This window comes from Luteococcus peritonei (genome assembly GCF_039526385.1).
Classification (GTDB): domain Bacteria; phylum Actinomycetota; class Actinomycetes; order Propionibacteriales; family Propionibacteriaceae; genus Luteococcus; species Luteococcus peritonei.
In genome coordinates this window covers 1-56,422 of the sequence record NZ_BAAAIX010000019.1, presented here as the reverse complement: position 1 = coordinate 56,422, position 56,422 = coordinate 1, and the positions used below count along the sequence as shown (strand labels likewise).

49 protein-coding genes and 1 pseudogene (1 of these 50 cut by a window edge) are annotated in these 56,422 nt (G+C 70.8%); 20 read left to right on the top strand and 30 right to left on the bottom strand.

Annotation, left to right across the window (positions count from 1 at the left end):
* On the top strand, positions 1–219 hold the end of the coding sequence (locus tag ABD073_RS08725) for an ABC transporter permease (RefSeq protein ID WP_343873736.1). 504 nt of this gene lie to the left of the window's left edge; 219 of the gene's 723 nt are visible here — the last part of the coding sequence; its start codon lies off the left edge, out of view; it ends in the stop codon at positions 217–219.
* An 8-nt stretch (positions 220–227) separates the two neighbouring features.
* On the opposite strand, the gene ABD073_RS08720 is transcribed toward ABD073_RS08725, so the two are convergent.
* The 4 genes from ABD073_RS08720 to ABD073_RS08705 form a co-directional block, all read right to left on the bottom strand.
* Positions 228–698 carry a hypothetical protein gene (locus tag ABD073_RS08720; protein ID WP_343873690.1) on the bottom strand — a complete coding sequence of 157 codons (471 nt, stop codon included), beginning with the start codon at positions 696–698 and terminating at the stop codon, positions 228–230.
* A 93-nt stretch (positions 699–791) separates the two neighbouring features.
* The gene (locus ABD073_RS08715) at positions 792–1,859 is read right to left on the bottom strand and encodes an HD domain-containing protein (protein WP_343873734.1); all 1,068 of its coding nucleotides are present in this window, start codon (positions 1,857–1,859) and stop codon (positions 792–794) included.
* A gap of 100 nt (positions 1,860–1,959) precedes the next feature.
* Positions 1,960–3,114 carry a tRNA dihydrouridine synthase DusB gene (gene dusB / locus ABD073_RS08710; protein WP_343873688.1) on the bottom strand — a complete coding sequence of 385 codons (1,155 nt, stop codon included), beginning with the start codon at positions 3,112–3,114 and terminating at the stop codon, positions 1,960–1,962.
* Positions 3,115–3,206: 92 nt separating this feature from the next.
* A complete protein-coding gene (locus ABD073_RS08705; protein ID WP_343873686.1) occupies positions 3,207–4,226 on the bottom strand; it encodes a glycosyltransferase family 2 protein in 1,020 nt (339 codons plus the stop codon).
* Between the two features lie 205 nt (positions 4,227–4,431).
* Between ABD073_RS08705 and rfbF the strand changes: the two genes are divergently transcribed.
* Genes rfbF through ABD073_RS08675 form a run of 6 tightly spaced genes read left to right on the top strand, consistent with a single transcriptional unit; the run spans position 4,432 to position 9,984 of the window.
* Positions 4,432–5,205, top strand: a complete 774-nt coding sequence (rfbF, locus tag ABD073_RS08700) for a glucose-1-phosphate cytidylyltransferase (RefSeq protein WP_343873684.1) — start codon at positions 4,432–4,434, stop codon at positions 5,203–5,205.
* 5 nt (positions 5,206–5,210) lie between these two features.
* Positions 5,211–6,239 (top strand): NAD-dependent epimerase/dehydratase family protein, encoded by a 1,029-nt coding sequence (locus ABD073_RS08695; RefSeq protein ID WP_343873731.1) that lies wholly within the window; start codon positions 5,211–5,213, stop codon positions 6,237–6,239.
* A 1-nt stretch (position 6,240) separates the two neighbouring features.
* Positions 6,241–6,786: a dTDP-4-dehydrorhamnose 3,5-epimerase gene (gene rfbC / locus ABD073_RS08690; protein WP_343873682.1), complete on the top strand. Its 546-nt coding sequence runs from the start codon at positions 6,241–6,243 to the stop codon at positions 6,784–6,786.
* Positions 6,783–8,093 (top strand): NAD(P)H-dependent oxidoreductase, encoded by a 1,311-nt coding sequence (locus tag ABD073_RS08685; protein WP_343873679.1) that lies wholly within the window; start codon positions 6,783–6,785, stop codon positions 8,091–8,093. The genes rfbC and ABD073_RS08685 overlap by 4 nt, the downstream gene beginning before the upstream one ends.
* On the top strand, positions 8,090–9,328 hold the full coding sequence (gene lhgO / locus ABD073_RS08680; RefSeq protein WP_343873676.1) for an L-2-hydroxyglutarate oxidase: 1,239 nt from the start codon (positions 8,090–8,092) through the stop codon (positions 9,326–9,328). Before ABD073_RS08685 ends, lhgO begins: the two co-directional genes overlap by 4 nt.
* Positions 9,329–9,351: 23 nt before the next feature.
* Complete coding sequence (locus tag ABD073_RS08675; protein ID WP_343873674.1) at positions 9,352–9,984, top strand: serine O-acetyltransferase; 633 nt, start codon at positions 9,352–9,354, stop codon at positions 9,982–9,984.
* Positions 9,985–9,987: 3 nt separating this feature from the next.
* On the opposite strand, the gene ABD073_RS08670 is transcribed toward ABD073_RS08675, so the two are convergent.
* The 4 genes from ABD073_RS08670 to ABD073_RS08655 form a co-directional block, all read right to left on the bottom strand.
* On the bottom strand, positions 9,988–11,061 hold the full coding sequence (locus ABD073_RS08670) for an ROK family protein (protein ID WP_343873728.1): 1,074 nt from the start codon (positions 11,059–11,061) through the stop codon (positions 9,988–9,990).
* Positions 11,062–11,147: 86 nt separating this feature from the next.
* A complete protein-coding gene (locus ABD073_RS08665; protein WP_343873672.1) occupies positions 11,148–12,509 on the bottom strand; it encodes an ABC transporter substrate-binding protein in 1,362 nt (453 codons plus the stop codon).
* 11 nt (positions 12,510–12,520) lie between these two features.
* Positions 12,521–13,498: a carbohydrate ABC transporter permease gene (locus ABD073_RS08660; RefSeq protein WP_343873669.1), complete on the bottom strand. Its 978-nt coding sequence runs from the start codon at positions 13,496–13,498 to the stop codon at positions 12,521–12,523.
* A gap of 7 nt (positions 13,499–13,505) precedes the next feature.
* A complete protein-coding gene (locus ABD073_RS08655; protein ID WP_343873667.1) occupies positions 13,506–14,426 on the bottom strand; it encodes a carbohydrate ABC transporter permease in 921 nt (306 codons plus the stop codon).
* 283 nt (positions 14,427–14,709) lie between these two features.
* On the opposite strand from ABD073_RS08655, the gene ABD073_RS08650 reads away from it, so the two are divergent.
* Positions 14,710–20,232, top strand: coding sequence for an ATP-binding protein (locus tag ABD073_RS08650; protein ID WP_343873665.1), 5,523 nt, complete (start codon positions 14,710–14,712; stop codon positions 20,230–20,232).
* A gap of 100 nt (positions 20,233–20,332) precedes the next feature.
* On the opposite strand, the gene ABD073_RS08645 is transcribed toward ABD073_RS08650, so the two are convergent.
* Entirely contained in the window at positions 20,333–22,432 is a 2,100-nt protein-coding gene (locus tag ABD073_RS08645; RefSeq protein WP_343873663.1) for an alpha-galactosidase, read from the bottom strand.
* A gap of 243 nt (positions 22,433–22,675) precedes the next feature.
* On the opposite strand from ABD073_RS08645, the gene ABD073_RS08640 reads away from it, so the two are divergent.
* Entirely contained in the window at positions 22,676–23,911 is a 1,236-nt protein-coding gene (locus ABD073_RS08640) for a hypothetical protein (RefSeq protein ID WP_343873661.1), read from the top strand.
* 81 nt (positions 23,912–23,992) lie between these two features.
* Here the strand turns inward: ABD073_RS08640 and ABD073_RS08635 are convergent, their stop codons facing one another.
* Positions 23,993–25,372 carry a glycine--tRNA ligase gene (locus ABD073_RS08635; RefSeq protein WP_343873659.1) on the bottom strand — a complete coding sequence of 460 codons (1,380 nt, stop codon included), beginning with the start codon at positions 25,370–25,372 and terminating at the stop codon, positions 23,993–23,995.
* A 202-nt stretch (positions 25,373–25,574) separates the two neighbouring features.
* Complete coding sequence (locus tag ABD073_RS08630) at positions 25,575–25,886, bottom strand: antibiotic biosynthesis monooxygenase family protein (RefSeq protein ID WP_343873657.1); 312 nt, start codon at positions 25,884–25,886, stop codon at positions 25,575–25,577.
* 60 nt (positions 25,887–25,946) lie between these two features.
* Between ABD073_RS08630 and ABD073_RS08625 the strand changes: the two genes are divergently transcribed.
* From ABD073_RS08625 to ABD073_RS08610, 4 genes are all read left to right on the top strand, one after another.
* Complete coding sequence (locus tag ABD073_RS08625) at positions 25,947–26,981, top strand: metal ABC transporter substrate-binding protein (RefSeq protein WP_343873656.1); 1,035 nt, start codon at positions 25,947–25,949, stop codon at positions 26,979–26,981.
* 77 nt (positions 26,982–27,058) lie between these two features.
* Entirely contained in the window at positions 27,059–27,793 is a 735-nt protein-coding gene (locus ABD073_RS08620; RefSeq protein ID WP_343873655.1) for a metal ABC transporter ATP-binding protein, read from the top strand.
* Entirely contained in the window at positions 27,790–28,770 is a 981-nt protein-coding gene (locus tag ABD073_RS08615; RefSeq protein WP_343873653.1) for a metal ABC transporter permease, read from the top strand. Before ABD073_RS08620 ends, ABD073_RS08615 begins: the two co-directional genes overlap by 4 nt.
* Positions 28,760–29,200 carry a Fur family transcriptional regulator gene (locus ABD073_RS08610; RefSeq protein WP_343873652.1) on the top strand — a complete coding sequence of 147 codons (441 nt, stop codon included), beginning with the start codon at positions 28,760–28,762 and terminating at the stop codon, positions 29,198–29,200. The genes ABD073_RS08615 and ABD073_RS08610 overlap by 11 nt, the downstream gene beginning before the upstream one ends.
* Positions 29,201–29,210: 10 nt before the next feature.
* On the opposite strand, the gene recO is transcribed toward ABD073_RS08610, so the two are convergent.
* A complete protein-coding gene (gene recO / locus ABD073_RS08605) occupies positions 29,211–29,999 on the bottom strand; it encodes a DNA repair protein RecO (RefSeq protein ID WP_343873651.1) in 789 nt (262 codons plus the stop codon).
* Positions 30,000–30,048: 49 nt separating this feature from the next.
* On the opposite strand from recO, the gene ABD073_RS08600 reads away from it, so the two are divergent.
* Positions 30,049–30,915, top strand: coding sequence for an isoprenyl transferase (locus ABD073_RS08600; protein ID WP_343873650.1), 867 nt, complete (start codon positions 30,049–30,051; stop codon positions 30,913–30,915).
* A gap of 49 nt (positions 30,916–30,964) precedes the next feature.
* On the opposite strand, the gene ABD073_RS08595 is transcribed toward ABD073_RS08600, so the two are convergent.
* From ABD073_RS08595 to ABD073_RS08565, 7 genes are all read right to left on the bottom strand, one after another.
* Positions 30,965–32,599 carry an FGGY-family carbohydrate kinase gene (locus ABD073_RS08595; RefSeq protein WP_343873649.1) on the bottom strand — a complete coding sequence of 545 codons (1,635 nt, stop codon included), beginning with the start codon at positions 32,597–32,599 and terminating at the stop codon, positions 30,965–30,967.
* Positions 32,600–32,899: 300 nt separating this feature from the next.
* Complete coding sequence (gene leuA / locus ABD073_RS08590) at positions 32,900–34,642, bottom strand: 2-isopropylmalate synthase (RefSeq protein WP_343873648.1); 1,743 nt, start codon at positions 34,640–34,642, stop codon at positions 32,900–32,902.
* 229 nt (positions 34,643–34,871) lie between these two features.
* Positions 34,872–35,423, bottom strand: a complete 552-nt coding sequence (locus ABD073_RS08585) for a hypothetical protein (RefSeq protein WP_343873647.1) — start codon at positions 35,421–35,423, stop codon at positions 34,872–34,874.
* Between the two features lie 61 nt (positions 35,424–35,484).
* Positions 35,485–36,450, bottom strand: a complete 966-nt coding sequence (era, locus tag ABD073_RS08580) for a GTPase Era (protein WP_386751700.1) — start codon at positions 36,448–36,450, stop codon at positions 35,485–35,487.
* Between the two features lie 55 nt (positions 36,451–36,505).
* Positions 36,506–37,831, bottom strand: a complete 1,326-nt coding sequence (locus ABD073_RS08575; RefSeq protein ID WP_343873645.1) for a hemolysin family protein — start codon at positions 37,829–37,831, stop codon at positions 36,506–36,508.
* Positions 37,832–37,920: 89 nt separating this feature from the next.
* A complete protein-coding gene (gene ybeY, locus ABD073_RS08570) occupies positions 37,921–38,376 on the bottom strand; it encodes an rRNA maturation RNase YbeY (RefSeq protein ID WP_343873644.1) in 456 nt (151 codons plus the stop codon).
* Entirely contained in the window at positions 38,373–39,356 is a 984-nt protein-coding gene (locus ABD073_RS08565; RefSeq protein ID WP_343873726.1) for a PhoH family protein, read from the bottom strand. Before ABD073_RS08565 ends, ybeY begins: the two co-directional genes overlap by 4 nt.
* A 241-nt stretch (positions 39,357–39,597) precedes the next feature.
* On the opposite strand from ABD073_RS08565, the gene ABD073_RS08560 reads away from it, so the two are divergent.
* Positions 39,598–42,987, top strand: coding sequence for a bifunctional proline dehydrogenase/L-glutamate gamma-semialdehyde dehydrogenase (locus ABD073_RS08560; RefSeq protein ID WP_343873642.1), 3,390 nt, complete (start codon positions 39,598–39,600; stop codon positions 42,985–42,987).
* A 34-nt stretch (positions 42,988–43,021) separates the two neighbouring features.
* Here ABD073_RS08560 and ABD073_RS08555 read toward each other — a convergent pair whose 3' ends face one another.
* From ABD073_RS08555 to ABD073_RS08535, 5 genes are read right to left on the bottom strand one after another with little or no spacing between them, the layout of a single operon-like run.
* Positions 43,022–43,693, bottom strand: coding sequence for a response regulator transcription factor (locus tag ABD073_RS08555; RefSeq protein WP_343873641.1), 672 nt, complete (start codon positions 43,691–43,693; stop codon positions 43,022–43,024).
* On the bottom strand, positions 43,690–45,144 hold the full coding sequence (locus ABD073_RS08550) for a sensor histidine kinase (RefSeq protein ID WP_343873640.1): 1,455 nt from the start codon (positions 45,142–45,144) through the stop codon (positions 43,690–43,692). The genes ABD073_RS08555 and ABD073_RS08550 overlap by 4 nt, the downstream gene beginning before the upstream one ends.
* Complete coding sequence (locus tag ABD073_RS08545; RefSeq protein ID WP_343873637.1) at positions 45,131–45,631, bottom strand: hypothetical protein; 501 nt, start codon at positions 45,629–45,631, stop codon at positions 45,131–45,133. Before ABD073_RS08545 ends, ABD073_RS08550 begins: the two co-directional genes overlap by 14 nt.
* The gene (locus ABD073_RS08540; RefSeq protein ID WP_343873634.1) at positions 45,628–47,283 is read right to left on the bottom strand and encodes an ABC transporter transmembrane domain-containing protein; all 1,656 of its coding nucleotides are present in this window, start codon (positions 47,281–47,283) and stop codon (positions 45,628–45,630) included. The genes ABD073_RS08545 and ABD073_RS08540 overlap by 4 nt, the downstream gene beginning before the upstream one ends.
* Positions 47,280–48,461, bottom strand: a complete 1,182-nt coding sequence (locus tag ABD073_RS08535; protein ID WP_343873632.1) for a hypothetical protein — start codon at positions 48,459–48,461, stop codon at positions 47,280–47,282. Before ABD073_RS08535 ends, ABD073_RS08540 begins: the two co-directional genes overlap by 4 nt.
* A gap of 144 nt (positions 48,462–48,605) precedes the next feature.
* Here ABD073_RS08535 and ABD073_RS08530 point away from each other — a divergent pair, with 144 nt between their 5' ends.
* Positions 48,606–48,914: an ArsR/SmtB family transcription factor gene (locus ABD073_RS08530; protein WP_343873630.1), complete on the top strand. Its 309-nt coding sequence runs from the start codon at positions 48,606–48,608 to the stop codon at positions 48,912–48,914.
* 6 nt (positions 48,915–48,920) lie between these two features.
* Here the strand turns inward: ABD073_RS08530 and pip are convergent, their stop codons facing one another.
* Both pip and ABD073_RS08520 read right to left on the bottom strand, forming a co-directional pair.
* Positions 48,921–49,919, bottom strand: coding sequence for a prolyl aminopeptidase (gene pip, locus ABD073_RS08525; protein WP_343873724.1), 999 nt, complete (start codon positions 49,917–49,919; stop codon positions 48,921–48,923).
* 41 nt (positions 49,920–49,960) lie between these two features.
* Entirely contained in the window at positions 49,961–50,404 is a 444-nt protein-coding gene (locus tag ABD073_RS08520) for a DUF5709 domain-containing protein (protein WP_343873628.1), read from the bottom strand.
* 162 nt (positions 50,405–50,566) lie between these two features.
* Between ABD073_RS08520 and ABD073_RS08515 the strand changes: the two genes are divergently transcribed.
* Positions 50,567–51,274, top strand: coding sequence for a queuosine precursor transporter (locus tag ABD073_RS08515; protein WP_343873627.1), 708 nt, complete (start codon positions 50,567–50,569; stop codon positions 51,272–51,274).
* Here ABD073_RS08515 and ABD073_RS08510 read toward each other — a convergent pair.
* Positions 51,234–52,910 (bottom strand): GNAT family N-acetyltransferase, encoded by a 1,677-nt coding sequence (locus ABD073_RS08510; RefSeq protein ID WP_343873626.1) that lies wholly within the window; start codon positions 52,908–52,910, stop codon positions 51,234–51,236. The two genes, ABD073_RS08515 and ABD073_RS08510, sit on opposite strands and share 41 nt — an antisense overlap.
* Positions 52,911–52,935: 25 nt before the next feature.
* Between ABD073_RS08510 and ABD073_RS08505 the strand changes: the two genes are divergently transcribed.
* The gene (locus tag ABD073_RS08505) at positions 52,936–53,676 is read left to right on the top strand and encodes a GNAT family N-acetyltransferase (protein WP_343873624.1); all 741 of its coding nucleotides are present in this window, start codon (positions 52,936–52,938) and stop codon (positions 53,674–53,676) included.
* Positions 53,677–53,680: 4 nt separating this feature from the next.
* On the opposite strand, the gene ABD073_RS08500 is transcribed toward ABD073_RS08505, so the two are convergent.
* The 3 genes and pseudogenes from ABD073_RS08500 to ABD073_RS08490 form a co-directional block, all read right to left on the bottom strand.
* Positions 53,681–54,196, bottom strand: a complete 516-nt coding sequence (locus ABD073_RS08500) for an ABC transporter permease (protein WP_343873721.1) — start codon at positions 54,194–54,196, stop codon at positions 53,681–53,683.
* A gap of 141 nt (positions 54,197–54,337) precedes the next feature.
* Positions 54,338–55,090: pseudogene (locus tag ABD073_RS08495) on the bottom strand (ISL3 family transposase); the annotation flags it as partial.
* A complete protein-coding gene (locus ABD073_RS08490) occupies positions 55,068–55,253 on the bottom strand; it encodes a helix-turn-helix domain-containing protein (protein WP_343873718.1) in 186 nt (61 codons plus the stop codon). The gene ABD073_RS08490 and the pseudogene ABD073_RS08495, both read right to left, overlap by 23 nt.
* 34 nt (positions 55,254–55,287) lie before the next feature.
* Here ABD073_RS08490 and ABD073_RS08485 point away from each other — a divergent pair, with 34 nt between their 5' ends.
* On the top strand, positions 55,288–55,605 hold the full coding sequence (locus tag ABD073_RS08485) for a hypothetical protein (RefSeq protein WP_343873623.1): 318 nt from the start codon (positions 55,288–55,290) through the stop codon (positions 55,603–55,605).
* A 238-nt stretch (positions 55,606–55,843) separates the two neighbouring features.
* Positions 55,844–56,269, top strand: coding sequence for a thioredoxin (gene trxA / locus ABD073_RS08480; protein WP_094764798.1), 426 nt, complete (start codon positions 55,844–55,846; stop codon positions 56,267–56,269).
* Positions 56,270–56,422: the final 153 nt, after the last annotated feature.

Genomic DNA, 56,422 nt, shown 5'->3' with positions numbered 1-56,422 from the left:
AACCTGGACCAGACCCGCACGGTGGGTCTGGTGACCCTGCCGGGTGCCTTCGTGGGTGTCCTGCTGGGTGGTGGCAGCGCACTGCAGGCCGGTGCGGCCCAGCTGCTGGTGCTGGTGGGGATCATGGCCGGGCAGAACCTGACGGTGGCGGTGGCCAACCAGTTGATGCGACGCGGCCGGCTGCTACCACCCGACCTGGCCGAGCGTCTCCATCCCTGAGGTCGGCCTCAGTTGCCGGTCTTCGGCAGCCCGGGGCGACGGGTGCCGTCCTGGCCCCAGCCCTGTGGGGTGCTGCCCAGCACCGCCGTGGTGGTGTGCGTCTGGCCCACCTGTTCCTGGTCCGCCAGGCAGGTCACGCTGATCGTGTAGCGGTCCGCCGGCAGCCCGGAGCCGAGCGTGACCACCTGCGCGTCGCGGCCGGAGACCACCGGCCTGGTGGTGCTGTAGACCTGCGTGCCCGCGGAATTCTTCACGCTCCATCGCACGGTGTCGAGGGCGTCAGGGGTGTCCTTGCACGCCTTGCTGGCCACCCGGATGGTGCCTCGCTCCACGTCGGTGCCCTCGACGCGGACCTGGCCGGAGCCGAAACCCACCGAGGCCTTCTGCACCATGCCGCGCGCTCCCTGCCACATCCCCATCAGGACGCAGATCAGCAGCACGACGATGATCGTCGGATCGGACTTTCGCTGCGCAGCCATCTCCACCTCCCCCGCGGACCCGTGGCCGGACGGAACCACGCTAGCGAGGCGCCGGGCGGCGCTGCACCCGGACCTTGAGGTGTGATCGAGGGATCAGGCGCCGCGCCCGATGCCCTTCGGCAGCCGGTCGGCGCTCCAGCCCAGCAGCTGCTCGGCCTGCTCGAAGGCGAACCGGTCGGTCATGCCACCCACATAGGTGACGGCCCCGCGCACCGTGTCCTCCCAGCGGTAGTCCGGCGGCATCAGCTCCGGACGGGCCGCATAGCGCTCCACCAACCCGCGCAGCACCTCGACGACGGCGTGGGACTGGGCCACCGAGTCGGGCCGGGTGTAGATCCGCTCGTAGTTGAAGCGACGCAGCGCGGCCAGGGCGGCAGCCGTCTCGGGGTCCATCCCGACCCGGCCGGTGGTGACCGTGGTGGTGACCACCGCGCGGATGAAGGTGCCCAGCTGCGCGCGTCGCCCGATCCCGGCGATGCCGGCCACCTCGGGCGGCAGGTCGTCGGTGGTGACGATCCCGGCGTGGATCGCGTCCTCCAGGTCGTGGGCGCAGTAGGCGATCCGGTCGCTCCAGCTGACGATCTCGCCCTCGACGGTGGAGGGCGCGGGGCGGCTCCAGGAGTGGTTGCGGATCCCGTCGAGGGTCTCGCGGCACAGGTTCAAGTCGGTGAGCACCACGTCGGCACCCCACGGACCGTGGTCGTAGCCCTCCGGGATGAACAGGTCGAAGGCGTCCTCGGAGGCGTGCCCGCCCGGCCCGTGACCGCAGTCGTGGCCCAGCGCGATGGCATCGGCCAGGCTGACATTGGCACCCACGCCGCGGGCGATGGACGTGGCCACCTGGGCCACCTCGAGGGCATGGGTGAGCCGGGTGCGCTGGTGGTCGGTGGGATAGACCACCACCTGGGTCTTGCCGGCCAGCCGACGGAAGGCCGGGGAGTGGACGATCCGGTCCCGGTCGCGCTCGAAACAGGTGCGCTCGGAGTCCGGCTCCTCCTCCACGGCCCGGTTCCCGGCACCACGGGCCAGAGTGGCACCCGGGCGCAGCAGCAGCGCCTCGCGCTCCTCACGCGCCTGGCGACCCAGCACCGGGCCGGGCTGGAAGCTGGCATGGGAGTCGGCATGGGCGCTGACCAGGTGCTCGTCACCGTGGCCCGCCATGGTGCGCGCCCACTGGACGGCCCGCGGCATCACCTCGGGCGAGCCGGGCCGGACCGCCGGCTCGGCGGGCATGGGGAGATCGGGCTCGTCGGTGCACATGTCAGCCTCCGGAGACGTCGCTCTCTGCATCGCTGAGGTCCAGGTCCGTGCCGGAGGTGTCGGCCAGCCAACCCTCCGGCATGATGACGCGCTCGCGCGGGGTCCCCTGGCGGCCGCGGGGCCGGCCCAGCTCTGCCTCGGGGAAGGGTGCCTGCGGGTCCAGCTGGGCCAGCAGCGCGTCGAAGGTCTCGAAGTCGCTCACCATGCCCAGCTGGTGGCGCAGCTCGCCGCCCACCGGGAAGCCCTTGAAGTACCAGGCCATGTGCTTGCGCAGGTCGGTGAGGCCGTGCTGCTCACCCATCACGCCGGCCAGCAGCTCGCCGTGGCGGCGCACCATGGCGGCCACCTCGCCCAGGGTCGGCAGGGTGCGCACCTGCTCGCCGGCGAAGGCGGCGGCCAGGTCGCGGAAGAGCCAGGGGCGACCGAGGCAGCCACGGCCCACCTCGACGGCGGCGCAACCGGTCTGCTCCATCATCCGCAGCCCGTCGGAGGCCTCCCAGATGTCGCCATTGCCCATCACCGGGATGTCCACGTGCTCCACCAGGCGGGCGATCGCCTCCCAGTCGGCCTCGCCGGCATAGGCCTGGTTCACGGTGCGCCCGTGCAGGCAGATGCCGGCCACGCCGGCGTCCTCGGCGATCCGACCGGAGTCCAGGTAGGTGATGTGGTCCGCGTCGATGCCGATCCGCGTCTTCATGGTCACCGGAACCCCGAAGGCGTCGGCCGCCCGGACCGTGGCGACGAGGATGTCGCGCAGCCGGTCACGCTTCCAGGGCAGCACTCCCCCGCCGCCCTTGCGGGTGACCTTGGGCACCGGGCAGCCGAAGTTCAGGTCCACGTGGTTCACGCCGTACTGCTCGCACAGGATGGTGGTGGCCCGGGCCACCATGGTGGGGTCCACGCCGTAGAGCTGGACGCTGCGCACCTTCTCGTTGGGGGCAAAACCCAGCATCTTCTTCGTCTTGCGGTCGCCCTCCACCAGGCCACGGCTGGTGATCATCTCGCACACGTAGAGCCCGGCCCCCTGCTCGGCGCACAGCTGGCGGAAGGCCGGGTTGGTGATGCCGGCCATCGGCGCCAGCACCACCGGGGTGTCCACCACGACGGCGTCGGGGCGGCTGGGCGCGGACAGGCGCAGCGGTGGGTGGACGGTCACGGGCTCACTTCCGGGCGGTGTTGGCTGCTGGCCGCCCCACTCTAGTCGGCCCCACCGACAGGTCGGCGCCGCACGAGGCCACCCGGGGACGCTCAGCCGTCGGAGCCGCCGGTGGCCTGGGCGGCGGTGCGCGGGGCCGGCGAGGTGGGACCCATCCCGTGGCGCTTGCGCCACCGCGCCCCGCGGATCTCCATCACCGAACGGGTCAGGCCGCTGGGCAGCACGCCCAGGGCGGCCAGCCGGAAGGCAGCCGGCTTCACGGCTCCACGCAGCGCCGGCGCCAGGGCCTGTCGCGAGGCGCGAGCATCCCCCTCGGAGAGCAGCACGCGCGACAGGGTGAGCGCGGTATTGGTCTGTGCCGCCTCCAGGGCGGGCCGGTCGAAGGGTGCGGCATCGGTCAGCGCGTGGGCCAGCGCCACCTGCCGGCCGCGCAGCTGGCGCTCGTAGTTGAGCACCGAGTCGGTGGCCGGGTGCACGCGGTAGCGCACCAGGCGCTCGGCCACGTGCCAGGCGCCCCCGCCGGTGCGGGCCGCCTCCAGCAGGATGTGCAGGTCGAAGGCGGTGGCGGTGTCCTCGTCGAGTGCGGCCCAGTCCAGCGCGGAGGTGCGCAGCACGGTGGCGTTCAGCGCCACGACGCCGTGCACCAGCAGGGTGGTCAGCGGACGGTACATCCCCTCCACCAGGCGGTCGTAGCCGTGCGACTCGTCCTGCTGCTGCTGCACCTCGTGCAGGTCCTCGCCCGAGGGGCCGATCCAGCGCATGTCGGTGAAGGCGAAGGCCGCGTCGGGGTGGGCGCGCAAGGCCTCGACCGCGCGCTTCAGGTAGCCGGGCTCGAACTCGTCGTCGTCGTCCAGCTTGGTGACGAACTCGGTGCGTGCCGCGCGGAAGCCCTCCAGCGAGTTGCGCACCAGGCCCAGGTTCTCCTCGCGGGGAACGTAGACCAGCCGGTCGTCACCATAGGAGGCCACCAGGTCGCGGGTCTCGGCGGAGTTCGCGTTGTCACAGACCAAAGCTGTGAAGTCACTGAACTCCTGGCGCACCAACGAGTCCAGCGCCCCGCGCAGGTACTCCTGCCGCAGATAGGTGGGCATCACGACGGTGACTGCGGGCATCAGGCCTCCAGGGCTGGTTTCTGGCATACAGGTCCCGACCCTATGCACCGACCGGGCCACGAGCCCCGGATCACGCCAGACATCCAGCAGAGCTTCAGATCCGGCGCGAAACAGCACTGACCCGCCGGGGCCTAGTGTCGGTCGGGAAGGTCTGGGCGGCTCGGGACGCCGGCGGGCCACGATGCGCATCCAGGGGGGATGGGGAATGAAGGCAGTTCTGTTGGCCGGAGGTCTGGGCACCCGGCTCAGCGAGGAGACGGGCACCAAGCCGAAACCCATGGTGGAGGTGGGAGGCCGTCCGATCCTGTTCCACATCATGCAGGAGTACGCCGCGCACGGCATCGACGAGTTCATCGTCTGCGCCGGCTACCGCGGCACCGTCATCAAGGACTGGTTCGCGAACTTCGCGATGCGCTATTCCGACATCACCTTCGACCTGTCCACCGGCGAGCGCACCGTGCACAAGTGCTCGGCGCTGCCGTGGAAGGTCACCGTGGTCCACACCGGCGGCAAGTCCATGACCGGGGGCCGCCTGCTGCGGGTGCGCGACTACATCGGCGACGAGACCTTCTGCTTCACCTACGGCGACGGCGTCAGCGACGTCGACATCAGCGCCAGCATCGACTTCCACCGCGAGCAGGGCCGGCTGGCCACCATGACCGTGGTGCAGCCCCCGGGCCGCTTCGGCGCGATCACGCTGGGCAAGTGCGAGAGCACCATCACCAGCTTCCAGGAGAAGCCCGACGGTGACGGCGCCTGGATCAACGGCGGCTACTTCGTGCTGGAGCCCGGCGTCATGGACTACATCAGCGGTGACTCCACCATCTGGGAGCAGGAACCGCTGCGCAGCCTGGCCTCCGAGGGCCAGCTGAACGCCTGGAAGCACCCCGGCTTCTGGCAGCCGATGGACACCCTGCAGGACAAGAACAAACTCGAGAAGCTCTGGGCCGACGGCGTCGCGCCCTGGAAGGTCTGGTGAACGACATGAAGATCCTGGTCACGGGAACCGACGGCTACCTGGGCTGCCTGCTGGCACCCACGCTGGCCGCACAGGGCCACGAGGTGGTGGGGCTGGACACCGGCTTCTACCGCTACGGCTGGCTCTACAACGGCGTCGACATGGTGCCGCAGACCATCAGCAAGGACATGCGCGAGCTGACCGTCGCCGACCTCGAGGGCTTCGACGCGGTGGTGGCCATGGCCGAGCTGTCCAACGATCCCACCGGCGACCTGGTGGGCCCGATCACCTATGACATCAACCACAAGGGCTCGGTGCACGTCGCCGAGATGGCCAAGGCCGCCGGCGTGGAGCGCTTCGTCTACATGTCCAGCTGCTCCGCCTACGGCGTGGCCGACGGCATCGTCGACGAGACCAGCGAGGTGAACCCGCAGACCGCCTATGCCAAGTGCAAGGTGCTCACCGAGGGCGACCTGTGGAAGCTGGCCGACGACAACTTCCACCCCACCGCGCTGCGCAACTCGACCGCCTTCGGCGCCTCGCCGCGCCAGCGCTTCGACATCGTGCTGAACAACCTGTCGGGCCTGGCCTGGACCACCGGGAAGATCGCCATGACCTCCGACGGCACCCCGTGGCGTCCCATGGTGCACGGCCTGGACATCGCCAAGGCGATCCGCGCGGTGCTCGACGCCCCGCTGGACAAGGTGCACTCCGAGGTCTTCAACGTCGGCTCCAACGAGCAGAACTACACCGTGCGCGAGATCGCCGAGACGGTGGCGCGCGAGTTCACCGGCTGCGAGCTCAGCTTCGGCGAGCCCGGTGCCGACAACCGCTCCTACCGGGTGAACTTCGACAAGATCGGCGAGACCCTGGGCTACTCCACCGACTGGGACCTGGCCGCCGGCGCCAAGCAGCTGCACGAGGTCTTCGAGGCCATCCAGCTGACCCCGGAGATCTTCACCGGCCGCGGCCACACCCGCCTGACGCAGATCGAGTACCTGCTCGAGACCCAGCAGGTCACGCCCGACCTCTTCTGGACCAAGAAGGAGAACTGACATGGAATGGACCCCCACCGAGGTCGAGGGCTGCTGGATCATCGACATCAAGCCCTTCAGCGACGACCGTGGTTTCTTCACCCGGATCTTCGACGAGACCGAGTTCGCCGACCACGGACTGCCCACGCAGTTCCCGCAGGCCAACATGTCGCACAACCACAAGGCGGGAACCATGCGCGGCATGCACCGCCAGATCGCACCCTCCTCGGAGGGCAAGCTGGTGCGCTGCATGAAGGGCACCATCGTCGACTGCTGCCTCGACCTGCGCGAGGACTCCCCCACCTACGGCAAGTACGCCATGGTGGAGCTCAGCGACCAGAACCATCGCGCGCTGTGGATCCCGCCGCGCTGCGGCCACGGCTACCTGACCATGACCGACGACACCCTGATCACCTACCAGGTCAGCGACTCCTACGCCCCGGAGCTGGAGCGCGGCCAGCGTCACGACGACCCGGCCTTCGGCCTGCAGTGGCCCGGCGAGGTCACGGTCATCAGCGAGAAGGACCGCACCTGGCCCGACTGGGACGGCAAGGAGTTCGGCAAGTGATCATCACCGACACCCTGCTGGAGCGTCGCCAGACCGAGGGCAATCCGATCCGGGTGGGCGTGGTGGGCCCGGGCTTCATGGCCCGCGGCATGATGAACCACATCCACCACACCACCCCCGGCATGGTGGTGGCCGCGGTGCACGCCCGCAGCCCCGAGAAGGCCCACGCCGCCCTGGACTACGCCGGCTACGGCGCCGACCAGGTGGTCGACGTGGAGAACTCCGCCGACCTGGACCGTGCGGTCGCCGCCGGCCAGGTGGCCGTCACCACCGACCACACTGTGCTCACCGGCGCCGACGGCGTCGACGTGGTGGTGGACGCCACCGGCAGCGTCGACTTCGGCGCGGAGCTGGCGCTGTCGGCCATCGAGAACGGCAAGCACCTGGTGCTGATGAATGCCGAGGTGGACGCCACCATCGGCACCATCCTGAGCAAGCGGGCCGAGGCCGCCGGCGTGGTCTACACCGGCATGGACGGCGACCAGCCCGGCGTGCAGATGAACCTGATCCGCTTCGTGCGCGGCCTGGGCCTGCGCCCGCTGGTGGCGGGCAACATCAAGGGTCTGCAGGACGAGTACCGCAACCCCACCACCCAGAAGGGCTTCGCCGAGAAGTGGGGCCAGGACCCGCACATGGTGACCTCCTTCGCCGACGGCACCAAGGTCTCGGTGGAGCAGGCGCTGGTGGCCAATGCGGCCGGCCTGGGCGTGCACCGTCGTGGCTGCCTGGGACGGGACCACGAGGGCCACGTGGACGAGCTGGCGCAGATGTACGACCTCGACGAGCTGCTTGCCCTGGGCGGCGCCGTGGACTACGTGGTCAAGGCCAAGCCCGGCCCCGGCGTCTACGTGCTCGCCACCCAGGACGACCCGAAGCAGCAGCACTACCTCAACCTGTACAAGCTGGGCGAGGGGCCGCTGTACCCCTTCTACACGCCCTACCACCTGTGCCACTTCGAGGTGCCCACCACCATCGCCCGTGCGGTGCTGCTGGGTGATGCGTGCATCAAGCCGCTGCCCGACGGGCCGCGCGTCGAGGTGGTGCCGATGGCCAAGCGGCCGCTGAAGGCCGGTCAGGCCCTGGATGCCAAGGGCGGCTACGACTACTACGGCGTCTGCGAGAAGGCCGAGGTGCAGCGTCGTGACAACCTGCTGCCGCTGGGCCTGGCCGAGGGCTGCGTGCTCAAGCGCGACATCGCCCAGGACGAGGTGATCGGCTACGCCGACGTCGAGGTGCCCGCCGGGCGCCTGGCCGACCGGCTGCGCGCCGAGCAGGACGCCCTGTTCCCGCTCGGGGGCCGGGCATGAGCGAGCCGAACCAGGCCGGCGCCACCCGCCACGACGCGATCGTGGTGGGGGCCGGCATCGTGGGCCTGGCCACCGCGCTGGAGCTGCTGCAGCGCCGGCCGGGCAGCTCCGTGCTGGTGGTGGACAAGGAGGACCACGTCGCGGCCCACCAGACCGGGCACAACTCCGGCGTGATCCACGCGGGCATCTACTACGCGCCCGGATCGATGAAGGCACGCTTCTGCAAGCAGGGCGCCCAGTGGACCCGCGACTTCTGCGACGCCAACGGCATCGCCTACCGCAACACCGGCAAGCTCATCGTCGCCACCAACCAGCTCGAGCTGGAGCGGATGCACAAGCTCTACGAGCGCGCCCTGGTCAACGAGCTGGACGTGCAGCTGGTGGACGCCGAGGAGCTGCGCCGACGTGAGCCCGCCGTGGTGGGCCTGGGTGCCATCTTCCTGTCCTCCACCGGCATCGTCGACTACCGCGAGGTCTGCGCGGCGATGGTCCGCCGGATCACCGAGGCGGGCGGCGAGGTGCGCCTGGGCGCCCCCGTCGTGGGCATCCACGAGTCGCTCAGCGAGGTCTCGGTGGACCTGGGTACCGCCGCCGGCGGCCGCGAGCGGGTCTACGGCCTGCAGCTGGTGGTCTGCGGCGGCATCCAGGCCGACCGGCTCGCCACCATGGCGGGGCTGGAGCCGGACTTCCGCATGGTCCCCTTCCGGGGCGAGTACTACCGGCTGGCGCCGCAGCACTCCCAGATCGTGCAGACGCTGATCTACCCAGTGCCCGACCCTGACCTGCCCTTCCTCGGCGTGCACCTCACGCCGATGATGGACGGCAGCATCACGGTGGGCCCCAATGCCGTCATGGGCTTCTCCCGCGACGGCTACCCGCGGCTCTCGGTCTCCCCGCGCGACATGGTGGAGGTGGCCCGCTTCGGCGGCTTCTGGCGCCTGGCCAAGGGGATGCTGCGCACCGGGATCAGCGAGCAGTGGGACTCGGTCAACAAGTCCGGCTACCTGAAGCGGGTGCGCAAGTACTGCCCGCAGCTGGGCCGCGAGGACCTGCTGCCCTACCCGGCGGGCATCCGTGCCCAGGCGGTGCGCTCCGACGGGACCATGGTGGAGGACTTCCACTTCCTGCAGACCGAGCGCATGCTGCACGTGTGCAATGCACCCTCCCCGGCGGCGACCTCGGCGATGCCGATCGCACGCCATCTGGTGGACCAGGTGCTGCGCGAACAGAGCTGAACCAGAACGCATCGGGGGACGACATGGAGCAGGACGCCAGGACCGACGAACCGGCCGACATCCACCACGGGCCCGGCTGGGCGCAGCGGATCTCCGCTGCGCCCGGCAATCCCGTCGTGCGACGGCTCACCGAACGGGTGCCCTTGCTGGCGACGCTGCGCGAGGACATGCGGGCCAATGACGGGGCGCTGCGCCCCGGCTTCCAGGCGCTGGCGGCCAACCGGGTGGGCGCCTGGGCCCGTGAGGGTGACGGTCCGGCCCCGGTTCGTCGTGTGGCGGGTGCCCTCTCGAGGGCTGGCCAACTGGTCTGCCGCAATGTCTACGGCATCGACCTGCCCGACACCGTCCAGGTGGGCCGGCGGGTGCGGATCGTGGAGCAGCACGGCATCGTGATCCACCCCTTCAGCAGCATCGGCGACGACTGCATCATCCGCCAGGGGGCGACGCTGGGCGCCATCTCCGGCGACCCGGCGCGCTATGCCTCCGAGGCGCCCAAACTGGGACGCAATGTCTCGGTGGGTGCCAATGCCTGTGTGCTGGGCGACGTCTCCATCGGCGACCATGTCTCGATCGGCCCGAATGCCACGGTGATGGACGACGTCCCGGAGCGTGCCACGGTGCTCTCCCCGAAGTCGCGCGTGATGCGCGCGGAGTGAGACTCAGCCGGCCAGCAGTTCCCGGATCGCCAGGCAGGCGGCGCCCCGGGCCCACTCGCTGAACTCCAGCTCCTCCAGCACCAGCTCGGGGGCACCAGGACCGGCCAGCTCCTGCAGGCCGGCCAGCACCTCCTCCTGATGGCGGATCAGCAGGCCGATCCCCTCCCCCGTGACCAGCACGCGTCGTGGGGCACTGACCATGCCGACCTGGGCCGCCAGGTGGCCCAGGTCACGGGCCGCAGCACGCAGCACCCCGGCGGCCTCGGGCCGCGAGGCGAGCAGGGGCAGGTCCTCGACGCTGACCGCTTCGCCCAGCTCCCTGCCCAGTCGTGCCGCCAGCGCCCGGTCGGCCAGCAGCTCACCGGCGGTGCCGCCGGGCAAGCACATCCGCCCCACCATCCCGGCGCGCCCGTCGTGACCCGGAACCATCTGGTCATTGCAGACCAGTCCCAGCCCGATCCCCATGCCCACGGTGATCACGGCGAAGTCGGACAGCTCACGCCCCGCCCCGAACCAGTGCTCGGCCACCGCCAGTGCGTTCACGTCGTTCCCGGCCACGGCGGGAAGGCCGGTGGCCTGCTGCACCAGTTGCGGCAACCGGCTGGCGGGCCAGCCCAGGAAGGGGGCGGAACCCACCCGGCCGTCACGGTCCACGTCGGCTCCCAGACTGATGCCCAGGCCGCTGGGACGGTGGTCCGCCCAGCGATCCAGCGCCCGGGCCAGCACCTGGGCAGCGCGCTCCGGGCTGTCCAGCTCGTCGTCCACCTCGAGGCGGTCCAGCACGGTGGCCGAGAGGTCGGTGAGCACCAGGTGCGCCCGGCCGGTGACCAGCTTGACGCCCACGACGTGCGCGGCACCGGGCACCAGGCTGAGCGGCAGTGAGGGGCGGCCGGTGGTCAGCGGTGCCACCGGATCGCCCTCCGACAGGATGCCGGCCTCCAGCATGGGGCGGGTGAGCCGGGTCAGGCTGGCCGAGGACAGGCCCAGCTCGCGGCACAGCTCTGCGCGCGAGCGCGGGCCACGGCGCAGCAGGGTGAGCGCCACGAGCCGTGATGTCGCATCCAGACCCTCGGGCATCGCCGCCACGCCGTCCTCCTCATCGCGTCCGGGTGACGCACGCAGCCAGTATCACCCGCTGCGGCCCCGGGGCCGGGGAGGTAGGGCTACTTGGCGGTGATCTCGAAGAGCTTGTTGATCTGGTTGTTCATCTCCGCCAGGTCGTCGGGCTGCTTGGAGCCGATGAACAGGGCGTCGAACTCCGGCTCGGTCAGCGCCGTCAGGTCCGCGGCATTCTGTACCACCGGCTGCATGACGGTGGTCTTCTGCTCCACCTGACTGGTGAAGGCGGTCACGTCGAGGCCGGCCTTGCGTCGGGTCTCCAGGGAGATCCTGGTGCCGCTGGGCCGGGCCGGGAAGACCACGCCCGCGGCGCCGATCACGTCCTGGCACTGGTCCGAGGCCATCCAGGCCACCCACTTCGCGGCAGCCTGCGGATTGCGCGAGTACTTGGTGATGGAGTCCGCCAGCCCGTTGAAGGGAGTGCCCCGCTTGCCGGAGGGGCCGATCGGGGTGGGGGCCATGGCCAGGTCCACGTCCTTGAGGGAGGCATAGCTGGAGATCATCCACGAGCCGTTCATGGACAGCGCCGAACGCCCCGCTGCGAACTGGGCGTAGCCACCGGTGTTGGGGCCGAAGGTGGAGAACTTCGGCAGGTAGCCCTTCTCGGCCAGGCCGTAGTACCAGGCGACGGTCTTGCGGAAGTCGGGGTCGTCGAAGCGGAAGTGGGTGCCCCAGGGATTCTTGTCGGTGACCTGCCAGCCCAGGGAGTAGGCATAGGGGCCCCACTGGGTCTGACCGAAGTTGCCGCCGCCGGAGCCGTCGCTGGACAGCCCGTAGACCTTGACATTGTCCTTGTCGAAACCGGGTTCGTCGCCACGCACCCCCTTGGCGTCGACGGTGAGGTGGGCCACGATCTTCTCGAAGCTGCCGCCGTCGTCGGGATTCCAGGTGGCCTCCTCGAGCTGCTCGGCCGTGATTCCGGCGGCTGCCAGCTTCTTGCGGTCATAGAAGTAGGCGACGGTGTCCCAGTCCTTCGGGGCGCCGTAGCGCTTGCCGTCCTGCCCCACCCAGACCTCGCCCAGGCCCTCCTGGTAGTCCTTGGAGTCGATGTCCTTGGTGGCCTCCAGGTCGTCCAGCGGCAGCAGCACGCCCAGGTCGACGAACTGGGCGTACTTGCCCAGGTGGTTGGTGAAGACGTCGGGGGCCTGGTCGGCGATGAAGCCCGCGGTGAGCTTGCTCCAGTAGTCGTCCCAGCCCATCTGCACGATGTCGACCTTCAGGCCGGGATTGGCCTGCTGGAAGCCCTCGGCACACTTCTGGTAGCCGGGCTGCTGGGCGGAGTCCCACAGCCAGTAGGTGATGGTGTTCGACGAGCCCTGCTGCTGCTCGGGTTCGGCGCTGCAGCCGACCAGGGCGAGGGCGGCGGCGGTCACGGCGGCCGCGAGCCGGGTGGTCCAGGTGGTCATGGTTCTGGTCCTCACTTGATCCCGCTGAAGCCGATGGAGTTCACGATGCGCCTGGCGAAGCAGGCGAAGAGCACGAGCATGGGCAGCGCAGCCACCAGGGTGGCCGCCATCAGGCCGGACCAGTCCGGGCCGGTCTGCGGGGTCTGGCTGCGGAAGATGGACAGTCCCACGGTGAGCACCCGCGACTTGTCGGTGTAGCTGACCATCAGCGGCCAGAAGTAGTCATTCCAGGCCGCGATGTAGGTGAGGATCGACAAGGTGGCCACCGGTGCGGAGCTCATCGGCAGGATCAGGGTGAAGAAGTTGCGCACCTTGGAGGAGCCGTCCAGCAGGGAGGCCTCCTCCAGCTCCTTGGGGATGTTGGCGAAGAACTGCCGCAGGAAGAAGACCGCGAAGGGTGTCATCAGCATGCCCGGCAGCGCGATGCCCAGCAGCGAATCGAGCAGGCCGAGCTGCTTGACCAGCACGAAGTTGGGCAGGAAGGTGAAGATGGTGGGCACCATCAGCCCGGCCAGGAAGAGGCCGTAGAAGAAGTTGCGGCCTCGCCACTCCAGCCGGCTGAAGGCATAGGCGGCCATCGCCGAGAAGAAGACCTGCCCGACGGTGACCAGGGTGGCCACCACCACGGAATTGCGCAGGTAGCGCCAGAAGTCGATCTGCTGACCCGAGCCGCCGGCATCGATCGCGGCCTGCCCGGTCTGCAGTCCCAGCACCCGACGGAAGCCGTCCAGCGTGGACTCCGGGGGCGTGAAGCGGGTGGGCTCGGCGATCAGCGAGGGATTGGTGGACAGGGCGGTGCGCAGGATCCAGTAGAAGGGGAAGAGCGTCACCAGGATGATCAGGCCCATCACGCACCAGGCCAGCACGCGACCGGCGGTGGGTCGGCGCCGGTGCGCGACGGGCGGCTCACCGGCAGGCGTCGAGGAGGTGGCCTGGGGCAGGGTCTCGTCGACGAGGGCGGCGGGGGCAGGAACCAGTGGGTTGGTCATCTCGGCCTCAGCTCAGGTCGGTCTCGCCGGCCCGGGTGAGCCGGTACTGGATGACGGTGATCACCATCAGGATCACCAGGAGGGCGACGGACAGCGCCGAGGCATAGCCGAACTGGAAGCGTCCGAAGGCCATGTCGTAGATGTAGACCTGCAGCACCCGCGAGGCATTCACCGGGCCACCGCCGGTGGTGACGGCCACCGTGTCGAAGACCTGGAAACTGCCGATCACGGTCATGATCAGCACCAGCGCCAGGATCGGGCGCAGCAGCGGCATCGTGATCCGTCGGAACATCTCGATCTCGCTGGCGCCGTCCACCCGCCCGGCCTCGTAGACCGTCGGCGGGATGGTCTGCAGGCCCGCGAAGATCAGCAGCGCGGTGTAGCCCATGTGGCGCCAGACATTGATCAGCGCGATGGTGGGGATGGCCCAGGTCTCGTCGGTGAGGAAGGGGATCCGTTCCAGGCCCAAGGAGGCGATCCACTGGTTCACGATGCCCAGCTCCGAGTCGAGCAGCCAGAGGAAGACCATGGCGGCCACCACATTGGAGACCAGGTAGGGCGCCAGCACCACGCCGCGCACCAGCGTGGACCTGGTGAGCCGGTCCATCAGCACCGCGATCAGCAGGGCCAGCACGGTCTGCAGGCCGATGTTGATCACCACGTACTCCAGGGTCGCCTTGGCGGCATTCCAGAAGATCGGGTCGTTGACCATCCGCACGTAGTTGTCCAGTCCCACGAAGCGTGGCGGGGTGAGCAGGTTGAAGCTCGTGAAGGACAGGTAGATGCCGCGCAGGGTGGGCCAGAGCAGGAAGACCAGGAAGCCCACCAGGGCGGGAAGGATGAAGACCAGGGCCAGGGCGGTGTCGTCCTTGGGGCGTGGTCGTCGTCCGCGGCTCTCCGTCCGGTCGACGGGGTGGGCAGCTGCCATGGTCGGCCCTCTCGTCCGGTCGCCGTCGTTGGCGACGCGGACAACTTCCCACGATCCCGACCGTTCGGTCAATCACCGAACGATGTGGGATCTTCCACTGCACAAGGACTTCTGACCCCCCAATGCCGAGCATCGTCCCGGATGCGGCGACGCCCGGGCCGGGCTCGACTGTCAGATTCCCACAAAGCCGGGTCCACAGCCTTGCGGGCGTCCCCACGCATCGTCGGGGGTGCGCGGCCCTAACGTGGGCAGAGTCCCCCAGCCCCCAGACCAGGACGGTTCCGTGCCCGAGCAGAAGACCATCAGTCGCGTCGCCATCATCAACCGCGGAGAGGCCGCCATGCGGCTGGTCCACGCGGTGCGGGACCTCAATGCGGAGCGCCCCGGCAGCGAGCCGATCCAGGTGATCGCGCTGTACACCGAGGGCGAGGCCGGCGCGATGTTCGTGCGCGAGGCCGACGTGGCCCACGACCTGGGCCCCGCCTCGGCCCGGCCCTACCTCAATCTCGAGGTGCTGGAGTGTGCCCTGGTGGCCACCGGCGCCGATGCGGCCTGGGTGGGCTGGGGCTTCGTGGCCGAGGACCCCGCCTTCGCGGAGCTCTGCGAGCGGCTGGGGATCACCTTCATCGGCCCCTCCGCGCAGGCCATGCGTCAGCTCGGCGACAAGATCGGCTCCAAGCTGATCGCCGAGGAAGTGGGTGTTCCGGTGGCGCCGTGGAGCCAGGGCGGCCTGGACAGCCTGGAGGCGGCCCTGGCGAAGGCCGAGCAGATCGGCTACCCCCTGATGCTCAAGGCCACCGCGGGCGGTGGTGGGCGCGGCATCACCAAGGTGACCAATGCCGCCGAGCTCACCGATGTCTACGAGCGCACCCGCGGCGAGGCGGAGCGCGCCTTCGGCTCCGGCGTGGTCTTCCTGGAGAGCCTGGTCACCGGCGCGCGGCACGTCGAGGTGCAGGTGATCGCCGATGGCCACGGCACCGCCTGGGCCCTGGGCGTGCGCGACTGCACCGTCCAGCGCCGCAACCAGAAGGTCATCGAGGAGTCCGCCTCTCCCCTGCTCTCGCCCGAGAGGGTGGCCGAGGTCAAGGCCTCCGCGGAGCGGCTGGCGGTGCGGGTCGGCTATGTCGGTGCCTGCACCGTCGAATTCCTCTACCAGAGCGACGAGGACCTGTTCGCCTTCCTGGAGGTCAACACCCGGCTGCAGGTGGAGCACCCGATCACCGAGCTGACCACCCGCACCGACCTGGTGAAGCTGCAGTTCCACGTCGCCAGCGGTGGCGCCCTGACCGGCGAGCGGCCCGCCGAGATCGGGCACGCCGTCGAGGCCCGGCTCAATGCCGAGGACGCCGACCGTGACTTCGCGCCGGCCCCCGGCCACATCGACCACCTGGCCCTGCCGCAGGGCCCCGGCATCCGCGTCGACACCGGCGTGGGCCAGGGCGACACCATCCCGGCCGACTTCGACTCCATGATCGCCAAGATCATCGCCTTCGGCGCCACCCGCGAGGAGGCGCTGGCCCGGCTGCGTCGCGCCGTGGCGGAGACCGAGGTGGTGATCGACGGCGGCACCACCAACAAGTCCTTCATCCTGGACCTGCTGGACCAGCCGGAGGTCGTCGGGCCCCGCCAGGGCGAGGAGGCGGGCCACCGCTGGGCCGACACCGGCTGGATCGACCGGGTGCGTGCCGAGGGACGGCTGCAGTCAACCCGCGGCTCCGGTGCCGCCCTGGTGGTGGCCGGGATCGAGGCTCACCTGGCCACCGAGCAGATCGAACGTGCCCGCTTCTTCGACACCGCCCGTCGCGGCCGCCCGCTGGCCGCCCACGAGCTGGGCCGCCCGGTGGAGCTCAAGCTGCGCGGCACCACCCATGCCGTGCGCGTGCTGCGCACCGGACCCAACCTGTTCGACGTCACCATCACCACCGCCGGCAGCACCGAGTGCGTGCAGGCCCGCTTCGACCGGCTCGACGAGTTCACCGCCCGCCTGGCCATCGGCGGGCGCAGCCACCGCGTGCTGCTCGGCGCCCCCGGCCCGGTGCAGATGATCGAGGTGGACGGCCAGGGCCACCGGGTCAGCAAGGACGAGGGCGGCGTGCTGCGCTCGCAGGCCCCCGCCCTGGTGGTGGCCACCCCCGTCGCGGAGGGTGACGTGGTGGCCGCCGGCGACCGGGTCATCGTGCTGGAGAGCATGAAGATGGAGACCATCATCACCGCGCCCTTCGCGGCGCGCGTGAAGGAGATCCCGGTGCGCGCCGGCTCCCAGGTGGAGACCGGGGCCCCGATCGCGCGCCTGGAGCCGCTGGGCGAGGCGGCCGAGCAGGGCGAGGAGACCGGCGAGATCGTCGACCTGGAGCTTCCTGCCGATGCCCGTCAGGACGGCCCCGCCGAGCAGCGCGCGGCCCTGCGCGCCGTCGTGCTCGGCTACGACGCAGACCCCGCCGACCCGAGCGGACCGCTGAAGCCGTACCTGGCCGGCCGCGAGGCCTGGCCTGTTCCGGTGGCCGACGAGGCGGCCCTGCTGGAGACCTTCGCCGAACTGGCCGAGCTCTTCCGCAACTCCCCCACCACCGCCACCCCCGGCCCGGACGAGCAGGTGCACACCACCCGCGAGTGGTTCCAGCGCTACCTCACCTCGCTGGACGTGGAGCGCGAGCAGCTGCCTGATGCCTTCGCCGAGCGGCTCACCCGGGTGCTGGCCCACTACGGCGTCGACTCGCTGGACCACTCCGAGAAGCTGGAGGAGGCGGTCTACCGGCTCTTCCTGGTGCAGCAGAACTGGTCGCCCGCGGTGGCCGTGGTCACCGGCATCCTGCAGGCCTGGCGCGGCCAGGACCGTCCTGCGGGCCAGGGTTCGGAGCTGCGCGCCACGCTGGACCACCTGGTGCTGGCCACCCAGCGTCGCTTCCCCGCCATCGGAGACCTGGCCCGCTCCATCCGCTACCGCTGGTACGAGCGCCCCGCCGTGGAGGCCGAGCAGGCCGCCGCCCTGGCCCAGGTGCCGGAGCTGCTCGGCCACCTGGAGGCGCTGCCCGAGGGGCCTGCCCGTCGGGCCGTCACCGAGGAGCTGGTGGGCGCCCCCGACCGGTTGGTGGGCTTCCTGCGCGGCCGTGCCGCCGAGGAGGTGCCCGCCGAGGAGCCGTTGCTGGAGGTGCTGATCCAGCGCCACTACCGCGCCAACCAGCTCAGCAACCTGCAGCAGCGCACCCTGTCCGGGCGCGCGGTGACCACCGCGAACTACGAGATCGACGGCCGCCACACCCACATCTCCAGCACGGTGGGCAACCTGGACGAGTTCGTCCCCGGCTCCGGCCTGGCCACGCTGCTGGACGAGCTGTGCGATCCGGCCTTCACCGATCCGGCCCAGGACCGCCACCAGAGCGTCGACCTCTACCTGCTCTGCGACCGGGCGCCCGACGGCGACGAGATGGCCGCTCGGTTGTCCGAGGCGCTGTCCGGGATGGACTTCTTCTGCCGGCTGCGCCGCATCGCGATCGCGATCCTGCCGCTGCAGTCCGGGACGGTGGGCTACTACACCTTCCGCTGCGTCGACGCCCGTCCGGTCGAGGACGTGGTGCGCCGCGGCTTCCACCCGATGGTGGCCCGCCAGCTCAACATGCAGCGGCTGGCCAACTTCGAGCTGAGCCGGCTGGAGTCGCCCCGCAACGTGCTGCTGCTCGACGCGGTGGCCAAGGACAACCCCTCCGACGAGCGGATCATGGCGCTCACCCAGGTGCGCCGACTCTCGCTGGTGCGCGACGACGAGGGCCGGATCACCGGCATGCCCCACCTGGAGCGTGCCCTGATCACCGCCTCCGAGGCGGTGCGCCGGGCGCGGGCCGAGGCCGCCCCAGCCAAGCAGCTGGACCACAACCACGTCTGGATCCACGTCTGGGGAGAGTTCGACGTGGACCTGCGGGCCCTGGGCGCGATCGAGGCCCAGCTGGCGCCGATCACCGCCGATGCCGGCATCGCGGAGGTCCGGATCCAGAGCCTGATCACGCGCCCGGGGCAGTCCGAACCGGTGCCCACCGTGGTGCGCTTCAGCCACCAGCCCGGCTTCGGGGTGCGCTTCCAGACCCTCGACCCGGACCCGGAGCCGCTGGCCACCGCCTCGCGATACGACGAGCTGGTGCTGCGCGCCCGCCGTCGCGGCATGGTCTACCCCTATGAGCTCTTCGGCCTGGTGGCCTCCTCGCGGGGACGGGCCGTCGAGCTCGACCTCGACGAGTCCGGCCGGCTCGTGGAGGTGGACCGCGAACCCGGCCTGAACACCGCGGGCATCATCGTGGCCGACGTCACCACGCCCACCGAGGTGCATCCGCAGGGCGTGCGTCGCATCGTCCTGTTCGGTGACCCGCTGCGCTCGCTCGGCTCGATCGGTGGCGCCGAGGCAGACCGGATCGTCGCCGCGATCGACCGGGCCGCGGAGCTGGGCCTGCCGGTCGACTGGTTCACCCTCAGCTCGGGGGCACGGATCAGCATGGACTCCGGCACCGAGAACCTCGACGCGGTCGCCCATGCCCTGCGCCGGATCGTGAACTTCACCCAGGACGGTGGCGAGATCAATGTCATCGTCGCGGGCATCAATGTGGGCGCCCAGCCCTACTGGAATGCCGAGGCCACCATGCTGATGCACACCAAGGGCATCCTGGTGATGACGCCGGACTCGGCGATGGTGCTCACCGGCAAGCAGTCGCTGGACTTCTCCGGTGGCGTCTCGGCCGAGGACAACTTCGGCATCGGCGGCCACGACCGCATCATGGGCCCGAACGGCCAGGCCCAGTACTGGGCCAGCGACCTCGCCGGCGCCCAGCGGGTGCTGATGCGCCACTACGAGCACACCTATGTGGCCCCGGGCGAGCAGCGGCCCCGCGATCTGCCCACCAGCGACGAGGACGGCCGTGACGTGGGTCTCAGCCCGCACCAGATGGAGGGTTCGGACTTCTCCTTGGTGGGCGAGATCTTCAGTGCCGAGAAGAATGCCGAGCGCAAGAAGCCCTTCGACATCCGCTCGGTGATGCGGGCGGTGGCCGATGCCGACCACGAGCCGCTGGAGCGCTGGGCCACCATGGCCGAGGCCGACACCGCGGTGGTGCACGACACCACCATCGGCGGCATGCCGATCACGCTGATCGGCATCGAGAGCAAGCCGGTCCCCCGGGCTGGCCTGCTGCCGGCGGACGGCCCGGACAGCTTCAGCGGCGGCACCCTGTTCCCGCGCTCGTCGAAGAAGGTGGCGCGCGCCATCAATGCCTCCACCGGCAACCGCCCCGTCGTGGTGCTGGCCAACCTGTCGGGCTTCGACGGCTCACCCGAGTCGATGCGAAACCTGCAGCTGGAGTACGGCGCCGAGATCGGGCGTGCCATCGTCAACTTCGACGGCCCGATCATCTTCGTGGTGATCAGCCGCTACCACGGCGGCGCCTATGTGGTCTTCTCGAAGTCGCTGAACCCGAACATGACGGTGTTGGCGCTGGAGGGCTCCTATGCCTCGGTGATCGGTGGTGCCCCGGCCGCGGCGGTGGTCTTCGCCCGCGACGTGGCCAAGCGCGTCGAGGCCGACCCCCGGGTGGTGGCGCTCAAGCAGGCCGTCGCCGCCGCCCCGGAGACCGAGAAGGCCGGTTTCAATGCCGAGCTCGACGAGGTGCGTGAGAGCGTCAAGGCCGAGACCATCAGCACCGTGGCCACCGAGTTCGACGGCGTGCACGACATCCACCGCGCCGTGCGGGTGGGCTCGGTGGACGAGGTGATCACCGTGGCGCAGATGCGGCCCCGGATCATCGACATCCTGCGCGCCGCCCGCTGAGCCCCGGCAGCACGGGGGCCCCGGACACCCACTGGTGTCCGGGGCCCTTGCCGTCTCGTCGGCGCCGTGTCGTCTCGGCCCGGTGTTGTGCGGGCCGGCCTCAGAGCCGGTGCAGCACCAGGATCCGGGTGCGCTCCGGCAGCACCTGCGGGGCGCGCAGGCCGACGGTGGCCAGTTGATGGCCGGTGAGTTCGACCGGCGCCGGCTGCTCCTGGCCCTGGGGGACGGTGAGGTCCAGGTGCTCCACGCGGTAGCGCGCCGACGGATCCAGGCCGGGCAGGGTGATGGTGCCCGGGCTCCAGGTGGTGGGCAGCTCCAGCAGGGTGTAGCCAAAGACCGCCACCTCCTCGGTGACCACGCCGTGCAGGAAGGCCCCGGGCTCGGCCAGGTCGACCCGCACCAGGCGGCCGGCGTTCAGCACCTCGCGGTGCTCCCGGTACCAGGCGATCCAGGCGGTGAGCTGGCGCAGCTCCTCATCGGTGGCCTTCGCCAGGTCCCACTCCACCCCCAGGTGGCCGAAGACGGCGGTGGCCGCCCGGTAGGCGATGTCGTGGTTGCGGCCGGTGGTGTGCGAGGCCCCCGAGGCGATGTGGGAGCCGAGCATCTCCGGGGGCAGCAGCTGCGCGGTCCAGCGCATCATCTGCTGGCGGTCGGTGGGGTCGATGTTGTCGCTCACCCAGACCCGGTCGCAGTGCTGCATCACCTCCAGGTCGATCCGGCTGCCACCCGAGCTGCAGGACTCGATCTCCAGCCCGGGGTGGGCGGCCTTCAGCTCGTCCACCAGGCGGTAGAAGGCCAGGGTCTGCTCGTGAACGCCGGGACGGCCCTCGGGCGAGGTGCCGGGATCGGCCAGGTCGCGGTTGTGATCCCACTTGATGTAGCTGATGGCATGGCAGTCCAGCAGGGCCATCAGCTGGTCGCGCACATGGGCATAGGCTTCGGGGATGCCCAGGTTCAGCACCCACTGGTGGCGCGACTCCAGCGGCAGCCGTCCCGGCACCTGCATCACCCAGTCCGGGTGCGCGCGGGCGAGGTCGGAGTCGGGGTTGACCATCTCCGGCTCGAACCACAGGCCGAACTGCATCCCCAGCCGGGTGACCTCGTCGACCAGCGGGTGCAGGCCCTGCGGCCAGGCCTCGTCGCTCACCACCCAGTCGCCCAGACCGGCGTGGTCGTCGCGACGGGCGCCGAACCAGCCGTCGTCGAGCACGAAGCGCTCGATGCCCACCTGGGAGGCACGACGGGCGAGGTCCAGCAGGCGGTCGGCGTCGTGGTCGAAGTAGACCGCCTCCCAGACGTTCAGGGTGACCGGACGGGCCGCATCCACCGGGTGGCGCTCGCGCAGGAAGGCGTGGTGGCTCGCGGCCACCTGGTCGAGGCCCTGGCCGTGGGCGAAGTGCACCCAGGGGCTGGTGTAGGACTGGCCGGCGTCCAGCACCATCTCGCCGGGCAGCAGCAGCTCTCCGCCACCGATCACCTGGTCACCGGTCAGGGTGCGCTCGGCGTAGTGGACGTGGTTGCCGCTCCAGCCGGTGTGCACGCTCCAGACCTCCCCGGCCCGGAAGCCGAAGCCGGGTTCGCCCAGGTGCAGCACGAAGGCGGAGTCGGCGCCGGTGCGGCCGTGGCGCCCCTCGCGCCAGTGGCTGCCCACCGTCATGGCCCGACGCTGCGGGACGCGCTCCTTGCCCCAGCGCCCGGCGAAGTCGAGCAGCTCACCGGCGCGGGCGGGAACCGGCAGGCAGAGCAGCAGCTGGTCGAGCTGGTAGCCGTCGGCACCGGTGTTGGTGAGTTGCGCCCGGGTGCTGAGCAGGCCGCCGGCGGCCAGTTCCCAGGTCAGCTCCAGTTCCAGGGCGGCGTCGGTGTCGACGGCGTGCACCACGGCGCGCCGCTGCTCCGCCTCGACGGAACCGACCGTGAAACGGGGCGCCCAGGCCCGGCCGCCACGCGATCCGGACAGTCCGGGATGGCCGGTCCAGCCGGCCCACTGCTCGGGCAGCAGGGAGACCTGGTAGCCCTCGTCGGGGATGCCGTTGTGCATCGGCGGATGGGCGACGGCCTGCCGGATCTGCTCGACACCGGCTTGGTCCAGCTCACCGAGCGGGGCTCCCCAGTGCAGCACGCGCGGCAACCAGGGTCCGGCGCAGTCCAGCAGGAGGGCGGTGCTGTCGTCCTGCAGCAGCACGAACTGGGGGTGCGTCACGACGGACCTACTTTCTTCCACGATGAAGGCAACGCTTCCAGCCTAGGGCGCGGAACGGTCCTCCGAAAGCCTTGGACCGCATCTGTCGCAGCCAAGTCGGCCACCCGCCCGTCGGGTGGGCAAACATGGCTTGGATCCCCTTCCACGCCGTGGCTCCACAGGTCTATCTTGACCGCAAGGATTCGCGTCGCGGCACCGCAGCCACGCACGAGCTCACCCTCCAACCCCACTCGGGAGCGTGTCATGAGCAGCAGAACCCTCGTCGGACTCAGCGCGGCCGGCCTCGTCCTTGCCGCAGCCACCCCCCTGCCCGCAGCTGACGCCGCAGCCCGCACCAGCCAGACCGTGGTCGGCGCCGACTTCACCCGCCCCAGCGGGAGCCCCGGCCGCCAGTCACCGGTGCGCTGGTACGTCGCCAGCCCGGCCGTGAGCAGCAAGCAGGTCGGCAGGACGATGCGGATCAGCACCACCAGCAGCGCGGCGATCGACTGCCGCAGCCTGTCGACCAGCCTCCGGGCCGGCCAGCGGACGGTGCGCCTCGCGGCGCGCACCGAGAGCTGCAGCCGGGCCCGCGCGGTGGTGAGCTTCACCGTCACCAGGGCCATGCTGAAGCAACGGGTGACCCTCACCGGCTGGTCCTCGGCGGGCCGCGCGAGCACCGTGGTCATCACCGGGCAGGTGAACGCCCACGGCGCCTCCAGCAAGGCCTCCGCCCGGCTCGGCAAGCCGCTGCCCAGTCCGAAGCCCACCAAGCCGGCCCCGAAGCCGACCAAGCCGAAGCCCACCACGCCGCCGAAGCCCACACCAACTCCCACCCCGGAGCCGACGCCGACCCCCGCCCCGACGCCCACCCGTCAGCCCATCGGCCCGCTGGTGACCATCGGCAGCTGGAACGGGCGGCCGGTGCAGCTGGCCAGCGGCAACGGCGCCAACGAGGTCTGGTACGCGGGCAAGGCGGTGGACGCGATCGCCGGCACCATCTGGCACTCCTCGGTGGACGGCCCGGTGGTGCACCTGTGGACCCAGGACGAGACGCTGCACCACTGGCAGCTCGACCTGGCCACCGGCGCCACCAGCACCAGCGACCTCGCCTACTCGCGCCTGGTCAAGGAGGGCGGGCCCGGCTTCTGGGTGACCCGCTCGGAGCTGCAGTCCAATGGCACCCAGTGGGTGGCCACGCTCTACACCTGGAGCGGCACCAAGGTGCTCGACCTGCCCAGCATCTACGCCGACCGCGGGCGCGTGGCTGGATTCACGGTCAACGAGGCCGTGGTGATCGACGCCCGCCAGACCCCGAGCTACGTGGCCCTGGTCCCGGTGGACGGGCGGGCACCCTATGCGGTGCAGGTGCCCGGCTTCATCTGGCAGTGGCCCAGCGACGCCACCGGCGTCACGGTGACCACCAACCTCGACGAGAAGTGCCGCATCGAGTACGGCAGCACCACCTGCTCCGGCGCCACGGTGATCGCCTGGCCGTGAGCCCCGGCCGGCGTGGACGTCGGCCACGACGCAGCAGGCCCCGCCCGGACAGCTCCGGGCGGGGCCTGCGCCATGTCTGGGTCAGCAGCCGATCAGGCGCTGGGCGAGGTAGCCCTCCACCTGGTCGAGCGCCACGCGCTCCTGCTGCATGGTGTCGCGCTCGCGGATGGTGACCGCATTGTCCTCGAGCGTGTCGAAGTCCACCGTGATGCAGTACGGGGTGCCGATCTCGTCCTGACGTCGGTAGCGCTTGCCGATGGCCTGGGAGTCGTCGAAGTCGATGTTCCAGTTCTTGCGCAGCGCCGCAGCGAGTTCCTTGGCCTTCGGGGAGAGCTGCTCGTTGCGGCTCAGCGGCAGCACGGCGGCCTTCACCGGGGCCAGGCGGTGGTCCAGCTTCAGCACGACGCGCTTGTCGACGCCACCCTTGGTGTTGGGGGCCTCGTCCTCGGTGTAGGCCTCCACCATGAAGGCCATCAGGGAACGGGTCAGGCCGGCGGCGGGCTCGATCACGTAGGGGATGTACTTCTCGCCCGCGGCCTGGTCGAAGTAGCTCAGGTCGACGCCGGAGTGCTCCGAGTGGGTCTTGAGGTCGAAGTCGGTGCGGTTGGCGATGCCCTCGAGCTCGCCCCAGTCGCTGCCCGCGAAGCCGAACTTGTACTCGATGTCGACGGTGCGCTTCGAGTAGTGCGAGAGCTTCTCCTGCGGGTGCTCGTAGTGGCGCAGGTTGGCCGGGTCGATGCCCAGGTCGACGTACCACTGGGTGCGGGCGTCGATCCAGTACTGGTGCCATTCCTCGTCGGTGCCGGGCTTGACGAAGAATTCCATCTCCATCTGCTCGAACTCGCGGGTGCGGAAGATGAAGTTGCCGGGGGTGATCTCGTTGCGGAAGCTCTTGCCGATCTGGCCGATGCCGAAGGGCGGCTTGCGACGGCTGGACTGCACGACATTCTTGAAGTTCACGAAGATGCCCTGCGCGGTCTCGGGGCGCAGGTAGTGCAGGCCGGACTCGTCCTCCAGGACGCCCAGGTAGGTCTTGAGCATCATGTTGAAGTCACGCGGCTCGGTCCACTGGCCCTTGTTGCCACAGTTGGGGCAGTTCACCTCGGTCTGGTTCTCGGGCAGGCGGCCGTGCTTGGCCTCGAAGTCCTCCTCGAGGTGGTCGGCGCGGAAGCGCTTGTGGCAGCTCAGGCACTCGGTCAGCGGGTCGGTGAAGACGCCGACGTGGCCGGAGGCCACCCAGACCTGCTTGGGCAGGATGATGGAGCTGTCCAGGCCGGCGACGTCGTCGCGGCCGGTGACCATGTAGCGCCACCACTGCTTCTTGATGTTCTCCTTGAGCTCGACGCCCAGGGGGCCGTAGTCCCAGGCGGCGCGGGTGCCGCCGTAGATCTCGCCGCAGGGGAAGACGAACCCCCGTCGCTTGCACAGGCTGATCACGTTGTCGAGTGTGCTGGGTGCCACTTCTACTCCAAGTCCTCATTGGGCCCGGCACCAGGCTGGTGTCGGGTGGCGTGTGCACCGCGGGAGTGCGGGCGGTTCCGCCAGCGTCGAGCCTATCGGTCCCGCGCCATCACGGGGGACGGGCGCGCCACGGCGGAAGGCGCCGCGGCACGACGCTGGGCCTGGTCAGCTTCGTCGAGGAGTTCGCCGCGCCGCCGCCCGGTCAATAGGTGTCGCGCGGCAGGTTCTGGCCCACCTCGTCGGCGCTGTCGAAGGCGCTGGGCTCGTCGATCGACAGGCTGAGCAGCGGCACGATCGTCACCTTGGACTCATAGCCGCCGAGCGCACGCCGGTAGCTGCCCACGTTCTCCCAGCGGGTCACCAGGGCCCACAGCTCGGGATCGTCCAGGTTCTGCACCAGGTCGATGGAGACCAGCCCGGCCTTGGTGCGGAACAGGTCGACGGCGGTGGCGGCCTGCGCCTGGAAGGAGAGCGCCTGCACCTCGGGCACCCGGAAGCGGTTGATGACGAGCATGGCGGCAGCCTACTGGGGATCGATTTGCGCACAGCCCCGCCGCAAGTGATAATGATTCTCATGCAAACCACTTCTCGACGACTCCTCGTGGCCGCCGCGGCCGGCCTGCTGGCCCTGGCCCCGGCCTGTTCCTCCGGTTCCGAGGCCGGCAGCACCAAGACCTCCGACGACAAGCTGAAGATCGTCACCGCCTTCTACCCGCTGCAGTATGCGGCCCAGCAGGTGGCCGGTGACAAGGCCGAGGTCACCAGCCTCACCCAGCCCGGCGCCGAGCCCCATGACCTGGAGCTGACCCCCAAGCAGATCGCCTCGCTCTCGGATGCGGACGTGGTGGTCTACCAGAAGGGCTTCCAGTCCACCGTGGACAAGGCCGTCGAGCAGGCGAAGCCGAAGCACGTGGTGGACGTCTCCACCCTGGTCACCATGATCCCCTCCACCGAGACCGAGGAGGAGGGCCACGACCACGAGGCCCAGGCCCACGCCTCCGAGAGTGCCGACGCCCACGCCTCCGAGAGTGCCGACGCCCACGCCTCCGAGGAGGCCGAGGGCCACGACCACGAGCACGAGCACGGCGGCACCGACCCCCACCAGTGGCTGGACCCCAAGAACATGGTCTCCATCACCCAGGGCATCGAGAAGCAGCTGGCCGAGGTGGACTCCGCCGATGCCGAGGCCTACAAGAGCGGCGCCGCCACCGCGGTGAAGAACCTCGAGGCGCTCGACAATGACTTCCGCGCCGGCCTCAAGAACTGCCAGCGCAAGGAGTTCATCACCTCCCATGCCGCCTTCAGCTACCTGGCCAAGGAGTACGGCCTGACCCAGATCGGCATCTCCGGCCTGAGCCCTGATGATGAGCCCTCCCCGGCGCGCGTCGCCGAGGTGCAGAAGCTGGCCAAACAGCACGGCGTCACCACGATCTTCTACGAGACCCTGGTCTCCCCCGCGCAGGCCAAGGCCATCGCAGGTGACCTGGGGCTGAAGACCGACGTGCTGGATCCCCTCGAGGGCATCACCAAGGAATCGCGCGGCAGCGACTACATTGCAGTGCAGAAGGCCAACCTCAAGGCCCTCCAGACCGCGAACGGATGCCAGTGAGCCAGACCCCGCCGCCTGACCAGGCTGCAGCACAGCATTCCGAGCCCGCGCCCCTCATCGAGGGGCGCGGGCTCGTCGTGACCCTGCAGGGCCACGAGATCCTGCACGGCATCGACGTGCACGTCATGCCCGGCGAGACCGTCGCCCTGCTGGGCGGCAACGGCTCGGGCAAGACCACGCTGGTGCGCACGCTGCTGGGGCTGACCCCCACCAGCGGTGGCGAGCGCCGGCTCTTCGGCACCCCGCTGCGCTCCTTCCACGACTGGCAGCGGGTGGGCTACGTGCCGCAACGCGGCAGCCTGCAGCTGGCCAATGCCACCGTCGAGGAGGTGGTCACCTCCGGCCGGCTGGCCAAGCGGTCCGCCTTCATGCCGCTGCGCCGCCGCGACCGGGCCGCGGTGGACACCGCCCTGGAGAAGGTGAAGCTCACCGACCGGCGCAAGGCCTCCTTCGTGCGCCTCTCGGGCGGTCAGCAGCAGCGCGCCCTGATCGCCCGCGCGCTGTGCGTCAACCCCGACCTGCTGGTGCTCGACGAGCCGCTGGCCGGGCTGGACATGACCACCCAGCGCAGCCTGGCCCGGGTGCTGCGCCAGCTGAAGGCCGAGGGCCTCGGCTTCCTGGTGGTGCTGCACGAGCTGGGCCCGCTGGCCGAGCTGATCGACCGCTCCGTGGTGCTGCAGGACGGCCGCGTGATCCACGACGGGCCGCTGCTGCCGGGCACCGGCGCCGACGACCACCACCACGTGCCGCACCGCTCGGCCACCCCGTTGCCCTTCGAGGCACCCCTGCCGTCCGAGGGAGGCCGCCGATGAGCGAGATCCTGTCCATGCCCTTCATGCAGATGGCGCTGCTGGCCGCCCTGCTCAGCGGGCTGATGTCGCCGGCCATCGGCACCTACATCGTGCAGCGCCGGCTCAGCCTGCTGGGCGACGGGCTGGGCCACGTCGCGGTCGCGGGCGTCGGCCTGTCCTTCGTCACCCAGACCGCTCCCCTGCCACTGGCGGTCGGCGTCTGCGTCCTCGGGGCCGTCTTCGTCGAGCTGTTGCGCCAGCAGGGCCGCGCCACCGGCGACATCGGCCTGGCCATCCTCTTCTACGGCGGCCTGGCCTCCGGCGTGATGATGGCCGGCATCGCCGGGCAGGGTGCGGGCGCCCTCTCCCAGTTCCTGTTCGGCTCGCTGACCACGCTCTCCTCCACCGACGTCTGGGCGGTGGCCGCCCTGGCCGTGGTCGTCGTGGCGCTGTGCGTGGGCCTGGCGCCGCAGCTCTTCGCGATCTGCGCCGACGAGGACTTCAGCCGCGTGCTGGGTCTGCCGGTGCGCTGGATGAACCTGCTGGTGGTGGTGCTCGCCGCCCTCACCGTGACCATCAGCATGCGCACCGTGGGCCTGATGCTGGTCAGCGCCATGATGGTGATCCCGGTGGCCACCGCGCAGAACCTGTTCACCAGCTTCCGCGGCTCGCTGCTGGGCGCCATGGCCATCGGTGCCGTGGTGGCGGTGGGCGGCACCCTGGGCTCCTACTTCTGGGACACGGCCTCCGGTGCCAGCATCGTGGTCTGCGCGATCGTCGTATTCTTGGCCACCTGGCCGGTCACGCGCCTGCTGGAGAGGCGTCGCGAAAGGTTGCTGGTGGCCGAGGAGCACGAGGACGAGGACCATGTCATCGCCTGCCAGCCCTTCCACGAGCACGATCCGCAGCACGTGGCCATCCAGCACGGAGACCATGTGGACTACCTCCACGACGGCCACCGCCACGCACCCCATGGAGACCACTTCGATGAGCACTGATTCCTCGACCAGCACCGCGTCCTCGACCAGCACCGCTTCCACCGGTGCCCGCCCGGTGCAGCGCGTCACCCGCCAACGGCTGGCGATCCGCGCCCTGTTGGAGGAGGGCGACGGCTTCCGCAGCGCCCAGCAGCTGCACGAGGACCTGCGCTCCGCGGGTGACCAGGTGGGCCTGGCGACGGTCTACCGCACCCTGCAGGCGATGGCGGAGGCCGGCGAGGTGGACGCCATCCGCAATGACGACGGCGAGATGGTCTACCGGCAGTGCTCCGACGGGCACCACCACCACCTGGTCTGCCGCAACTGCGGCCGCACCGTGGAGATCAGCGCCCACGTGGTGGAGGCCTGGGCCAGCGAGGTGGCCGCCGAGCACGGCTTCCGCGATGCCGGCCACGAGATCGAGCTCTTCGGCCTCTGCTCCGACTGCTGAGCCGGCCGGCTCAGCCCTGGGGCTGCTGCCGCAGCTGGGAGTGGTGGGCCTCGGCATAGCTGCGCTCCACCATCGTCATCGAGCGCAGGCCGCGCTCCAGGTGCCACTGCACGAAGGCCTGCACCAGACCGGATCCCTCACGCTGCTGCGCCGCAGCGACGCCCCGGGTCAGCTCCCAGCGTCCGGTGAGCAGGGCCTGCAGGTAGTCGACGGTGCCCGGGTTGGGACGTGCCGAACCGGGCGGGCGGCAGTCCACGCAGACCATGCCACCCGCGGAGGGGTTGAAGAAGGCGTGCGGACCCTCGATGCCGCAGCGGGCGCAGTCCGAGAGCGAGGGTGCCCAGCCGGCCGTCGCCAGGGCGCGCAGCAGGTAGGAGTCCAGCACCATCGCGGCCGGGCGGGGCCCGTCGGTGGTCCCCTCGCCCAGCACCCGCACCGCCCCCACCAGCAGCCGGTACTGGCTCGGTGAGGGCTGGCCCTCCTCGGAGACCAGCCGGTCGGCGGTCTCCAGCATCACCTGGCCGCAGGTGTAGGCCTCGTAGTCGGCCAGCAGCGGCTCGCCGTAGGCGTGCAGGCTCTCCACCTGCGCCACCACGTCGAGCGCCCGACCCTGGGCGAACTGGATGTCCACATGGCTGAAGGGCTCCAACCGGCCACCGAACTTGCTGGAGGTGCGGCGCACCCCGCGCGCCACCGCGCGCACCTTGCCGTGCCGACTGGTCAGCAGCGTGATGATGCGGTCCGCCTCACCCAGCTTGTGGGTGCGCAGCACGAGGGCATCGTCACGATAGGTGGGCACCCGGCCATTCTCCCACCGCGCCCAAGCCCGCCCGCGCTAGTCTCTCGGCGTGGCAAAGACCTACCAGCGTCCCGAGAAGCGTCCGCCGAGCCCGCACCCCAGCGGGGCCCGGCCACCCCAGATCGAGCCCTCCCTGCTGCCCCGGCACGTCGCCATCGTGATGGACGGCAACGGCCGCTGGGCCAAGCAGCGCGGCCTGCGCCGCACCGAGGGCCACCAGCGCGGCGAGGCCAGCCTGTTCGACGTGATCGAGGGCTGCATCGAGCTGGGCATCCCCTACCTGAGCGCCTATGCCTTCAGCACCGAGAACTGGAAGCGCTCCCCCGACGAGGTGGCCTGGCTGATGGGCTTCAACCGCGACGTGATCCACCGCCGCCGCGACGAGTTCGACGCCCTGGGCGTGAAGGTGCGCTGGGCCGGGCGACGGCCGCGACTGTGGCGCTCGGTGATCCGCGAGCTGGAGGCGGCCGAGGAGCAGAGCAAGGACAACACCACGCTCACCCTGCAGTTCTGCTGCAACTACGGCGGCCGCGCCGAGATCGTCGACGCGGTGCGCGCCCTGGCCGAGGACGTCAAGGCCGGCCGGGTGGACCCGCGACGGATCACCGAGACCAGCTTCCGCGCCTACCTCGACGAGCCCGAGATCCCCGACGTGGACCTGTTCGTCCGTTCCTCGGGCGAGCAGCGCACCAGCAACTTCCTGGTCTGGCAGTCGGCCTATGCCGAGATGGTCTTCCTGAACCAGCTCTGGCCGGACTTCGACCGCCGCGACCTGTGGCAGGCGGTGCAGATGTACGTCGACCGGGACCGGCGCTTCGGTGGTGCCGAACCGAACAAGGTGGAGCAGCCGCTCGACCCCACCGAGATCCCCGCCTGGGAGGAGGCCGAGCCGGCCGACGAGGTGCTCGAGGACTGAACGGCCGAGGGGGCCCGGTGCACTGCACCGGGCCCCCTCGCCATCCCTGTCAGCCCTGGGGCTGCTCGGGCTGCGCGCCGGGATCGCCCTGCTCACCCGCCCCCGGCTTGCGGGAGAGGTGCTCGGCGATCCGGTGCTGCACCCCGCGCACCCCCGGGTAGAGGTCGATGTAGGCATCGGTCCAGAACGTGTACTCCTCGTGCGCCGCCCGGTCCGGCTCGATCACGTCCACCTCGTGCACCATCGCGGAGGCGGCCTGCTTCATGTCGCCCACCAGGCCGGAGGCAGCGGCGCCCAGGATGGCGGCACCCAGGCAGGAGGCGTCCTGCACCTTGGTGGTGGTGATCGGCACCCCGGTCACGTCGGCGTGCATCTGCATCCAGTCGCGGCTCTTCAGCGAGCCGCCGCAGGCCACCAGCTGGTCGGCGGAGAAGCCGGCCTGCCGCATGGCGCGCAGGTTGTGCTCCAGGCCGTAGCAGGCGGCCTCCTGCAGGGCGTGGTAGACGTGGGCGCTGGTGTGGTGCAGGCCCAGCCCGGTGATGGTGGCCCGGGCCCGCGAGTCGGTGTAGGGGGTGCGGTTGCCCTGGAAGTACTCGTTGATCACCACGCCGTCGGAGCCGATCGGGATGTCCTTGGCAATCCGGTTCAGCAGGTCGAAGGCGCTGATGCCCAGGGCGTCGGCGGCAGGCTTGACCTCCCCGGCGAAGTTGTCGCGGAACCAGCGCAGCGCCGAGCCGGTGGAGGCCTGCGCCCCCTCGACGATGTAGAGCCCCTGCACCAGCGCATCGGTGTAGCCGCCGAAGAAGCCGGGGCCGGAGATCGGCGCGTCGGCCTGACCCAGCAGCACGTCGGAGGAGCCGGTGATCAGCGCCATCCGGCCGGGCTCCAGCACGTTGAGACCGAGCATGCCGCACTCGGCGTCGACGATGCCCACACCCACCGGGGTGCCGGCCACCAGGCCCAGCTCCTCGGCCACCTCCGGCAGGAGCCCTCCCAGCTGCGTGCCGGGGACGCCCATCTGCTCGGGCAGCTTGCCGAAGGCGTCGCCGGCGCCGACCGCCTCGTAGAAGTCGGTGGGCCAGCCGCCCAGCGAGTTGTCGTGGTACATCTTCAGCGAGGCGCTGCACAGGTTCACCCGCAGCTCGCCGGTGAGCTTGTGACCCAGCCAGTCCGGGCAGTCCAGCAGCCAACGGGTGCGGTCGTAGACCTCGCGGTCGTTCTCGCGAAGCCAGGCGGCCTTGAAGGGATACCACTCGGCGGTGGCCGGGGTCTGCCCGCCACCGTTGTAGCGACGCACCGGATGGTCCAGCTGGTCGGCGCGGGCGGCCTGCTCGGTGGCGCGCACGTCCATCCACATCATCGCCGGACGCAGTGCCTGGCCCGACGCGTCGATGCTGACCAGGGTGGCCGAGGTGGCCCCGAAACCGATGCCCTTGATGGCCTGCGGCGCCACCCCGCTCTCCTCCACCACCATCCGGGTGGCCCGCACCAGGCTCTCCCACCACTGGCGGGGATCCTGCTCGGCCATGCCGCGGCCGGGGTAGCTGGTCTGCCAGGGCGAGTCGTGGAAGTGGACGGGCTCCCCCTCCGCGTCGAAGATCCCGCACCGGCAGCCGCCGGTGCCGAAGTCGATGCCCAGGAAGAAGGGGCCGGTGGTCAGGTCTGCTCGCTGCGGTGCGTCCATGGCTTCACGCTAGGCATCCGCGGCCGGTTGCGACAGGGGCACGGGAAATTTCCCGTGCCCCCGCCGCAGTTCCATCCATCCGGTCAGATCACGCCGCGGTGCCCCACCGGGTAGAGCAGGTCGCCGGAGTCGTTGGCGACATCGGGACGGTAGACGCCCACCATCGCGGTCATGGTGACGTCCCGCCAGAGTTTCCGACCATCTGCACAGTCACAGCTGCGGCCCCGGGACGAGCAAGAGGCCCGCACCAGGTGGTGCGGGCCCCTCGTCGTCGGGTCCCGGCCTCGGCCGGGAAGCCGATCACATTCGGTTGACCACGCTCACGACGCCCTTCAGCGAGGCGGTCATGATGTCGGGGTCGATGCCGACGCCCCAGAGCACGCGGGCGTCCTCGTCGCTGCCCACCTCGCACTCCACGTAGGCCGCGGCCTGGGCGTCGCCGCCCGCGGTGAGCGCGTGCTCGGTGTAGTCCAGGACGCGGATCTGGATGCCCAGCTGGCCCAGCGCGTCGACGAAGGCCGAGACCGGACCATTGCCCTCACCGGTGATGGTGCGCTCGGCGCCCTGCCAGACGATGTTGGCGGTGATGGTGTGCGCGCCGCCCTGGCTGGCGGTGGAGGTGCTCACCACCTGCAGCGGCTCGTTGCGCAGCAGGTACTCGTCGGAGAAGATCTCCCACATCTGCTGCGAGTTCACCTCGCCACCCTCGCTGTCGGTGTGCGCCTGCACCACCCGGCTGAACTCCATCTGCAGCCGGCGCGGCAGGTCCAGCTTGTGGTCGGTCTTCATGATGTAGGCCATGCCGCCCTTGCCGGACTGGCTGTTCACGCGGATCACGGCCTCGTAGGTGCGGCCCACGTCGAAGGGGTCGATGGGCAGGTAGGGCGCCTCCCAGGCCACCTCGTGCATGCTCTTGCCCTGCTCGCCAGCGGTCTTCTCCAGCGCCTCCAGGCCCTTCTTGATGGCGTCCTGGTGGGAGCCGGAGAAGGCGGTGTAGACCAGGTCGCCGGCGTAGGGGTGGCGCGGGTGCACCGGCAGGCCGGTGCAGTACTCCACGGTGCGCCGGATCTCGTCGATGTTGCTGAAGTCGATCTGCGGGTCGATGCCCTGGCTGAACAGGTTCATGCCCAGGGTGACCAGGTCCACGTTGCCGGTGCGCTCGCCGTGGCCGAACAGGCAGCCCTCGACGCGGTCGGCGCCGGCCATCACGCCCAGCTCGGTGGCGGCCACGGCCGTGCCGCGGTCGTTGTGCGGGTGCAGCGAGATGGCGACGTGGTCGCGGTTGCGCACATGGCGGCCGAAGTACTCGATCTGGTCGGCATAGGTGTTCGGGGTGCTCATCTCCACCGTGGCGGGCAGGTTCAGGATGATCTCGCGGCCCTCGCTGGGCTGCCAGACGTCCATCACGGCATTGCAGACCTCGATGGCGAAGTCGGTGGGGGTCTGGGTGAAGATCTCCGGGCTGTACTGGAAGCCGAACTCCACGTCGCCCAGGTTGGCCTCCGCGTGCTTCAGCACCATCTCGGTGCCGCGGGTGGCCATGGCGATGCACTCCGCCTCGCTGACCTTGAAGACCACGCGACGGAAGAGCTCCGCGGTGGCGTTGTACATGTGGATGTTGGCCCGCTTCGCACCCACCAGCGACTGCGCGGTGCGCTCGATCAGGTCTTCGCGGGCCTGGGTCAGCACCGAGATCTGCACGTCCTCGGGGATGGCGTCGTCCTCGATCAGGCCGCGCACGAAGTCGAAGTCGGTCTGGGAGGCCGAGGGGAAGCCGATCTCGATCTCCTTGTAGCCCATCCGGACCAGCAGGTCGAACATCTTGCGCTTGCGCGCCGGGGTCATCGGGTCGATCAGGGCCTGGTTGCCGTCGCGCAGGTCGGTGGACAGCCAGCGCGGGGCGCGGGTGATCTTGGCGTCGGGCCAGGTGCGGTCCGGCACGGTGACCGGCTCGAAGGCGGTGTAGCGGCCGAAGGGCATCGGGCTGGGCTGCTGCACGGGGCGTCCGGACTGGGGACGGGTGCCGAAGGTGTTGGTGGTCATCTCTGCTTCCTTGCTGCGGTTCTAGGGGGTGTCTTCCGCCGACGTGCACGCGATGGCGTGACAGGGCTCCGCAGCGAGGATGCCGGCCGTGGGATCAGGCCTCGCTACGGCACACAAGGAGCAGTCGACCCGGTGCGTACCGGGGATGCCTCGTCCTGGCCATGGCGGACACTCTAGCCACATCGGCTGCGCGGCTGCGGGATTGCTTCCCACGACGTGGGACGCCGGCTCACTCGTCGAGGAACATCCTGACCCGGATGGCCACCTGCTCGTCCAGGCCCTCCATCAGCTCGCCGACGTCATCCACCCGGCGCGATCCCAGCCCACCCCAGTCGGAGGCGATGATGTCCTCGCCCACGACGCGGTGGCGGTTGACCAGCTCGCCGTCCAGGTAGAGGCCCACCTCGTCGCCCTCGTGGCGCAGCACGGCGGGCCTCAGCGAGCCGCCGGACTCGATGAGCATGGTGAAGGCCAGCTCCTGCTCACCGGAGTCGAGCAGCTCGCCCACCAGCAGGTACTCGGCGAAGCTGGGGACGACGTCGCCGGGGTCGGAGGCCTCGTGCTCACGCTCCACGAACCGGTCCCGGTCGTGGTGCAGGTAGTGGGTCCAGTGGCGCGGGTCGGCGTCGTCGAACTCGATCCGGTTGTGCACGTGGTAGAGCCCGTGCGGCGTGGTGAAGCAGATCAGCGTGCTCAGCGAGGTGGGATGCACCCGCCGCACCAGCGCGCCGTTCTTGATGCCTCCGGAAGGGTGGACGGATTCCAGGACCAGGTCGCTCATGGGCCGATCCTTCCAGATCCGGCCCGCGCCCCGGAAGCCCGTGCCGCCCTGCGGTCAGGCCTCAGAAACCCAGCCGGTTCAGGTACTTGGGGTCGCGCTGCCAGTCCTTGAGCACCTTGACCTTGAGATCGAGGTGCACCGGGGTGCCGAGCAGGGCGCTGATCTGGTGCCTGGCCCGGGTGCCCACCTCGCGCAGGTGCTCGCCCTTGTGGCCGATCATGATGCCCTTCTGGGAGTCGCGCTCCACGATCATCGAGGCGAAGACATCCAGCAAGGGCTTGTCCTCCGGGCGCCCCTCGCGCAGGCCCATCTCGTCGATCTCGACGGTGATGGAGTGCGGCAGCTCGTCACGCACGCCCTCCAGGGCGGCCTCGCGGATCAGCTCCTTGACCAAGGTCTCGTCGGGCTCGTCGGTCAGCTCGCCGTCGGGGTAGAAGGCGGGGCCGTAGGGCAGCAGCTTGACCAGCTCGTCGGCCACTACGTCCACCTGCTCCCCGGCCACCGCCGAGCACGGGATGATGGTCTCCCAACTGATGCCGAGCTTCTCCTCCAGCTGCTGGATCTCCACCAGGTGCTTGCGCAGCGTGTCACCGCTGACCAGGTCGGTCTTGGTGGCCAGCGCCACCAGCTTGGGCTTCTTGGGCAGCTTGGCGATCTCGCCCACCAGGAAGGTGTCGCCGGGCCCGATCGGCTGGTTGGAGGGCAGGCAGACACCGATCACGTCCACCTCAGTCCAGGTCTCGCGCACCAGGTCGTTGAGCCGCTGGCCCAGCAGGGTGCGGGGCTTGTGCAGGCCGGGGGTGTCGATCAGCACCAGCTGCGAGTCCTCGCGGTTCACGATGCCGCGGATCGAGTGACGGGTGGTCTGCGGCTTGGAACTGGTGATCGCGATCTTCGCGCCCACCAGGGCATTGGTCAGGGTGGACTTGCCGGCATTGGGGCGTCCCACGAAGCAGGCGAAGCCGGAGCGGAAGCTCTTGTCACCGGTCCAGTCGATGTCGGTCTCCGGGTCGAAGTCGTCGCCCATCAGCTCGGCGAGCGTCGGCATCCGCTCCGGCGTCGGCTTCTGGTCCGCGTACTTGTCAGCCATGCTGCTCCTCCTCGACGCGATCGACGTCGCGCTGCTCCTCGATGGCGTCCTCGCCCGGCGTGAGCCGGGCCAGGCAGGTGTCGATCTGGTGGCGGCGTCCCGAGGCCTTCTCGGCCTCCACCCGCACACCCTCCCAGTCCACGACACTGCCCGGGATGGGCACCATGTTCAGCTGCTTGGCCATCATGCCGCCCACGGTGTCGACGTCCTCGTCGGCCAGCTCCAGGCCGAACAGGTCGCCGAGCTCGTCGATCGGCAGCCGGGCGCTGATCCGGTAGACACCGGGCTCCAGCTGTTCGGTGAGGGTGGGTTCGGCGTCGTACTCGTCGACGATCTCGCCCACGATCTCCTCCAGGATGTCCTCGATGGAGGCCAGGCCGGCGGTGCCGCCGAACTCGTCGACCACGATCACGACGTGGTTGCGGTCGCGCTGCATCTCGTGGAGCAGCTCGTTGGCGGGCTTGGAGTCCGGGCAGAAGTGCGCCGGGCGCATCAGGCTGGCGATGGTCTCGTGGCGCTCCGCCTCCGGGTTGTCGTAGGAGCGCTTGACCATGTCCTTGAGGTAGACCATGCCCACCACGTCGTCCAGGCCCTCGCCGACGACGGGGATCCGGCTGAAGCCCGAGCGCAGGGCCAGCGAGAGGCCCTGGCGCAGGGTCTTGTCCTGCTGGATGAAGACCACGTCGGGTCGCGGCACCATCACGGCGCGCACGATGGTGTCGCCCAGCTCGAAGACGGAGTGGATCATGCGGCTCTCGCCGGAGTCGATCACGTCGCTGGCCTCGGCCTGGTCCACCAGGTCACGCAGCTCGGCCTCCGAGCTGAACGGTCCGTCCGCGAAACCGCGCCCCGGGGTCAGCGCATTGCCGATCAGGATCATCAGCTGCGGCAGCGGCCCGAACAGGCTGGTGAGCACCGAGACCGGGCCGGCCGCGCGCAGCGCCACCCGGTCGGAGCGCTGGCGTCCGATGGTGATCGGCGCCACGCCCCACAGGATGAAGCTGACCAGCACCATGACGGCGGCGGCCAGCGCGATGCGCTGCCAGAAGACCTGGAAGTGGGCGAAGACCACGTGGCAGACCAGCACGATGGCGGTGATCTCGAAGACCGTGCGCACCAGCATGGTGGTGTTCACATAGGGCGCGGGGTCCTCGGTGATGGTGCGCAGCCGCTTGGCGCCGCCCTGCTCGTCCTCGACGAGCTTGTCGGCGCGGGCCTTGCCGGTGTGGGTCAGGGCGGTCTCGGCGGCGGCCAGCAGGAAGCCCAGCACGGCACAGACCAGGGCGACGGCGATTTCGATCCAGTGGCGCTCGGTCACGTGCGCAGATCACTCTTTCCGGTCTCGGGAGGCGGGACACGACGGCGCCCACCGCACCATCCTACGGGCGGGGGCGCCAGGGGACGGCATCACGCCTGCTGGCGAGCCTGCCAGGCGGCGATGATCTGGTCGTTCAGACCGAACATGACCGCCTTCTCCTCGGGCTCGGCGTGGTCGTGCCCGAGCAGGTGCAGCAGGCCGTGGATCAGCAGGTACTCGGCCTCCTCCTCGGGACGCCGACCGTTCTCGGCGGCCTGTCGCTCGGTGACGGCCGGGCAGAGCACGATGTCTCCCAGCAGCCCCTGGGGCGCCTCCTCGTCGTCCTCGGGGGCGCGCAGCTCGTCCATCGGGAAGCTCATCACGTCGGTGGGGCCGGGCAGGTCCATGAAGCGCACGTGGTAGTTCTCCATGGTGGGCTCGTCCACCAGCAGGATCGACAGATCGCTCTGCGGATGGATCCGCAGCTGCTCCAGCGCGAAGCCGGCCAGCCGGATCAGGCCCTGCTCGTCGGCCTCCATGCCGGACTCGTTGTTCAGGTCGATCATCGCTTCTCCCCGCGGAACTCGACAGAGCGACGGGTGGCGCGGTTCTGCCGGTCGAAGGCCTGCTGCACCACCGCATCGGTGCTCTCGTACTGGTCGTAGGCGGCCACGATGCGGCCCACCAGGCGGTGGCGCACCACGTCGCGGTTGGTGAGGTTGCAGAAGGCGATGTCGGCCACCCCGTCGAGGATCTGCTGCACGCCGCGCAGACCGGAGGGCTGCCCGTTGGGCAGGTCCACCTGGGTGATGTCGCCGGTGACCACGATCTTGGAGTTGAAACCCAACCGGGTCAGGAACATCTTCATCTGCTCCATCGAGGTGTTCTGGGCCTCGTCCAGGATGATGAAGGCGTCGTTCAGGGTGCGGCCGCGCATGTAGGCCAGCGGCGCCACCTCGATGGTCCCGGCGGTGAGCAGCTTCGGCACCGCCTCGGGGTCCATCATGTCGTGCAGGGCGTCGTAGAGCGGACGCAGGTAGGGATCGATCTTGTCGTTCAGCGTGCCGGGCAGGAAGCCCAGCCGCTCCCCCGCCTCGATGGCGGGGCGGGTCAGGATGATCCGGGTGACCTCCTTGCGCTGCAGCGCCTGGACCGCCTTCGCCACGGCGAGGTAGGTCTTGCCGGTGCCGGCCGGGCCGATGCCGAAGGTGATGGTGTTGGCATCGATGGCGTCCACGTAGCGCTTCTGGTTCAGCGTCTTGGCGCGGATCGACTTGCCGCGGGTGCTGAGGATGTTGTGGGTCAGCACCTCGGCGGGGCTGACCTCCTCGGCCGTCATCCCGACGATCCGCTCCACCGTCTCGCGGGTCAGGCCCTGGCCGGTGCGCAGGACGGTGATCATCTCGGTGAAGACGTCGGCCGCCAGGGCGATGTCGGCGGCGCCGCCGGTCAGCGTGATCTCGTTGCCCCGCACCAGGATGTCGGCGTCGAGCTCCTTCTCCAGGACGGTGAGGAAGTCGTCACGGGGACCGACCACGTTCACCATCGGGATGGAGGCCGGCACGGTGAGGCGGCGGGTGGCGCTGGGCTGGGGCACCTCGCGGCGCTCTGCTTCGGGACTGGTCAGGATTCCTCCGAGGGACGGGACCCGGCGGGTCCGTGGACGTCGACCAGTGTAGGTGGCGCCACCGACACTTCCCCAGCCCTTTTCCCGCCGGGAGACGAAGTTTCGCGCGCGGCGCACCCCGGGCTGCAGAACTGTCGGCGGACGTGGCTATCTTGGGGCCATGACCAACGACGATCTGATGGACCTGGTGGACCCTGCCGTCGAGCTGGCCGAGCAGTGGGCCACGGCGACGCAGCAGGGCGCGACCCCGGCCGAGCAGGCCACCACCGGCCAGCTGGCCGCCCTGCTGGGCGATGCGGCCGGCCTGGACCTGGCGGTCCGCTTCGTCGACCGGGTGGCCCGCCCCGAGGACGTGAAGGTGGCCGCCCGTGAGCTGAGCCGGATCTCCGCGGCCGACGCCTCCGGCTTCCTGGGCAAGGTGGACCGTGGCCTGCTGGGCGCCGGCGCCGTGGCCGCGCGGGTCTCCCCGCAGGTGGTGGTCCCGGTGGCGCGCAAACGGCTGCGCCAGCTGGTCGGCCACCTGGTGGTGGACGCCCAGGACCCGGCGCTGGGCAAGCACCTGGCCGCCTCGCAGGCCGACGGCTTCCGGCTCAACATCAACCTGCTGGGCGAGGCGGTGCTGGGCGAGGCCGAGGCGGAGTCCCGCGCGGACCGCACCCTGGCGCTGCTGGAGCGTTCCGACGTCGACTACGTCTCGATCAAGGTGAGCTCGCTGGTCAGCCAGATCTCCACCTGGGACACCCCCGGCACCGTCGAGCGCTGCGTCGAGCGGCTCCGTCCGCTCTACCGGGCGGCGAAGGCGAAGAGCCCGCACGCCTTCGTGAACCTGGACATGGAGGAGTACCGGGACCTGGACCTCACCATCGAGGTCTTCCGCACCATCCTGTCCGAGCCGGAGTTCACCGATCTGGAGGCCGGCATCGTGCTGCAGGCCTACCTGCCCGACACCGATGCCGCCTTCACCCGGATCCTGGACTTCGCGCGGGAACGCGTCGCGGGCGGCGGCGCCCCGGTGAAGGTACGCCTGGTGAAGGGTGCCAACCTGGCCATGGAGGCCGTCGACGCAGAGCTGCACGGCTGGGCGGTGGCCCCCTACGGCAGCAAGCCCGAGGTGGACGCCAACTACCTGCACCTGGTGGACCGCGCCCTCTCGGACGAGGCGGCCGGTGCGCTGCGCGTGGGCGTGGCCAGCCACAACCTCTACGACCTGGCCTTCGCACACCTGCTGGCCACCCGTCGCGGTGCCACCGAGCGGATGGACGTGGAGATGCTGCAGGGCATGAGTCCCTCGCAGGCCCGCGCCGTGCGAGACACCGTGGGCACGGTCATCCTCTACACCCCGATCGTCGCGCCGAAGGACTTCGACGTGGCGGTGAGCTACCTGGTGCGCCGGCTCGAGGAGAACGCCCAGCCGGAGAACTTCCTGCACGCCTTCTTCGCCGACAATCCTGAAGCCATGCCCGACCAGGAGCAGCGCTTCCGGGCCTCGGTGCAGGCCATCGAGAGCACCTTCCGCGGCCGGCGCCGCAGTCCCGAGCCGGCCTGGATCGGCGACCGCTTCAGCAACACCCCCGACACCGACCCCGCCCTGCACGAGAACCGCACAGCGGTCACCGAGGCGCTGGCCGCCGGGCCTCGCGAGCCCCGCAGCCGGGTGCTGGGCAGCGTGAACGAGGTGGAGGCCGTCGTGGCCACCGCGCTGTCCGCCCAGCCGGCCTGGCTGGCGCGCCCGGTGGCGGAGCGTGCCGACCTGCTGCGGGAGGCCGCACGCCAGCTGCAGGCTCGACGCCTGGAACTGCTGGGCGTGATGTGCCACGAGGCCGGCAAGACCGTCGGCGAGGCGGACCCGGAGATCAGCGAGGCGATCGACTTCGCCCGCTACTACGCCGACAGCGCCGAGCAGCTCACCCGCGGCCTGATGGCCGACGGCGCCAGCTTCACCCCTGACCGGCTGGTGCTGGTCACCCCGCCGTGGAACTTCCCGGTGGCCATCCCGATCGGTGGCGTGCTGGCCGCGCTGGCCGCCGGCAGCGCCGTGGTGATCAAGCCGGCCCCGCAGACCCCCGCCTGCCTGGAGGTCGCGGCCGAGGCGCTGTGGGCCGCCGGCATCCCCACCGACCTCTTCCAGGTGGTGCGCACCGAGGAGAACGAGGTGGGCCAGGCCCTGGTCAGCCACCCGGCCGTCGAGACGGTGGTGCTCACCGGCGCCACCGCCACCGCCGAACTCTTCCAGTCCTGGCGCTCCGAACGGCCGCGTGGGGCGCGGGTGTACGGCGAGACCTCGGGCAAGAATGCCCTGGTCATCACCCCCTCGGCCGACTACGACCTGGCCGTGGCGGACCTGGTGCGCTCCGCCTTCGGTCATGCCGGGCAGAAGTGTTCGGCGGCCTCCCTGGGCATCCTGGTGGGCTCGGTGGCCGAGTCCGACCGCTTCCGCAACCAGCTCGTCGACTCGGTGCGCTCGCTGCGGGTGGGCTGGCCCACCGACCTGTCCACCGGCATGGGCCCGCTGATCGAGCCGCCCTCGGAGAAGTTGGAGCGGGCGCTGACCACCCTGGAGCCCGGCGAGAGCTGGCTGGTGGAGCCTCGTCGCCTCGACGACTCGGGCCGCCTGTGGTCCCCCGGCGTCAAGACCGGGGTGCGCCCCGGCAGCTGGTTCCACACCACCGAGGTCTTCGGGCCGGTGCTGGGCCTGATGCACGCCAAGAACCTGGAGCAGGCGGTCGACTGGCAGAACGCCACCGGATTCGGCCTCACCGGTGGCCTGCACTCGCTCGACGAGCGTGAGATCGAGCAGTGGCTGGAGGCGGTCGAGGTGGGCAATGCCTATGTCAATCGCCACATCACCGGTGCCATCGTGCAGCGCCAGAGCTTCGGCGGCTGGAAGGGCTCCAGCGTCGGTCCGGGCGCCAAGGCGGGCGGCCCCAACTACGTCGCCCAGCTGGGCACCTGGCGCGAGGACGGGCTGCCGCAGTTCCGCACCGCACCCACGCCTGCCCAGCAGCGGCTGGTGGCCCGTGCCGCCCAGGAGCTGGGCGGCCTGTCGGCCGACGACCGCGCCTGGGTGGAGGTGGCACTCGGCAGCGATGCCGCCGTCTGGGGCGCCGAATTCGCCACCGGGCACGACGCCAGCGGCCTTCAGGTGGAGCGCAACGAGTTCCGTTACCGACCCTTCCCTCGGGCCTGGGTGCGGATGCAGGCCGGCGCCCGCCCGGCCGACCTGGTGCGGCTGCTGGCCGCCGCGCAGCTCGCCGGCTGCGCGGTGCAGGTCTCGGCCGATCCGTCGGTGGCGCTGCCGGCCTTCGTGGCCGGGACCAGCGTCAGTCACGAGAGCGACGAGCAGTTCAGCCGCCGGCTGGCCTCCGACCGTGACGTGCGGGTGCGCGTGGTGGGCGACCCGGCCGGTCTGGTGGTGGCGAACCCATCGGTGGCCCTGGTGACCGGCCCGGTGCTGGCCACCGGCCGCCGGGAGCTGCTGGGCTTCCTGCGCGAGCAGGCGATCAGCCAGACGCTGCACCGCTTCGGCCACATGCCGCCCTCCCCGCGCTGAGCGCAGGGCCCGGCGCCGAGCGATCGGCGCCGGGTCAGGCCTCGCGCAGCCGGTAGCCCATCCCCCGCACCGTCTCGATCCGCTGGCTGCCGATCTTGCCCCGCAGCGAGCGCACGAAGACATCCACCACATTGGACGAGGGGTCGAAGTCCATCTCCCAGACCATGCCCAGCAGCTGCTCGCGGCTGAGCACCTGGCCGGGGTGGGTCATGAAGACCTCCAGCAGCCGGAACTCGCGGGCGGTGAGGTCCAGAGGTTCGGCCCCGTCCACCTCCACGCGTCGGGCCAGCACGTCGAGGCGCAGGCCCGCCGCCACCAGGTCGGGCGAGGCCACCGGCCGTCCGGCGGGCTCGGCCAATCGGAGCCTGACGCGCGCCAGCAGCTCGGCGAACTGGAAGGGCTTGGTGACGTAGTCGTTGGCGCCCCCCTCCAGCCCGTGCACCGTGTCGGTCACCGAGTCGCGCGCCGACAGGATGACCACCGGCATGGTGCTCCCGCGCCGCCGCAGCTCCTGCAGCACCTCGAAGCCGTCCATCACCGGCAGGCCGATGTCCAGGATCATCAGGTCGAAGCCGCCGCTGGCGGCCAGCAGCAGGGCGGTCTGGCCGTCGGTGGTGGTGGCCGTCTGGTAGCCCGCGGCCCGCAGCCCCTTCTCCACGAAGGAGGCGATCGAGGCGGTGTCCTCGGCGATCAGGATGGTGCTCACGCGGTCTCCTCGGGCGGTTCGGGTGCGGGGATGACGAGGGTGAAGGTGGCGCCCTGGCCGGGCGGGCTGTCCACCTGCACCCGGCCGCCGTGCGCCTCGGCGATGGCCTTGACGATCGGCAGCCCCAGTCCGGCGCCGGTGTGGCGGCTGCCGTCGGCGGGGGTGCCGTGGGCGAACCGCTCGAAGATGCGTTCCCGGTCCTCCGGGGCCACCCCCGGACCGGTGTCGGTGATCCCGATCTGCAGCACCCGTCCCTGGCCGGGCTGGTCCACGAAACGGCTCGTCAGGGTGATGGCATCCTCGGGTCCGGTCTGCTGCACCGCGTTGTGGGCGAGCTGCAGGACGGCCTGGGTGATGCGCTGGGCGTCCACCACCGCCTCGCCCTCGGCGACGTGGCTGAGCTGCCAGCGGCGGTCGGCGAGCTGCTGCACCTTGGCGTCGAGGTCCAGGGTCAGCTGGGTCAGGTCCACCGGGGCGTCGAGCTGGACGAAGTCGGGGCGGTCGGCCTTGGCGAGGGCGAGCAGGTCGGTGACGATCCGGGCCATCCGGTCCAGCTCCTGGGTGACCAGGGCGACGGTCTGCTCCCGCTCGGCGGGGTCGTCGCCCATCAGCTCCAGGTGGCCCCGCACCACCGTGATCGGGGTGCGCAGCTCGTGGCCGGCGTCGTCGACGAAGCGCTGCTGGGCCGCGAAGGCCTCCTCCAGACGGTCCAGCATGGCGTTGAAGGTGGCGGCCATGCCCGAGATCTCGTCGCTGCCGTCCACGGGGATGCGGCGGGTCAGGTCGCGCTCGGTGATCTCGGCGGCGGTCTCGCGCACCAGCCGCACGGGACGCAGGATGCGACCGGCCACCAGCCAGCTCACCAGGCCGGCCAGGGCCAGGGAGCACAGCGAGACCAGGGCCAGGTCACGAATCGTCTCGCGGGCCTGCCGTTCGGCCTGCTCGGTGAAGACACCCACCAGGAGGGCGTCGGACGGGTCCCCGGAGCCGGCCAGCACCACCCGGCCCCAGCGGAACTCGCCCACCGGGGTCTGGCGGACGCCGGAACTGGTGCGCTCCATCTGGTCCAGCAGCTCGCGGTCGTGCGCCGGGTCGTACTGCTCGAGCGACGGCGTGGCGGGGCCGCGCAGCTCGTAGGCACGGTCGTCGGAAGCCACCCAGCCCAGGATCAACTCGTGCCCACCGGCCTGCTGCCGGCTCAGGTAGGTCTGGAAGAGGCGCTCGGAGCTGGTGAAGCGCTCGCCGGTGCGGGGGTCCACCCCCACCTCGGCGAAGCTGGTGAACTCCTGCAGCTCCTGGGTGACGTCCCGGTTGGCCTGCTCCCCCACCTGGGCGATGAGCATGCTGCGCACCACGACGACCACGATCCCGAGGGTGAGGGCCAGGGTGGCGAGCATCCAGCCGACGATGCGCCAACGGCCCGAACCATCCGCGCGCTCAGTCGTCGTCATCGGGGCCGTCGTCGTCATCGTCGTCCTCGGTGTCGTCGTCATCATCGTCGTCGTCGCCATCACCCTGCCACACCGTGGGCGCCGGCGCCTGTGATCGCGTCTTCACCGGCGCCGGGGGCTTGACCACGGTGCGGCTGGGGCGCGTCGCGGCGGGGGCTCGCTTCGTGGCCCGGGCGGTGGGCCGGGTGGTGGCCGTGCTGGCCCTGGTGGAGCCGGTCGCCCGGCGGGTGGCCGCGGCCGCGGGCGGGACGGAACCGTCGGCTCCGGAGGCCGAGGGGCGCGGCGCCGGGGTGGAGGGTGCGGGGGTCGAAGATGCCGGGGACGAGGGCGTTGGGGTCGAGGGCACCGGCGTGCCCTGCGGCAGCTGCACCAGCTCCTGCTCGATCGTCGGCCTGCCGGGGCGTTGCACCAGCGCCTGTCCCACCAGCACCAGCCCGGTGGCCAGTGCCAGCGCGACCAGCAGGGTGCGCAGCAGGGTCCGGTTCATGTCAGCACCTTTCGGAGGTGGTCGGGCCCGGGCAGTTGCGCCCGGGCGGGATCGGCGTCGAGGTCCCAGACGCGGTGGCCGGGGGCGATCTGGTCCGCGCGCTCACTGACCAGCAGGGTGACGCCCGGGTATTCGGTGAGGCCTTCGGCCATCCGGCGGCGCGCCCGGGAGCCGAGGGCGGTGTCGATGCCGTCGAGCACGACGAGGGCCGGGTCCGCGTACCAGGCGCGAGCCAGCAGCAGCTGGGCGCGCTGCTCGCCGTCCAGCGGCTCACCGCCGTGGCGCAGCATGGTGCGCTCACCCTTCTGCAGGCGGGCGACGGTCTCGGCCAGCCCGACGGCCTCCAGCACCGGGCCCACCTCCTCGGTGGACTCGGGGCAGCGGTAGCGCACCGCCCGGGCGATGGTGCCGCGCTCCAGCACCAGCCCGGCCGCAGCGTGGCCCACCAGGCCCCGCCGGGTGGCGGCGGGCAGGTCGGCCAGGTCCTGTCCGGCCACCTGGAGCCAGGCGCCGCGGCCGGCTCCGGGGTGCACCACGGCCTGCACGACGGCGCGCACCAGCTCGGGGTCCTCGCTGCGGGGCACCACCACCTCACCCGGCCTGGCCACCAGCTCCGGGATGTCCCGGCCGGCCACCTGCAACTGCGCCAGGTGCACCGTGCCACGGCCGTCGCCGGTCACCGGACGCAGCCGGGCGCGGCGCTGCAGGACCTTCTCCTGGCGGCGATGGCCGCGCGAGAGCTGCACCTGCGGGGCGAGGATCCGCTCGGCCACCCGGTAGGACTGGCGGTACTCGCTCACCCGCCCCAGGTCGGTGACGGGGGTGGCGACCATGCCCACCACCAGGAAGGCGGTGGCGATCGTGGCCGCGGGGGTCTGGCCGAGCGCCCCGACGGCCGCCACGGCAACCATGGCGATGGTGGCGACGCTCGCGGCGGCGCCCCGCATCAACCCCGTGGTGACGGCGCGGTGGACGGCGCGGCGCCCCACCTCCCGGCTCTGCTCCCCCAGCCGGCGTACCTCACGCTCCACCCCGCCGGCCACCTGGATCGCCTCGCCGGCGTGCACCGCGTCGGAGATGGCCCCCGCCAACCGGCCCCGACGGCGCCGCAGGGCGGCGGCCCGCTGCTGCACCTCGGGCGCCAGGAGCACCAGGGCCAGGCCCAGCACCGCCACCGGAAGGCCGACGGCCAGGGCCAACGGCCAGGAGAGCACCGCCAGGGCGACCAGGGCCCCCAGGATGGTGGGGATGCCCACCAGCAGCGGCACCAGGCCCATCACCAGCCAGTTGCGCACGCTGGTGAGGTCATTGGTGGTGCGCGCGACGGTGACCCCGACCGAGGGGCCGTGGCCCGCCAGGGCGGCACGGACCAGGTGCATCCGGACCTCGTGCACGTAGTCCTGCCCCAGTCGCTCCCCCAGCACCCGCTCCAGCGCCCGCAGGCCACCGGTGCCGAGCGCGCAGCCCAGCAGGCAGCCGGCCAGCAGCAGCTGCTGGCGCTGCGTGGCCACCCCCAACAGCCGGGGCGTGGCCACGGCAACGACGGCGGCCGCGAGGGCCTGCCCCAGGCCGGTGGCGCCCAGTCCCACCAGCAGCGCCCGACGCCGTCCCCGCCACAGGGCGGGCAGCCGGGGGGTCACCGCGGTGTTCACGAGGCGTGGGCGTCGCGGGCCATCACCTGGCGGGCGACCTCAGGGTTGGTCAGCTCGAAGGTGGGGACCAGCTCGACGGGCAGCACGGCGTCGGCCTCGCGGGTGGCCAGCGGCGAGGCGGTCAGCACACCGCTGACGGCGGCCACCTGCAGGCCCAGGTCGGCCAGCAGGTCGACGCCCTTGGTGGCGCCCAGCGCGTCCCCGGCGGCGAAGAGCAGGGTGTCGATCCAGCCCTGCACCTCCGGGTCGGCGATCAGCCGTGCCGTCTCACCCTGGTAGATGCCGTCGGCGATCTCGAGCACCACCACGTCGGTGTCGGCGCTGGCCAGGGCGGAGATGACCGAGAGCACCAGGGTCTTGAGCTCCTCGTAGCCCACCCGGTAGGTGGAGGGGTAGCCGAAGTCGGTGAAGTCCAGCACGGTCCGGGCGCCGGCGTCGGCGAACATCCGCGGGTCGCCGCCCGCGCCGGTCCCGGTGGCCTTGCCCGCTGCCACGTCCAGCCCGGCGGCGGTGAGACCGTTGATCAGGCTGGCCAGGGTGGTGGACTTGCCCGAGTTCATCGAGGTGCCCAGCACGGTGACCAGACGGGGACGCTCTCCCGGGCGTCGGGCGTGCTCCCGGCGGGCCCGGTGCGGCGCCACGTCGTGCAGGTTGAGCGGCACGCCGCCCCGTCCCACCAGACCCAGCGGCTCGATCACGGTGGCGTCGTCGATGCTGGCGTGCTGCGCGGTCACGCGACCGGCGACACCACCGGCGGCCACCAGGTTGGTGACCTCCAGGCTGTCGGGCACCTCGGCCTCGAACTGGTCGGGGGCGTAACGGTCGCCGTAGGCCACCACCACCTCGTCGCCCACGAAGAGCATCTGGCGACGCGACCAGGGGCTCTCCAGGCGGGTGTGCTTGCCGATCGCCACCACCCGGGCCAGCACCAGGTCGCCGGCGCGGGGGCGCATGGCAGGGCCGCGGAGCAGGTCGTGCCCGTCGGCCTCGAGACGGACCTGGTCGGCGAAGAAGCGGGTGGTGTAGGCCATCTTGGCCCTGGCCAGGCGCTGGCGGGCCAGCGGGATGCTCTCCTGGCTCATCGCCTCGGACGGCATGCCGGCCAGGGGCGCCGCCGGGGGCAGGACCTGGGTGACGGTGGTGGACTGCAGTCCGGTCTGGACGAGTGCTGCGGTCATGGGGTGGGCTCCTCGGATCGTGCTGCTTGTCGTGGACGTCACCGACGCTAGGCAGCCCCGATGACCCCGCGATGAGGCGAGGATGAGGAGGTCTTCATCTTCCGGGCACCTACCGTGCCCGGACGCACGCTCGGGAGGAGAGGGATGGGCACCACCGGACCGGAGCTGGACCATGCCGCGCAGCTGCTCCACCTGCTGGGTGAGCCCACCCGGCTCGCCCTGCTGGTGCTGCTGCAGGACCAGGAGCTGGGCGTCGGCGAGCTGGCCCGGCGACTGGACCGCCCGGTGCCGGCTGTCTCGCAGCACCTGGCTCGGCTGCGGACGGCCGGGCTGGTACAGGTGCGACGTCGCGGCGCCTCCAGCCTCTACTCGCAGCCCGACGAGGCCCTGGCCCGGCTGGTCGCCGCGGCGCTGCAGTACAGCGAGGACGTGCTCGACGGCCGCCCTCGCTGAACCACCTCAGGCGTTGGGCTGCCAGTCCCGCGCGAAGCGGTCGGTGGCCTCCACCAGTTCGGCGGTGATGTTGGGCTCGAAGGCGGAATGGCCCGCCAGCACCACCCGCAGCTCGGCCTCCGGCCAGGCCTGGGAGAGGTCCCACGCGGTGCGCGCCGGGCAGGGCAGGTCGTAGCGGCCCTGGACCATGACGCAGGGGATGTGGCGGACCCGGTCCACCTCGTCGATCAGCTGGCCCTCACGCAGGAAGCCGGCGTTCACGAAGTAGTGGTTCTCGATCCTGGCGAAGGTGAGGGCGTGCTCGGGGGTGTCGTGCAGCGCGGGCTCGTCGAAGAGCAGGTTGCTGGTGGCGGCCTCCCAGTGGGTCCAGGCATTGCCCGCGCGTTGCGCCAGCTCCGGGTCGTCGCCGAAGAGCAGGTCGTGGTAGGCGGCGATCTTGTCGGCCGACGGGTCGACACCCGCCTCCCGCAAGGGCTCCAGGTAGCTCTCCCACCACTGCGGCGCGATGTGGCTGGCCCCCTCGTTGTAGTACCAGTCCAGCTCACTGCGGCGCAGCGTGAAGATGCCGCGCAGCACCAGTTCGGTGACCCGCCCGGGGTGGCTCTCGGCATAGGCCAGCGCCAGCGTGCTGCCCCAGGAGCCGCCGAAGACCAGCCAGCGCTCGATCCCCAGGTGCTCGCGCAGCCGCTCGATGTCGTCCACCAGGTGCCAGGTGGTGTTGGCGGACAGGTCCGCCCCGTCGGCAGCACTGGGCGTGGACGCGCCGCAGTTGCGCTGGTCGAAGACGATGATTCGGTAGCGCTCGGGGTCGAAGAAGCGACGCCGGTCGATCCCGCCTCCCCCGCCGGGTCCGCCGTGCAGGAAGACGGCGGGCTTGCCCTGCGGGTTGCCGCACTCCTCGACGTGGAGCCGGTTGCCCTCGCCCACGTCGAGCATGAAGCTGCGGTAGGGCTCCACCGGCGGGTAGAGGGTGCGGCGGGGCGTGATGGCGGCGCCGTCGACCACGTCGGTGCTCTTGCGGAAGACCTGGCCGTCGGTGGACTGGCTCACTCGTCGTCCTCGTCGATGTCCTCGGAGGGGTCGATCACGTGCACCGCGGCCTCCTCCGCACACGCGGCGGCTCCGTCGATGCCGACCTCCTCGGCCACGGCCTCGCCCTCGTGGTCGCCGTAGACGCCGCCATGGGTGACGTCCACCAGCCGGCCGGCTCGCCGCGAGCCCACCTCACGGGGCTCCTTGGTGGGATTCCACTTCTCCACCGGCTGGGCGGGATCCGGCTCGGGCTGCTCCTGGCTCATGCGCTGCTCCAGGGTCTCGCCCTGCGTCATCTCGGCGGCCGTGTTGCCGAAGCCCTGGGCCGGGGACCAGTTCTCCGGGGCCGTGTAGCCCTCGTCGAGGACATCGTCGACACCGCGGTCCACCAGGGTGTCGCCACTCTGCAGCTGGTCCAGCTGCTCCGACTCGTCGGGGAGTTCCACTGTCTCGTCCATGACTGGATTCTGGCACCCTTCGCGACGCCTTTCCAGCACTTCAAACCCCTAGTTGGAGCCACTTTCGTGAGCTTGCCCACAGTCTTGCCAGGCGGGTTAGACTGTCGCCATCGGCGCGGTCGTGGGCATCGGCCCGGGTGATTCGTGCTTTCATTGTCGGTCGTGAGCCAACCACCCGAGCAGGACGCCCCCCGCGGCTGGTACGACGTCGTGATGGCCGTCTTCGTGGGCCTGTTGCTGATCTCCGGTGTCACGGCCACCAAGCTCTTCGAGGGGCCGGTGGTGCCCTGGTTCAGCCGGGTCTTCTACGGCGGCGGGCCGCTGATCTTCGACGGCGGCGCCTTCCTCTTCCCGCTCAGCTATGTGGTGGGCGACATCATGACCGAGGTCTACGGCTGGCAGCGTGCTCGACGGGCCATCTGGACCGGCTTCGGCATGACCTTCCTGGCCGCCCTGACCTACTTCGTCGTCTCGCTCACCACCCCGGTGGAGGGCTTCGAGACCTGGGACCAGGTGCTGGCCCCGGTGGGGCGGATCACGATCGCTGGGCTGGTGGGCTTCCTGGCGGGCCAGATGCTGAACTCGCTGGTGCTGGTGCGGATCAAGCGCCGGATGGCGGCGCGCGGCGTGCCGGAGCAGGGCGTGGCGATGCGCCTGGTCACCTCGACGCTGGTGGGCGAGCTGGTGGACACCCTGCTCTTCTGCACCATCGCCTTCGCCGGCACCATCAGCCTGGCGGAACTGACCAACTACACGGTCACCGGTTACCTCTACAAGTGCCTGGTGGAGATCTGCGTGGTGCCCGTCACCCTGCTGGTGATCCGCCACCTCAAGCGTGTGGAGCCGGGCTACCGGCCTGGCCGGATCTGACGAAGCAAGTCAGCAGCGGGCCATCCAGCGCCACCTGCACCTGGTGCACCCGGCGGTAGCCGAGTCGCTGGTAGAAGCCGTGGTTGCGCGGGTTGGTGGACTCCAGCCAGGTGGACTCCCCGAAACGACGGTGGCTCGCCTCCACCAGGCGCTGCCCGATCCGGTGGCCCTGCAGCTGCGGCAGCACGGCCAGGACCGCCAGGTAGGGCCCCGATGGCGCGGGGGCGGCGTCGCGTGCGGCGGTCATCGCCTCGCTGGTGGCGGCGCCCCAGTCCTCACCGAGCAGCATCAGCGCGAGAGATCCCGGACGGGGCAGCAGATCCGAGGGCTCCAGCCGGCGCTCGCCCCACAACGCTGCGCCCACCACCTCGTCATCCACGGTGGCCACGTCAACCAGGCCGGCGGTCACTCGTCGCTCCACCTGCACGGAGAAGTAGGCGGCGATCCGGCTCAGCCGTCGTCGCGGATCCTCCTCCTCGCCGAAGAGCCAGAGCATCATCGGGTCCTCGGCCAGGCCGTGGGCGAGCACGGTGCGGATCTGCGGGATGTCGGCCAGACCTGCTCGCCGCACCGTGACAGAGCCGACGTCCTCGGCCGGGCCGTCCTGCTCCAGGGTGCCGCGGCCCGCGAGCCGGGCCAGCGAGTCCGCGAAGTCGGCGAAGACCTCCTCGGGCCGGGAGTCCACCACCAGACGCGCATTCGGTTGGCGCCCCCAGATGCCGCGGTCGTCGCAGACCGTGGTGCCACGCAGCAGGTCGGAGGCGGCCTCCACGTCGACGACGGTGGCCCTGGTGGGGCTGAGGGCACGCCCGGCGGCCACCTGGGCGGCGAACAGGTCGTGCAGATGGGCCACATAGCCCTGGTCGTGGTCCTGGTGGAATTCGAAGTAGAAGCGCAGGGCATCCACCAGCAGGTCGTGCACGGCGCTGCCGGTGCTGGCGCGGGGGCCCGCGCTGCGGGGCAGGTCTGCCGACAGGCCCACCGGCGGCAGCCCGGCGCGCTGCAGCAGGGCGTCGAGCGCCGGCGGGGTGTACTCGATGGTCTCGGTGACCTGGGTGGCGCAGACGATGGGCAGTCGGTCGGTCGGCAGGCCCTCGAAGGCGGCGTAGACCTCGCGGGCCGCGTCCGGATCCACCCAGGTGTTCCACTCCGCGGTGGGCGTGGTGTTGCCCAGATGCCAGAAGCAGCCGCCCATCACCACGATCCGGTTCACCAGCTGCGGCAGCTCGGGGATCTCACGCAGGGCCACGGCCAGGTTGGTCAACGGGCCGGTGACCAGGAGCGTCACCTCCCCGGGGTGGCGGCTGAGCGCCTTGCGCCACAGCTCCAGCCACGGCCGCTCGGACAGCCGGGCCGTGAGGTCGGGCAGCTCGGTGTACCCCAGCCCGTCGGGGCCATGGGTCTCCGGGGTGGTGACCAGGGGGCGCACCAGGGGCACCGCCTCCCCCACCGCCACCTCCACCTCGCCGCGTTCGGCGACCTCCAGCACGGCAAGGGTGTTGAGCGCCGCCTGCCGGGCGCTGGTGTTGCCCGCCGAGGTGGTGACGCCCACCAGCTCCACCTCGGGACGTCCGCACAGGTAGAGCAGGGCGCAGGCATCGTCGATGCCGGTGTCCACGTCGGCCAGGATCCTCACCCGGACAGCCTGCCATGATGGGTTGGTGATCCTGCGCACCCCTCGGCTCCTGCTGCGCCCCGCCGTCCTCGACGACGTGGACCACTGGGACCGGCTGAACCACGCCCCCGGCGTGATGCGCCACCTGGCCAGCAGGGCGCCGAGCCGGCAGGAGACGGCGGCGAGCCTGCGCCGGATGGTGGCGGCCGCGGCACTGCACCACGACTACGGCTTCTTCAGTGCCTTCGCCGACGAGGCCTTCGTGGGCTGGTTCCACCTGAAGCCAGGACTCGCCGATGATGGCGGCGCCGACATCTTCAACCCCGAGCTGGGCTACCGGCTGCTGCCGGAGAGCTGGGGCCAGGGGCTGGCCACCGAGGGCTCCCGGGCCCTGCTGGACCATGCCTTCCCCGAGCTGGGCGTCAGCTCGGTGCAGGCCCTCACCATGACGGTGAACACCGGGTCACGACGGGTGATGGAGCGGCTCGGGATGCGGTTGGAGGGCAGCGAACCGTGGCCCCACAGCGACCTGGTCGAGGGCCACGAGCAGGGCGTGGTGCGCTACCGGATCACGCTGCCCGACTGGACCCAGCGCCACCTCGACGTCCGGGCCCGGCTGCACCAGCTGCAGCGCGAGGCGTTGGCGCGTCGCGACGACGAGGCCCTCGCGGCGCTGCGTCGCACCGGCATGGAGCTGGCAGGACTGGAGGCGGACGGTGAACGGGCCGCCGACTCCCTGGTGGAGGAGCTGGCGACCCGTCACGGGATCACGCTGCGCGGGCAGTGAGCGCTCACCGCATCGGCGCGTTGATCACCCTGGGCAGCCGGGCGCAGCCGACGGTGACCAGCAGCGCGAGGCCGGTGCACACGAGGTGCCCAGCTGCTCCACCGGGCAGGGCCAGGTAGGCCGCGACCATCCGCCACAGCTCGGAGCGGGCTCCGCTGAGCAGCATCAGGCCCACCATCAACGCCGCCGACAGCAGCAGGAAGGCCGCCAGGATCGCGGCGACGACGGCCAGCTTGGCCCCCACCAGCCGCATCGCCGACTGGGGCTGGGTGAGCCAGTCGAACCAGGTGCGGTTGGTGAGCTCGACGGGGAAGGCGATGCTGGTGACCACGCAGGCCACCAGACCGGTGACCAGCATCGACTGGTTGTGCAGGATGAAGTAGCGCGACGCCCCGCCGGAGCCGACCCCCATCAGGGCCGCCACGGCCACCATCGCCCACGAGGCCAGGTGCAGGGCGAGCGCGAACCACAGTCCCCGCTCCCTACGCAGCTTGCGCCACTCGATGTGTACCAGGCGCATCATCGCTCTTCCTTGCGCATCAGCGCGACATAGAGCTGCTCCAGGTCCTGGTGGGACTCGTGGCTGCGCGCCACGGAGTGGACGACGCGCCCCGCCTCGAGGAAGGTGAGCCGGTCGGCCAGCGCCGCCCTCTCGGTTGCGGAAGCCTCTGGCGATGCGGCGGTGGAGCTCGATGAGCCCGTTCACGGCCTCGGTCCCGCCGTTGCTGGCGCGGCCGGTGTCGAAGTAGGCCAGGAAGGCGTCCTTCCACTGTTTGAAGGTGCGACCGAGGCGGGCGATCTCGGGGATCGGGCATGTGGGGAAGATGGCGACGATCTGCTCGGCGAGTTGGCGGCCTCGAGCTGGGTCGGGGTGGGCGTAGGCGGCTCGCACCTTCTGGGCGCACTGCCAGGCGATGTGGACGGCGTCGTGGAGTTCATCGGCGGCGATCGCCGCCGCGAGGCGGGCGTGTTGTTTGTCGGTGAGCCGCTCGGCCGCGCAGCGCAGGATGCTCCGGATCCCGTACAAGCGGTCGCCGGCTCGGCCGCGGTGGCCGTGGATCTCCTGCTGCACCCGGCGACGGACCTCGTCGACCGCCCGGCCGGCCAGGGCGACCACATGAAACGCGTCAAGGACGGCGGTGGCGTCGGCGAGCTTGTCATCGATCGCGTTCTTGTAGCCACGCAACGGATCCAACGTGGCGACCTCGACCCGAGCCTTGAACGTCTTGCCGCGTTGGTCGAGCCACGTCTTGTACACGGTCCCCGAACGTCCAGGGACCAGATCCACGAGCCGGGCGTGGACGCGTCCGTCCTGGTCACGAGTCACGTCGACCATCCCGGTGAGTTCCTTGGGGCCGCGCTTGCGGGGGCTGACGTGATGCCACAGGTGCTCATCCACCCCGAGGGTGGTGACCCCGGTGAAGCCGGACTCGTCGGGCGGCGCGGGCGAGGATCGGCTCGATGCTGGTCCACACGGTCCGCCACGTGGTGGCCAACTGCCGGGCCAGTCCGGTGATGCTGCCGTGCTCGCGTCGGAGCTGTTCGGTCGCCCAGCGGCAGGCCCGGGTGGTCAGCATCGCCCGCGGTTTGGCGATACCGGTGTCCTGCTCGGTGAACACCCCCACCGGACACGACGGCTCCGGGCACGTCCACGTGCGTTTGCGCCAACGCACGAAGCAGCTCCTGCAGACGTGGCGCATGTTGGAAGACGCGCGGTGCATCCGCGGTTGCGGCGAGCGGGTCGACGAGATCATGGGCCAGCAGGCCCAGTGCCGCTGGCTCCTGGAGCGGTACCAGGTCTTCGACCCGGCTGGCGACAATGAGCGCCACGAATCTCAGCAAGCCCTGCGGAGGCTGCAGGAACCGACACCATCTCAGGACTGGCTCGCAGCAGCGCAAGCCCTGATCCGCCTCCGCCCCGAAGCCTGAGGGAAGCACCCCATGGGACTTGACCCCGCACCAGTCGAGCCCTGCGGCGGCCTGAACCGCGGCGCGTCGGATGGCCGGCGGTGTGGGGTCTGGCCCCCATCTCGGCGTGGACGCCCGCCCATCCACCAGCTCCAATGCTGCACCAACCACCCGTGCGGGGGCACGCTGGACGTGTCGGCCTTGCCACGGGTGTGGCCGCCCCTGGAGAAGCGATGAACCCCTGACCTGTGGAGGAACCATGGACGCCCACATCACCACCTGTCCTGCCTGCAACACCCGCAACCGGGTCCCCGCGGTGGCTGCTGGGGTGCCGCAGTGCGCTACCTGCCACGCGCCATTGCCCTGGATCGCCGACGCCCACGACGCTGACTTCGCCGCTGTCAGCGACTCGTCGAAGCTGCCGGTCCTGGTGGACCTGTGGGCGCCGTGGTGCGGCCCGTGCAAGCAGTACTCGCCGGTGCTGGAGAGGCTCGCCGCGCAGTACGCCGGCCGTCTCAAGCTGGTGAAGGTCAACGTCGACGAGTCGCCGGCCACGCAGGCCTCCTTCGGCGTCCAGTCGATCCCGACGCTGGTACTGCTGCGGGATGGCCAGGTGGTGGCCCGACAGGCCGGTGCCATGTCGTTGGGGGCCCTGCGGCGCTGGGTCGAGCCGCACCTGGACTGACCTCACCTGTCGACGAACATCCCGGCCACCGTCAAGCAGGCGCAGGGTTTCGAGATCGCCAACCACACCTATGACCACAAGCCGACGGGACTGCCCCCAGTTTGGTTGACAGATTTCTAGGGGCTGGTCAGGCGGCCTGTGTGACCGTCTGAT

What these genes read in the sequence shown, in the direction of transcription:
- ABD073_RS08655 (WP_343873667.1), bottom strand. Translation starts at nt 14,426, where the DNA reads ATGGCAGCTGCCCACCCCGTCGACCGGACGGAGAGCCGCGGACGACGA.
- ABD073_RS08720 (WP_343873690.1), bottom strand. Translation starts at nt 698, where the DNA reads ATGGCTGCGCAGCGAAAGTCCGATCCGACGATCATCGTCGTGCTGCTG.
- ABD073_RS08670 (WP_343873728.1), bottom strand. Translation starts at nt 11,061, where the DNA reads ATGCCCGAGGGTCTGGATGCGACATCACGGCTCGTGGCGCTCACCCTG.
- lhgO (WP_343873676.1), top strand. Translation starts at nt 8,090, where the DNA reads ATGAGCGAGCCGAACCAGGCCGGCGCCACCCGCCACGACGCGATCGTG.
- leuA (WP_343873648.1), bottom strand. Translation starts at nt 34,642, where the DNA reads ATGACCACCAACACCTTCGGCACCCGTCCCCAGTCCGGACGCCCCGTG.
- ABD073_RS08585 (WP_343873647.1), bottom strand. Translation starts at nt 35,423, where the DNA reads ATGAGCGACCTGGTCCTGGAATCCGTCCACCCTTCCGGAGGCATCAAG.
- ABD073_RS08530 (WP_343873630.1), top strand. Translation starts at nt 48,606, where the DNA reads ATGGGCACCACCGGACCGGAGCTGGACCATGCCGCGCAGCTGCTCCAC.
- ABD073_RS08610 (WP_343873652.1), top strand. Translation starts at nt 28,760, where the DNA reads ATGAGCACTGATTCCTCGACCAGCACCGCGTCCTCGACCAGCACCGCT.
- ABD073_RS08675 (WP_343873674.1), top strand. Translation starts at nt 9,352, where the DNA reads ATGGAGCAGGACGCCAGGACCGACGAACCGGCCGACATCCACCACGGG.
- ABD073_RS08595 (WP_343873649.1), bottom strand. Translation starts at nt 32,599, where the DNA reads ATGGACGCACCGCAGCGAGCAGACCTGACCACCGGCCCCTTCTTCCTG.
- ABD073_RS08625 (WP_343873656.1), top strand. Translation starts at nt 25,947, where the DNA reads ATGCAAACCACTTCTCGACGACTCCTCGTGGCCGCCGCGGCCGGCCTG.
- ABD073_RS08705 (WP_343873686.1), bottom strand. Translation starts at nt 4,226, where the DNA reads ATGCCCGCAGTCACCGTCGTGATGCCCACCTATCTGCGGCAGGAGTAC.
- ABD073_RS08520 (WP_343873628.1), bottom strand. Translation starts at nt 50,404, where the DNA reads ATGGACGAGACAGTGGAACTCCCCGACGAGTCGGAGCAGCTGGACCAG.
- ABD073_RS08640 (WP_343873661.1), top strand. Translation starts at nt 22,676, where the DNA reads ATGAGCAGCAGAACCCTCGTCGGACTCAGCGCGGCCGGCCTCGTCCTT.
- rfbC (WP_343873682.1), top strand. Translation starts at nt 6,241, where the DNA reads ATGGAATGGACCCCCACCGAGGTCGAGGGCTGCTGGATCATCGACATC.
- era (WP_386751700.1), bottom strand. Translation starts at nt 36,450, where the DNA reads ATGGGCGACGACTTCGACCCGGAGACCGACATCGACTGGACCGGTGAC.
- ABD073_RS08490 (WP_343873718.1), bottom strand. Translation starts at nt 55,253, where the DNA reads ATGCTGACCACCCGGGCCTGCCGCTGGGCGACCGAACAGCTCCGACGC.
- ABD073_RS08660 (WP_343873669.1), bottom strand. Translation starts at nt 13,498, where the DNA reads ATGACCAACCCACTGGTTCCTGCCCCCGCCGCCCTCGTCGACGAGACC.
- ABD073_RS08715 (WP_343873734.1), bottom strand. Translation starts at nt 1,859, where the DNA reads ATGGCGGGCCACGGTGACGAGCACCTGGTCAGCGCCCATGCCGACTCC.
- trxA (WP_094764798.1), top strand. Translation starts at nt 55,844, where the DNA reads ATGGACGCCCACATCACCACCTGTCCTGCCTGCAACACCCGCAACCGG.
- ABD073_RS08565 (WP_343873726.1), bottom strand. Translation starts at nt 39,356, where the DNA reads ATGGTGAACGTGGTCGGTCCCCGTGACGACTTCCTCACCGTCCTGGAG.
- ABD073_RS08695 (WP_343873731.1), top strand. Translation starts at nt 5,211, where the DNA reads ATGAAGATCCTGGTCACGGGAACCGACGGCTACCTGGGCTGCCTGCTG.
- ybeY (WP_343873644.1), bottom strand. Translation starts at nt 38,376, where the DNA reads ATGATCGACCTGAACAACGAGTCCGGCATGGAGGCCGACGAGCAGGGC.
- ABD073_RS08550 (WP_343873640.1), bottom strand. Translation starts at nt 45,144, where the DNA reads ATGACGACGACTGAGCGCGCGGATGGTTCGGGCCGTTGGCGCATCGTC.
- ABD073_RS08545 (WP_343873637.1), bottom strand. Translation starts at nt 45,631, where the DNA reads ATGAACCGGACCCTGCTGCGCACCCTGCTGGTCGCGCTGGCACTGGCC.
- rfbF (WP_343873684.1), top strand. Translation starts at nt 4,432, where the DNA reads ATGAAGGCAGTTCTGTTGGCCGGAGGTCTGGGCACCCGGCTCAGCGAG.
- ABD073_RS08615 (WP_343873653.1), top strand. Translation starts at nt 27,790, where the DNA reads ATGAGCGAGATCCTGTCCATGCCCTTCATGCAGATGGCGCTGCTGGCC.
- ABD073_RS08665 (WP_343873672.1), bottom strand. Translation starts at nt 12,509, where the DNA reads ATGACCACCTGGACCACCCGGCTCGCGGCCGCCGTGACCGCCGCCGCC.
- ABD073_RS08535 (WP_343873632.1), bottom strand. Translation starts at nt 48,461, where the DNA reads ATGACCGCAGCACTCGTCCAGACCGGACTGCAGTCCACCACCGTCACC.
- ABD073_RS08630 (WP_343873657.1), bottom strand. Translation starts at nt 25,886, where the DNA reads ATGCTCGTCATCAACCGCTTCCGGGTGCCCGAGGTGCAGGCGCTCTCC.
- ABD073_RS08500 (WP_343873721.1), bottom strand. Translation starts at nt 54,196, where the DNA reads ATGCGCCTGGTACACATCGAGTGGCGCAAGCTGCGTAGGGAGCGGGGA.
- ABD073_RS08560 (WP_343873642.1), top strand. Translation starts at nt 39,598, where the DNA reads ATGACCAACGACGATCTGATGGACCTGGTGGACCCTGCCGTCGAGCTG.